52 protein-coding genes and 3 pseudogenes (2 of these 55 running past the window's edge) are annotated in these 56800 nt (G+C 69.8%); 38 read left to right on the top strand and 17 right to left on the bottom strand.

What is annotated here, in order from left to right:
- The 10 genes from FB157_RS10965 to FB157_RS11015 all read left to right on the top strand — a co-directional run.
- Positions 1-108: the end of a folylpolyglutamate synthase/dihydrofolate synthase family protein gene (locus FB157_RS10965; protein WP_145878395.1), read on the top strand. The gene continues 1407 nt to the left of window position 1, outside the view; only the last 108 of its 1515 coding nucleotides appear in the window; its start codon lies beyond the left edge, outside the window; its stop codon occupies positions 106-108.
- Positions 109-117: 9 nt separating this feature from the next.
- The gene (locus FB157_RS10970; RefSeq protein ID WP_145878396.1) at positions 118-474 is read left to right on the top strand and encodes a DUF4233 domain-containing protein; all 357 of its coding nucleotides are present in this window, start codon (positions 118-120) and stop codon (positions 472-474) included.
- A 63-nt stretch (positions 475-537) separates the two neighbouring features.
- The gene (ndk, locus tag FB157_RS10975; protein ID WP_145878398.1) at positions 538-951 is read left to right on the top strand and encodes a nucleoside-diphosphate kinase; all 414 of its coding nucleotides are present in this window, start codon (positions 538-540) and stop codon (positions 949-951) included.
- A gap of 311 nt (positions 952-1262) precedes the next feature.
- Positions 1263-2282, top strand: a complete 1020-nt coding sequence (locus tag FB157_RS10980; RefSeq protein WP_031158632.1) for a rod shape-determining protein — start codon at positions 1263-1265, stop codon at positions 2280-2282.
- Between the two features lie 165 nt (positions 2283-2447).
- The gene (mreC, locus tag FB157_RS10985; RefSeq protein ID WP_145878400.1) at positions 2448-3389 is read left to right on the top strand and encodes a rod shape-determining protein MreC; all 942 of its coding nucleotides are present in this window, start codon (positions 2448-2450) and stop codon (positions 3387-3389) included.
- Positions 3390-3402: 13 nt separating this feature from the next.
- On the top strand, positions 3403-4080 hold the full coding sequence (mreD, locus tag FB157_RS10990) for a rod shape-determining protein MreD (RefSeq protein WP_145878402.1): 678 nt from the start codon (positions 3403-3405) through the stop codon (positions 4078-4080).
- Positions 4081-4160: 80 nt separating this feature from the next.
- Positions 4161-6410 (top strand): penicillin-binding protein 2, encoded by a 2250-nt coding sequence (mrdA, locus tag FB157_RS10995; RefSeq protein WP_145878404.1) that lies wholly within the window; start codon positions 4161-4163, stop codon positions 6408-6410.
- Entirely contained in the window at positions 6407-7603 is a 1197-nt protein-coding gene (gene rodA / locus FB157_RS11000; RefSeq protein WP_145878406.1) for a rod shape-determining protein RodA, read from the top strand. Before mrdA ends, rodA begins: the two co-directional genes overlap by 4 nt.
- A 111-nt stretch (positions 7604-7714) precedes the next feature.
- Positions 7715-9214: a CYTH and CHAD domain-containing protein gene (locus FB157_RS11005; protein ID WP_145878408.1), complete on the top strand. Its 1500-nt coding sequence runs from the start codon at positions 7715-7717 to the stop codon at positions 9212-9214.
- Positions 9215-9287: 73 nt separating this feature from the next.
- The gene (locus tag FB157_RS11015; protein WP_145878412.1) at positions 9288-11249 is read left to right on the top strand and encodes a TIGR03960 family B12-binding radical SAM protein; all 1962 of its coding nucleotides are present in this window, start codon (positions 9288-9290) and stop codon (positions 11247-11249) included.
- A gap of 384 nt (positions 11250-11633) precedes the next feature.
- Here FB157_RS11015 and FB157_RS11020 read toward each other — a convergent pair whose 3' ends face one another.
- From FB157_RS11020 to FB157_RS11030, 3 genes are all read right to left on the bottom strand, one after another.
- Entirely contained in the window at positions 11634-12017 is a 384-nt protein-coding gene (locus tag FB157_RS11020) for a PPOX class F420-dependent oxidoreductase (RefSeq protein WP_145878414.1), read from the bottom strand.
- 117 nt (positions 12018-12134) lie between these two features.
- Complete coding sequence (locus FB157_RS11025) at positions 12135-12551, bottom strand: DUF4345 domain-containing protein (RefSeq protein ID WP_145878416.1); 417 nt, start codon at positions 12549-12551, stop codon at positions 12135-12137.
- A 40-nt stretch (positions 12552-12591) separates the two neighbouring features.
- Positions 12592-13353: an SDR family NAD(P)-dependent oxidoreductase gene (locus tag FB157_RS11030; RefSeq protein ID WP_145878418.1), complete on the bottom strand. Its 762-nt coding sequence runs from the start codon at positions 13351-13353 to the stop codon at positions 12592-12594.
- 127 nt (positions 13354-13480) lie between these two features.
- Between FB157_RS11030 and FB157_RS11035 the strand changes: the two genes are divergently transcribed.
- Positions 13481-14089 carry a TetR/AcrR family transcriptional regulator gene (locus FB157_RS11035; RefSeq protein ID WP_145878420.1) on the top strand — a complete coding sequence of 203 codons (609 nt, stop codon included), beginning with the start codon at positions 13481-13483 and terminating at the stop codon, positions 14087-14089.
- Between the two features lie 811 nt (positions 14090-14900).
- Here the strand turns inward: FB157_RS11035 and FB157_RS11040 are convergent.
- Positions 14901-15548, bottom strand: a complete 648-nt coding sequence (locus FB157_RS11040; RefSeq protein WP_145878422.1) for a GAF domain-containing protein — start codon at positions 15546-15548, stop codon at positions 14901-14903.
- A gap of 61 nt (positions 15549-15609) precedes the next feature.
- Here FB157_RS11040 and FB157_RS48300 point away from each other — a divergent pair, with 61 nt between their 5' ends.
- Positions 15610-15732, top strand: a complete 123-nt coding sequence (locus FB157_RS48300; protein WP_261386254.1) for a hypothetical protein — start codon at positions 15610-15612, stop codon at positions 15730-15732.
- Here FB157_RS48300 and FB157_RS11045 read toward each other — a convergent pair.
- Positions 15716-17251 (bottom strand): DUF1254 domain-containing protein, encoded by a 1536-nt coding sequence (locus FB157_RS11045; protein WP_145878424.1) that lies wholly within the window; start codon positions 17249-17251, stop codon positions 15716-15718. The genes FB157_RS48300 and FB157_RS11045 overlap by 17 nt on opposite strands.
- 654 nt (positions 17252-17905) lie before the next feature.
- Here FB157_RS11045 and FB157_RS11050 point away from each other — a divergent pair.
- Positions 17906-19441 (top strand): MFS transporter, encoded by a 1536-nt coding sequence (locus FB157_RS11050; protein ID WP_222440929.1) that lies wholly within the window; start codon positions 17906-17908, stop codon positions 19439-19441.
- 1566 nt (positions 19442-21007) lie between these two features.
- Positions 21008-21904: a hypothetical protein gene (locus FB157_RS11055; RefSeq protein ID WP_145878428.1), complete on the top strand. Its 897-nt coding sequence runs from the start codon at positions 21008-21010 to the stop codon at positions 21902-21904.
- 96 nt (positions 21905-22000) lie between these two features.
- Here the strand turns inward: FB157_RS11055 and FB157_RS48305 are convergent.
- Together FB157_RS48305 and FB157_RS11065 are read right to left on the bottom strand one after the other, a co-directional pair.
- Positions 22001-22162, bottom strand: a pseudogene (locus FB157_RS48305) (cytochrome P450); the annotation flags it as partial.
- A 14-nt stretch (positions 22163-22176) separates the two neighbouring features.
- Positions 22177-22431 (bottom strand): annotated as a pseudogene (locus FB157_RS11065) (FAD-dependent oxidoreductase); the annotation flags it as partial.
- A 404-nt stretch (positions 22432-22835) separates the two neighbouring features.
- Between FB157_RS11065 and FB157_RS11070 the strand changes: the two are divergent.
- Positions 22836-23663, top strand: a complete 828-nt coding sequence (locus tag FB157_RS11070; protein ID WP_145878430.1) for a ZIP family metal transporter — start codon at positions 22836-22838, stop codon at positions 23661-23663.
- Positions 23664-24097: 434 nt separating this feature from the next.
- Here the strand turns inward: FB157_RS11070 and FB157_RS11075 are convergent, their stop codons facing one another.
- Positions 24098-24778, bottom strand: a complete 681-nt coding sequence (locus FB157_RS11075; RefSeq protein WP_145878432.1) for a hypothetical protein — start codon at positions 24776-24778, stop codon at positions 24098-24100.
- 380 nt (positions 24779-25158) lie between these two features.
- On the opposite strand from FB157_RS11075, the gene FB157_RS11080 reads away from it, so the two are divergent.
- The 13 genes and pseudogenes from FB157_RS11080 (at position 25159) to FB157_RS11135 (ending at position 32604) form a co-directional block, all read left to right on the top strand.
- The gene (locus tag FB157_RS11080) at positions 25159-25419 is read left to right on the top strand and encodes a hypothetical protein (protein ID WP_145878434.1); all 261 of its coding nucleotides are present in this window, start codon (positions 25159-25161) and stop codon (positions 25417-25419) included.
- A gap of 75 nt (positions 25420-25494) precedes the next feature.
- Entirely contained in the window at positions 25495-25803 is a 309-nt protein-coding gene (locus tag FB157_RS11085; RefSeq protein ID WP_145878436.1) for a hypothetical protein, read from the top strand.
- A gap of 133 nt (positions 25804-25936) precedes the next feature.
- The gene (locus FB157_RS11090; RefSeq protein ID WP_261386255.1) at positions 25937-26431 is read left to right on the top strand and encodes a DUF5994 family protein; all 495 of its coding nucleotides are present in this window, start codon (positions 25937-25939) and stop codon (positions 26429-26431) included.
- Positions 26432-26502: 71 nt separating this feature from the next.
- On the top strand, positions 26503-26961 hold the full coding sequence (locus tag FB157_RS11095; protein WP_186581447.1) for an STAS domain-containing protein: 459 nt from the start codon (positions 26503-26505) through the stop codon (positions 26959-26961).
- Entirely contained in the window at positions 26958-27374 is a 417-nt protein-coding gene (locus FB157_RS11100) for a DUF5994 family protein (RefSeq protein ID WP_145878438.1), read from the top strand. Before FB157_RS11095 ends, FB157_RS11100 begins: the two co-directional genes overlap by 4 nt.
- 214 nt (positions 27375-27588) lie before the next feature.
- Positions 27589-27927, top strand: coding sequence for a MerR family transcriptional regulator (locus FB157_RS11105; protein ID WP_145878439.1), 339 nt, complete (start codon positions 27589-27591; stop codon positions 27925-27927).
- A gap of 230 nt (positions 27928-28157) precedes the next feature.
- Positions 28158-28361, top strand: a complete 204-nt coding sequence (locus tag FB157_RS11110) for a cold-shock protein (RefSeq protein WP_145878441.1) — start codon at positions 28158-28160, stop codon at positions 28359-28361.
- A gap of 189 nt (positions 28362-28550) precedes the next feature.
- Positions 28551-30059 carry a DEAD/DEAH box helicase gene (locus FB157_RS11115; RefSeq protein ID WP_145878443.1) on the top strand — a complete coding sequence of 503 codons (1509 nt, stop codon included), beginning with the start codon at positions 28551-28553 and terminating at the stop codon, positions 30057-30059.
- 80 nt (positions 30060-30139) lie between these two features.
- Entirely contained in the window at positions 30140-30547 is a 408-nt protein-coding gene (locus tag FB157_RS11120) for a CBS domain-containing protein (protein WP_186581448.1), read from the top strand.
- A 67-nt stretch (positions 30548-30614) separates the two neighbouring features.
- Positions 30615-30911, top strand: coding sequence for an SCO5918 family protein (locus FB157_RS11125; protein ID WP_145878445.1), 297 nt, complete (start codon positions 30615-30617; stop codon positions 30909-30911).
- Positions 30912-31206: 295 nt separating this feature from the next.
- Positions 31207-31722 (top strand): annotated as a pseudogene (locus tag FB157_RS48310) (AraC family transcriptional regulator); the annotation flags it as partial.
- Between the two features lie 109 nt (positions 31723-31831).
- A complete protein-coding gene (locus tag FB157_RS48315) occupies positions 31832-32179 on the top strand; it encodes a helix-turn-helix domain-containing protein (RefSeq protein ID WP_261386256.1) in 348 nt (115 codons plus the stop codon).
- A gap of 71 nt (positions 32180-32250) precedes the next feature.
- Entirely contained in the window at positions 32251-32604 is a 354-nt protein-coding gene (locus tag FB157_RS11135) for a hypothetical protein (RefSeq protein ID WP_145878447.1), read from the top strand.
- Between the two features lie 165 nt (positions 32605-32769).
- On the opposite strand, the gene FB157_RS11140 is transcribed toward FB157_RS11135, so the two are convergent.
- Positions 32770-33240, bottom strand: a complete 471-nt coding sequence (locus tag FB157_RS11140) for a VOC family protein (RefSeq protein WP_186581449.1) — start codon at positions 33238-33240, stop codon at positions 32770-32772.
- A gap of 400 nt (positions 33241-33640) precedes the next feature.
- Between FB157_RS11140 and FB157_RS11145 the strand changes: the two genes are divergently transcribed.
- The 3 genes from FB157_RS11145 (at position 33641) to FB157_RS11155 (ending at position 35891) form a co-directional block, all read left to right on the top strand.
- On the top strand, positions 33641-34255 hold the full coding sequence (locus FB157_RS11145; RefSeq protein WP_145878449.1) for a DUF1326 domain-containing protein: 615 nt from the start codon (positions 33641-33643) through the stop codon (positions 34253-34255).
- Entirely contained in the window at positions 34252-35010 is a 759-nt protein-coding gene (locus FB157_RS11150) for a DUF2182 domain-containing protein (RefSeq protein ID WP_145878451.1), read from the top strand. The genes FB157_RS11145 and FB157_RS11150 overlap by 4 nt, the downstream gene beginning before the upstream one ends.
- 251 nt (positions 35011-35261) lie before the next feature.
- Positions 35262-35891, top strand: coding sequence for an isochorismatase family cysteine hydrolase (locus FB157_RS11155; protein WP_145878453.1), 630 nt, complete (start codon positions 35262-35264; stop codon positions 35889-35891).
- A 140-nt stretch (positions 35892-36031) separates the two neighbouring features.
- On the opposite strand, the gene FB157_RS11160 is transcribed toward FB157_RS11155, so the two are convergent.
- Together FB157_RS11160 and FB157_RS11165 are read right to left on the bottom strand one after the other, a co-directional pair.
- Positions 36032-37237, bottom strand: a complete 1206-nt coding sequence (locus FB157_RS11160) for a cytochrome P450 (RefSeq protein WP_145878455.1) — start codon at positions 37235-37237, stop codon at positions 36032-36034.
- Complete coding sequence (locus tag FB157_RS11165; RefSeq protein WP_145878456.1) at positions 37237-38235, bottom strand: DUF1259 domain-containing protein; 999 nt, start codon at positions 38233-38235, stop codon at positions 37237-37239. Before FB157_RS11165 ends, FB157_RS11160 begins: the two co-directional genes overlap by 1 nt.
- Positions 38236-38496: 261 nt before the next feature.
- On the opposite strand from FB157_RS11165, the gene FB157_RS11170 reads away from it, so the two are divergent.
- Positions 38497-41520, top strand: a complete 3024-nt coding sequence (locus FB157_RS11170; RefSeq protein ID WP_261386257.1) for a SpoIIE family protein phosphatase — start codon at positions 38497-38499, stop codon at positions 41518-41520.
- A gap of 34 nt (positions 41521-41554) precedes the next feature.
- Here FB157_RS11170 and FB157_RS11175 read toward each other — a convergent pair whose 3' ends face one another.
- The 4 genes from FB157_RS11175 to FB157_RS11190 form a co-directional block, all read right to left on the bottom strand.
- Positions 41555-42721 (bottom strand): PP2C family protein-serine/threonine phosphatase, encoded by a 1167-nt coding sequence (locus FB157_RS11175; RefSeq protein WP_261386258.1) that lies wholly within the window; start codon positions 42719-42721, stop codon positions 41555-41557.
- Positions 42722-42786: 65 nt separating this feature from the next.
- A complete protein-coding gene (locus FB157_RS11180; RefSeq protein WP_145878458.1) occupies positions 42787-44007 on the bottom strand; it encodes a cytochrome P450 in 1221 nt (406 codons plus the stop codon).
- Between the two features lie 13 nt (positions 44008-44020).
- Positions 44021-45415 carry an NAD(P)/FAD-dependent oxidoreductase gene (locus FB157_RS11185; protein WP_145878460.1) on the bottom strand — a complete coding sequence of 465 codons (1395 nt, stop codon included), beginning with the start codon at positions 45413-45415 and terminating at the stop codon, positions 44021-44023.
- Positions 45412-45639, bottom strand: a complete 228-nt coding sequence (locus FB157_RS11190; protein ID WP_145878462.1) for a ferredoxin — start codon at positions 45637-45639, stop codon at positions 45412-45414. The genes FB157_RS11185 and FB157_RS11190 overlap by 4 nt, the downstream gene beginning before the upstream one ends.
- Positions 45640-46068: 429 nt before the next feature.
- Here FB157_RS11190 and FB157_RS11195 point away from each other — a divergent pair, with 429 nt between their 5' ends.
- A complete protein-coding gene (locus FB157_RS11195; RefSeq protein ID WP_145878464.1) occupies positions 46069-46746 on the top strand; it encodes a GAP family protein in 678 nt (225 codons plus the stop codon).
- Positions 46747-47013: 267 nt separating this feature from the next.
- Positions 47014-47502 (top strand): hypothetical protein, encoded by a 489-nt coding sequence (locus FB157_RS11200; protein ID WP_145878466.1) that lies wholly within the window; start codon positions 47014-47016, stop codon positions 47500-47502.
- A gap of 34 nt (positions 47503-47536) precedes the next feature.
- Here FB157_RS11200 and FB157_RS48320 read toward each other — a convergent pair whose 3' ends face one another.
- Positions 47537-48082: a hypothetical protein gene (locus FB157_RS48320; RefSeq protein ID WP_261386259.1), complete on the bottom strand. Its 546-nt coding sequence runs from the start codon at positions 48080-48082 to the stop codon at positions 47537-47539.
- Between the two features lie 176 nt (positions 48083-48258).
- A complete protein-coding gene (locus tag FB157_RS11210) occupies positions 48259-48894 on the bottom strand; it encodes a MerR family transcriptional regulator (protein ID WP_145878468.1) in 636 nt (211 codons plus the stop codon).
- Between the two features lie 206 nt (positions 48895-49100).
- On the opposite strand from FB157_RS11210, the gene FB157_RS11215 reads away from it, so the two are divergent.
- The 4 genes from FB157_RS11215 to FB157_RS11230 all read left to right on the top strand — a co-directional run.
- Positions 49101-50441 carry a DUF3533 domain-containing protein gene (locus FB157_RS11215; RefSeq protein WP_145878470.1) on the top strand — a complete coding sequence of 447 codons (1341 nt, stop codon included), beginning with the start codon at positions 49101-49103 and terminating at the stop codon, positions 50439-50441.
- A gap of 254 nt (positions 50442-50695) precedes the next feature.
- Positions 50696-53335: an amino acid permease gene (locus FB157_RS48325; protein ID WP_145878472.1), complete on the top strand. Its 2640-nt coding sequence runs from the start codon at positions 50696-50698 to the stop codon at positions 53333-53335.
- A gap of 142 nt (positions 53336-53477) precedes the next feature.
- Positions 53478-54479, top strand: a complete 1002-nt coding sequence (locus tag FB157_RS11225) for a polyphosphate kinase 2 family protein (RefSeq protein ID WP_145878474.1) — start codon at positions 53478-53480, stop codon at positions 54477-54479.
- Positions 54480-54520: 41 nt separating this feature from the next.
- On the top strand, positions 54521-56800 hold the 5' portion of the coding sequence (locus tag FB157_RS11230; protein WP_145878476.1) for an HAD-IC family P-type ATPase. The gene runs 438 nt beyond the window's last position; the window shows 2280 of its 2718 coding nt (coding positions 1-2280); its start codon is at positions 54521-54523; the stop codon falls past the right edge of the window.

Below are 56800 nucleotides of genomic sequence, written 5' to 3' on the forward strand. Positions count from 1 at the left end.
GCGATCACGCTGGCCGAGGAGGAGGGCGAGTTCGCGGGCGGCGGGGTGCTGGTCACCGGTTCGGTCATCACGGTGGGCGAGGCCCGCCTGCTCCTGGGGAAGGGCTGAGGTTCCGTCGTGCGTACGCTCTGTTCATCGACGCTGATCGGCGAGTTCTTCATCATCGGGTTCGCCGGACTCGTGGCCATGAAGGACCCGGACCTGTCCACGTCGACGGTGTGGCTGGTCAGCGGCATCGCCATGGTCCTGTGCGTGCTGCTGTGCGGGATGGTGACCCGGCCGGGCGGGGTCGCCCTCGGCTGGGCCCTGCAGCTGGCCCTGATCGCCTCCGGTGTCTTCGTCCCGACGATGTACTTCATGGGCGCGGTCTTCGCGGCGCTGTGGTGGGCGTCGGTGCACTACGGCAGAAAGGTCGACGAGGCCAAGGCCCGTTTCGCGGCGCAGGCCGAGTCCTCTACACCTGACGCTGCGTGACAGCTACACGGACACGCCCTGTAACCTCGTCCCACCGCACACGTCAGTCGTAAGGAGCCCCCCGTGAGCCAGCGCACCCTCGTCCTGCTCAAGCCCGACGCCGTCCGTCGAGGCCTGACCGGCGAGATCATCAGCCGTATCGAGCGCAAGGCCGGCTGGCAGATCACCGCGCTGGAGCTGCGCACCCTGGACCAGGACACGCTGGAGCAGCACTACGGCGAGCACAAGGGCAAGCCCTTCTACGAGCCGCTGGTCGACTTCATGTCCTCCGGCCCGGTCGTCGCGCTGATCGTCGAGGGCGAGCGGGTCATCGAGGGCGTGCGCGCGCTCGCCGGCCCGACGGACCCGATCGCCGCCGCGCCCGGCTCCATCCGGGGCGACTTCGGTGTGATCGTCCGCGAGAACCTGATCCACGCCTCCGACTCGGAGGAGTCCGCCGAGCGCGAGGTGAAGATCTTCTTCCCGGGGCACGCCTGAGCGCCATCCTGCGGATTTTCCGCTAATTTTTTGAGGGAGCGTCAGCTCCGCTCGGAGTCCTGACCAGGGGCGGCCGTACGTTTTCGGCCGTCCTTTGGCATATGCGTTGCCGATCGGGGGAACGTGTGCCCCCGATGGGCCGTCTCCACAGGCGAGGCGACGCGCCATCTGCTGACAATGGCGGAGACCCTCGCGCAGTGTTCGTGCAGGCGCGTTTACGATGGAAGCCTTCACGTCACAGCACCCGCCTCGCCGACCTGATATGCCCTCAAAAGCTTCGGAAGGCCAGATGAATCCGGATGGGGAACTCAATGTCGTTCATCGGCCGTGACATGGCTGTCGACCTCGGGACCGCCAACACGCTGGTGTACGTCAGGGGTCGCGGAATCGTGCTCAACGAGCCGTCCGTCGTCGCGATCAACACCAACACCGGTGGCATCCTCGCGGTCGGTGCAGAGGCGAAGAAGATGATCGGCCGCACGCCGGGCAACATCGTCGCCGTGCGCCCGCTCAAGGACGGCGTCATCGCCGACTTCGAGATCACCGAGCGGATGCTCCGCTACTTCATCCTGAAGATCCACAAGCGGCGGTATCTCGCCCGGCCCCGAGTCGTCGTCTGTGTGCCCTCGGGCATCACGGGCGTCGAGCGCCGCGCCGTCATCGAGGCGTCCTCCCAGGCGGGTGCCCGCCAGGTGCACATCATCGAGGAGCCCATGGCGGCCGCCATCGGCTCCGGTCTGCCGGTCCACGAGGCCACGGGCAACATGGTGGTGGACATCGGCGGCGGCACCACGGAGGTCGCGGTCATCTCGCTCGGCGGCATCGTCACCGCCCAGTCCATCCGCGTCGCGGGCGACGAGCTGGACAACGCGATCATCCAGTACATCAAGAAGGAGTACAGCCTCCTGCTGGGTGAGCGCACGGCCGAGCAGATCAAGATCACGATCGGTTCGGCGTACGACCTCGACGCCGACGAGCACACCGAAGTCCGCGGCCGGGACCTGGTGTCCGGGCTGCCGAAGACCGTCGTCATCTCGGCCGCCGAGGTCCGCAAGGCGATCGAGGAGCCGGTCAACGCGATCGTCGACGCGGTCAAGACGACCCTCGACAAGTGCCCGCCGGAGCTGTCCGGCGACATCATGGACCGAGGAATCGTTCTGACCGGCGGCGGAGCGCTGCTGCGCGGGCTGGACGAGCGGCTGCGCCGGGAGACCGGCATGCCGATCCACATCGCCGAGGACCCGCTGGACAGCGTGGCGCTCGGCTCCGGAAAGTGCGTCGAGGAGTTCGAGGCGCTCCAGCAGGTCCTGGACGCCCAGCCGCGCAGATGACGTAACTCTTCGATTCCGCCGTACGAGATGATCTCCTCTCGTACGGCGGATCGTTGGTATAGAGGCATAAGCTCCCACAAATGGGCCCCTTGGGCCGGCGCTTCGCCAGTGGCGCGCCTTCAGGGGTCCCCGAATTCCTACTGAGGAAGGGCACGGCCGCCGCACGTGAGGGACACGAAAGAGAGCCGGCTGCTCCTGGTCCTGCTGATCGCCATCGCGTTCGCGTTGATCACGGTGGACATCCGCGGAGGCCGGAACTCGCCGGTCGACGGTGCCCGACAAGCCGCGGCAGCGGTGTTCGGTCCGATCGAGAACGGGCTGTCCTCGGCGGTCGATCCCGTCGGCGACGCCGTCTCCGCGGTCCGCGACTCCGGCAGCCGCCACGACCGGCTCGCACTGCTGGAGAAGGAGAACGCGGCGCTCAAGGCGAAGCTCGGCAGCGACGACCGCAACCGCAGCCGCCTCAAGCAGCTCGACAAGATGCTGAAGATCTCCGCCGAGGGTCAGTACGGCATCAAGGGCGCCCAGGTCATCGCCATAGGGTCGGCGCAGGGCTTCTCCTGGACCATCACCGTCGACGTCGGCGCGAACGACGGCATCAAGCGCGACATGACCGTTCTCAACGGGGACGGCCTCGTCGGCCGCGTGACCACGGTGGGCCCCGACACCTCCACCGTGCTTCTCGCCAACGACCCCGACTTCACCGTCGGTACGCGCATGGAGGGCAGCGACGAACTCGGCTTCGCCTCCGGGCAGGGTGACCGCCCGCTACGGGTCGAACTCCTCAACGGCAAGGCCGAGGTGAAGAAGGGCGACCGGCTCGTCACCTTCGGCTCCCAGGCCGACAAGCCCTTCGTGCCGGGCGTGCCGGTCGGCGTGGTCTCCCGCGTCGACCCCTCCGGCGGCGGCCTCACCCGCACGCTCTACGTCACGCCGTACGTCAGCTTCACCCAGCTCGACGTCGTCGGCGTGGTCGTCGAGGCCCCGAAGAAGGACCCGCGCGACGAGGTCCTGCCGACCAAGCCCAAGCCGACACCGACACCGACGGTGACCGTCACGGTCACACCGTCCGCCGCCGCCAACGCCACCGACGAGCAGCAGCAGTAGGAGCTGAATCCCCATGCGTGTCAACCGGATCCTGCTCTCCAGCGCGCTGGTCGTCGTCGCCCTGGTGATCCAGGTGAGCGTCCTCGCCCGCCTGCACCTGCCCGGCGCCGTCCCGGACCTGCTGCTGCTCACCGTCCTCGGTCTGGCCATGGTGTACGGCCATGTGGGCGGCGCACTCGTCGGGTTCGGCGCCGGCCTGCTCGCCGACCTCGCCCCACCCGCCGACCACGCGGCCGGCCGCTACGCCCTCGTGCTGTGCGTCATCGGCTACGGCGCCGGACTCATCAAGCCGGACAACGGCCGCCTGAAGTCGGCGACCGGCCCGATGGCGGTCGTGGTCGCCGCCGCCGTCGGCTCCACCCTGCTGTACGCGGGTGTCGGCGCCCTGGTCGGCGACACCGCCGCCCGCCATGTCGGCCTGACCGGACTGCTGTTCTCGGCCGCCCTGTACGACCTGCTGCTCGCGCCCTTCGTGGTTCCCGGCATCATGTGGCTGGCCCGCCGCTCCGACAACGACCCGCTCGCGGACAGCAGCCCCGCCGCCAAGGCCGGCGACATCTCCTCCGGCTGGCTCTCCTCCGGCACCGGGCTGCGCATCGGCAGTCAGCGCGGCGGCCTCGGCTCCCTCAAGGCCAAGGCCCGCACCCGCTCGACCCGGGTCGGCCGCATCAAGGGGGTCAAGCGGTTGTGAGCACACGGGAGTTGCTCAGGGGCACGCACAGCTTCGTCGTATATGACACGTACACGTACTGAGAGGGGGAGACAGCCGCAGTGACCAACATTCCCGAGACCGGACGGACCCCACGGGTCCAGACCCGGCTGGTCGTGATCCAGATCCTCGTCCTCTCCCTGCTCGGCACGCTCGGCGGCCGTCTGTGGTATCTGCAGATCCGGGAGGGCGCCGAGTACCAGAAGGAGGCCTCCGGGAACCACGTCCAGCAGGTCGTCGCCCCCGCCGTGCGCGGCGAGATCCTGGACGCCCGGGGCGTGCCGCTCGCCGACAACGAGACGCGTCTGGTCGTCTCCGCCTCCCGCACCGACCTGCTCAAGCAGAAGGACGACGGCAAGGCCGTCCTCGCCAAGCTGGCCGACGTCCTCGGCATGAAGCCCGAGGAGGTCAGCCAGAAGGTCCGGCTGTGCGACGCGAAGACCCCGCAGCCCTGCTGGAACGGCTCGCCGTACCAGCCGATCCCGATCACCGACGAGGCGACGCCCAAGCAGGCCCTGCAGATCCGCGAGCGCGCCGAGGACTTCCCCGGCATCACCGCCGAGCCGGAGGCCGTGCGCCGCTACGCGGGCCCGGGCAAGTCCAACAGCGCCCAGGTCCTCGGCTACCTCTCGCCGGTCACCGACGACGAGATCCAGAAGGCCAAGGACACCGACTCGCCCTACCTGCGCTCCGACATGGTCGGCCGCTCCGGCCTCGAGCGCCAGTACGACAAGGTGCTGCGCGGCAAGGCCGGCGTGACGCGGTACGAGGTGGACAACCTCGGTCGGGTCATCGGCAAGGCCAAGTCGGACGCCGCCGAGTCCGGTTCCAACCTGGTCACCAGCATCGACTCCCGGGTGCAGCGGGTCGCCGAGTACGAGCTGGACAAGGCCATGAAGAAGGCCCGTCAGCAGTTCGACAAGATCACCGGCGAGAACTACAAGGCCGACTCCGGCGCCGTCGTGGTGATGGAGGCCAAGACCGGGCGGATCGTCGCCATGGCCTCCGCCCCGAACTACGACCCGAACGTCTGGGTCGGCGGCATCTCCGGCAAGGACTACAAGGCCCTCACCGGCAAGGACAGCGACTACCCGCTGCTCAACAGGGCCATACAGGGTCAGGCGGCGCCCGGTTCGACGTTCAAGGTGGTCTCCACGGCCGCCGCGGTCCAGGCGGGCTACGAGTGGGACGGCGGTTACCCGTGCACCAGTTCCTACTCGGTGGGTGGCCAGGTCTTCAAGAACTTCGAGGGGGAGAGCTTCGGCCCCATCTCCCTCGGCCGCGCCCTGGAGGTCTCCTGCGACACGGTCTTCTACGGCCTCGCCGACCGGGAGTGGAAGAAGGACGGCGGCATCAACCCCAAGAAGGGCCAGCCCAAGGACTGGTTCTTCAAGACCGCCCACCAGTTCGGCCTCGGCAAGGAGACCGGCGTCGACCTGCCCAACGAGGTCACCGGCCGCGTCCCCGACCGCCAGTGGAAGCTGAACTACTGGAAGGCCAACAAGGACGCCTGGTGCAAGTCCGGCAAGAAGGACGGCTCCTACGTCGAGAAGATCGCGTACGAGAACTGCCTCGAAGGCAACAAGATGCGCGAGGGTGACGAGATCAACTACTCCATCGGCCAGGGCGACACCCTCGTCACACCGATCCAGGAGGCCGTGATCTACGGCGCCGTCGCCAACGGCGGCACCATGTACCACCCGACCATCGGCAAGGCGGTCATCAGCGCGGACGGCAAGACCGTCACGCCGATCAAGCCGAGGAAGTCCGGGAAGCTGCCCGTCAGCCAGGCCACCCTCAAGGGCATGAACGACGCCTTCGCGGGCGTCATCACCCGCGGTACCGCCGCCTGGAAGTTCGGCGGCTGGCCGCAGGACAAGATCGCGCTGCACGCCAAGACCGGTACCGCGGAGGTCTACGGCAAGCAGACCACGGGCTGGCTGGCCACGTACACCAAGGACTACTCGGTGATCATGACGATCGCCCAGGCGGGTACGGGTTCCGGTTCCTCCGGTGAGGCCGTGCGCAACATCTACAGCGCGCTCTACGGCGTCCAGGGCGACGGCTCGATCGACAAAAAGAAGGCCCTGCTGCCCGAGCCGCAGAAGGGCCTGCCGAAGGTCCGCACGGACGGCACCATCGCCGCCCCCAAGGTCACCGGCGACCCGGCGAAGGACGTCGAGGCCTCCCAGCAGGACAACCCCACCAACGACGACACCCAGCAGCCCGCCACCAGCCCCTCGCCCAGCACGGGCAACAGCAACACCCGCAGGCGGCCGCGCCGGAGGGGGAGCCGGAGGATGCTCACATGACCGGCAACAGCTTCTCCGTCTCCGGGTACGGCCCCGAGCGGGCCGGCTGGACCAGGATCTTCGCCCGCGACTCGCTGACCCGCCGGCTCGACTGGCCGATGCTGCTGGCAGCCCTCGTGCTGTCGCTGCTGGGCTCGTTGCTGGTGTACTCCGCGACCCGTAACCGTACCGAGATCAACCAGGGCGACCAGTACTACTTCCTGGTCCGCCATCTGATGAACCTCGGCATCGGGCTCGCCCTGATGATCGGCACGATCTGGCTCGGCCACCGCGCCCTGCGCAACGCCGTGCCGGTCCTCTACGGCCTGTCGCTGCTCGGGGTGCTGCTGGTGCTCACCCCGCTCGGCGCCACCATCAACGGCAGCCGCAACTGGATCGTGTTCGGCGGCGGCTTCTCGCTCCAGCCCGCCGAGTTCGTGAAGATCTCGATCATCCTGGGCATGGCGATGATACTGGCGGCCCGGGTCGACGCCGGGGACAAGCCGTACCCCGACCACCGCACGGTCGTGCAGGCGCTGGGCCTGGCCACCGTGCCGATCCTGATCGTGCTCCTCATGCCCGACCTCGGCACGGTCCTGGCCATGGTGGCCATCATCCTGGGCGTGCTGCTCGCCTCCGGCGCCTCCAACCGCTGGATCTTCGGCCTGCTCACCGCCGGTGTGATCGGCTGTGTCGCCATCTGGCAGCTCCACATCCTGGACGAGTACCAGATCAACCGCTTCGCGGCCTTCGCCAACCCCGACCTGGACCCGGCGGGCGTCGGCTACAACACCAACCAGGCCCGCATCGCGATCGGCTCGGGCGGCCTCACCGGCGCCGGGCTCTTCCACGGCTCGCAGACCACCGGCCAGTTCGTGCCCGAGCAGCAGACCGACTTCGTCTTCACGGTCGCGGGGGAGGAGCTGGGCTTCGTCGGCGCCGGCCTGATCGTCCTCCTGCTGGGCGTGGTGCTGTGGCGTGCCTGCCGCATCGCCCGCGACTCGACCGAGCTGTACGGCACGGTCGTCGCCGCGGGCATCGTCGCCTGGTTCGCCTTCCAGGCCTTCGAGAACATCGGCATGACCCTCGGCATCATGCCGGTCACCGGTCTGCCCCTGCCGTTCGTGTCGTACGGCGGATCGTCGATGTTCGCGGTGTGGGTGGCGGTGGGACTGCTGCAGTCGATCAAGGTGCAGCGGCCGATGTCCGCGTGAGGACACTCGCCGGACGGGCAGGGCGTTCACCGGATGGACGACGGTAGTTCTCCCGCCATTCACCCTGGTTGGCCCCTGCCCTCCCGGCCGTTCTGCCACTAGATTCAATTCATGGCGGATGCGAAACGCGAGATCGAGCGCAAGTACGAATCCGACGACAGTGGCCTGCCCGACCTGACCGGCGTCGGCGGGGTGGCGGATGTCCTCGACAAGGGCCTCGTCGAGCTGGACGCCACCTACTACGACACCGCGGACGAGCGGCTGGCCGCAGCCGCCCTCACCCTGCGCCGTCGCACCGGAGGCTCGGACGCGGGCTGGCACCTGAAGCTCCCGGTCGCCCCCGGCGTCCGCGACGAGATCAGAGCGCCCCTGTCCGACACGATCCCCGACGAGATCGCCGCACTGGTCCGCTCCCGGGTCCGCTGCGCCGAACTGGTCCCCCTCGTCCGGCTCCGCTCCGCCCGCGACGTACGCCACCTCGTGGACGCCGACGGCGCGCTGCTGGCCGAGGCGAGCGTGGACACCGTGACCGCCGAGCGGCTCTCCGGAGGCGGGGGGACCGCCCAGTGGACCGAGATCGAGGTCGAGCTGGCCGACGACGGCGATCCGGCCTTCCTCGACAAGGTCGAGAAGAGGCTGCGCAAGGCGGGCGTACGGCCCTCGAAGTCGCCGTCGAAGCTGGCCCGGGCACTGGAGCAGACCGGCGGCCGGCGGCCCGGCTCCGGACGGCGTGCCAAGCCCGTGACCGCCGGCGACCACGTCCTCGCCTATGCGCGCGAACAGCGCGAGGCGATCCTCGGGCACGACCCGGGGGTCCGCCGGGACGTACCGGACTCCGTCCACCAGATGCGCGTGGCCACCCGACGCATGCGCAGCACCCTCCGCACCTTCGGCACCGTCCTCGACCGCGCCGTCACCGACCCGATCGCCGCCGAGCTGAAGTGGCTCGCGGGCGAGCTGGGCGTGGGCCGCGACCAGGAGGTGCTGGCGGAGCGCCTGATCACCCTGCTCGAGACCCTGCCGCCCGCCCTGGTCTCCGGTCCCGTGCACAAACGGCTCACCACCTGGGCGGCCGCCAAACACAACAGCGCCCTCGGCCACGTCGTCGCGATCCTGGACTCCGCCCGGTATCTGGCCCTGCTCGACGCCCTGGACACGCTGCTCGCCGACCCGCCGCTCAGGAAGAAGGCGGCGGGCAAGCCGGAGAAGGTGATCGCCGCGGCCGTGCGCAAGGACCTCGTGAAGGTCTCCCGTCTGGTCACCGAGGCCCTGGACGAGTCACCCGGTGAGGCACGCGACACCGCCATCCACGAGGCCCGCAAGAAGGCGAAGCGCACCCGGTACGCCGGGGAGGCGGCCATCCCGGCCCTGGGCGGCCCCGCCCGCTCCCTGGCCAAGTCCATGAAGTCCCTGACCAGCCTGCTCGGCGAACACCAGGACAGCGTCATGGCCCGCCACACCCTGCGCGAGCTGTCCGCGCTGGCGCACGCGGCGGGTGAGAGCGCCTTCACCTACGGGCTGCTGTACGGCAGAGAAGAGGCGGCCGCGGCGGAGGTGGAGGAGGAGCTGCCGGGCCTGTGGCGGAAGATCGAGACCGGGGTGTCCGTCTGAGCGTACGAGAGAGGCCCGCGATCAGGTTACGCTTGATGGTCACCCCTGCCAGCTCACGAAGGTAATCCCCGCGATGTCTGTCGAGTCGGTCTTCCCACAGCTCGAAGCTCTGCTCCCGCATGTGCAGAAGCCGATCCAGTACGTGGGCGGCGAGCTGAACTCCACCGTCAAGGAGTGGGACAGCTGCGACGTCCGCTGGGCGCTCATGTACCCGGACGCGTACGAGGTCGGCCTGCCCAACCAGGGCGTCATGATCCTCTACGAGGTACTCAACGAGCAGGAGGGCGTCCTCGCCGAGCGCACCTACAGCGTGTGGCCGGACCTGGAGGCCCTGATGCGGGAGCACGGCGTCCCGCAGTTCACGGTGGACAGCCACCGCCCGGTCAAGGCCTTCGACGTGTTCGGCCTGTCCTTCTCCACGGAGCTGGGCTACACCAACATGCTCACGGCCCTGGACCTGGCCGGCATCCCCCTGGAGTCCAAGGACCGCACGATCGACGACCCGATCGTGCTGGCGGGCGGCCACGCGGCCTTCAACCCGGAGCCGATCGCGGACTTCATCGACGCGGCGATCATCGGCGACGGCGAGCAGGCCGTGCTGGACATGACGAAGATCATCCGCGAGTGGAAGGCGGAGGGCCGCCCCGGCGGCCGCGAGGAGGTCCTCTTCCGCCTGGCGAAGACGGGCGCCGTGTACATCCCGGCGTTCTACGACGTCGAGTACCTCCCCGACGGCCGCATCGGCCGCGTCGTCCCCAACAAGTCGGGCGTCCCGTGGCGCGTGTCGAAGCACACCGTCATGGACCTGGACGAGTGGCCGTACCCCAAGCAGCCGCTCGTCCCGCTGGCCGAGACCGTCCACGAGCGCATGTCGGTGGAGATCTTCCGCGGCTGCACCCGGGGCTGCCGCTTCTGCCAGGCCGGCATGATCACCCGACCCGTCCGTGAGCGCTCGATCACCGGCATCGGCGAGATGGTCGACAAGGGCCTCAAGGCGACGGGCTTCGAGGAGGTCGGCCTCCTGTCCCTGTCCTCCGCAGACCACTCGGAGATCGGTGACATCGCCAAGGGCCTGGCCGACCGCTACGAGGAAGACAAGATCGGCCTGTCCCTGCCGTCGACGCGGGTGGACGCCTTCAACGTCGACCTGGCGAACGAGCTGACGCGCAACGGCCGCCGCTCCGGCCTCACCTTCGCCCCCGAGGGCGGCTCCGAGCGCATGCGCAAGGTCATCAACAAGATGGTCTCGGAAGAGGACCTGATCCGGACGGTCTCGACGGCTTACGGCAACGGCTGGCGCCAGGTGAAGCTGTACTTCATGTGCGGCCTGCCGACGGAGACGGACGAGGACGTGCTGCAGATCGCCGACATGGCGATGCACGTCATCCAGAAGGGCCGCGAGGTCTCGAAGTCCAACGACATCCGCTGCACGGTCTCGATCGGCGGTTTCGTCCCCAAGCCCCACACCCCCTTCCAGTGGGCGCCCCAGCTCTCCGCCGAGGAGACGGACGCCCGCCTGGAGAAGCTCCGCGACAAGATCCGCGGCGACAAGAAGTACGGCCGCTCGATCGGCTTCCGCTACCACGACGGCAAGCCCGGCATCGTGGAAGGCCTCCTCTCCCGCGGCGACCGCCGCATCGGCGCGGTCATCCGCGCGGTGTACGACGACGGCGGCCGCTTCGACGGCTGGCGCGAGCACTTCTCCTACGACCGCTGGATGGCCTGCGCCGACAAGGCCCTCGCCCCCTTCGGCGTCGACGTCGACTGGTACACCACCCGCGAGCGCACCTACGAGGAGGTCCTCCCCTGGGACCACCTCGACTCCGGCCTCGACAAGGACTGGCTCTGGGAGGACTGGCAGGACGCCCTCGACGAGACCGAGGTCGAGGACTGCCGCTGGACCCCTTGCTTCGACTGCGGTGTGTGCCCTCAGATGGACACGCACATCCAAATCGGCCCGACCGGCAAGAAGTTGCTGCCGCTGACGGTCAAGAACGCTGGGCCGGCGCCTGCTGCGAGCGGTCACGCGCACTGAGGTGGGCGAGGCACTCGATCGGGTGGTTGAGGCGCTGGCGGGGGTGAGCGAGGAGGAGGTGGCTGTGGTGCTGTCAGAGCTCGCTGTTCCGCGCCCTCGCCCGTCGGTGCCGTCGGCGTCTTCCCGGACGCCGCTGCCGGTTCCGAGAGGGGCCTCGCAGATCGTCTCCGAAGTGGAGTGGATCTAAGCGCGTGAGTGGCCGGCTGAGCCCCTTCCCGCTCAGGGAAGGGGCTCAGTGCTGTTTGGCGGGTAGGACTTGAGGTAGATGTCCCCTAGGGGGCCGGGTGCGGCTGTTCACCGTCAAGGACCCGGTCCGGGGCTAGCCGGTCTTCCAACTCTTCGACGAGCCCTACCAGGCGTGGAGCTGGCGGTATGTCACCCGCTTCAGGCGAGCCGCACACGGATGCCCAGCGTCCTGTCCCCTCCCCGGCGCAACTTGCTGTCGAGGATCATGAGGCGGCCGAGGATGCCGTACTTGCGGGCGATGAGTGAGCGGTAGCGGGCGCTGGTCGCCGCGTCGGCGATATCGGCGGTGGCCGGGACCTGGTCGCCCGTAGGGTTGCCGCGCAGGTCGCAGGGGCCGATGAGGATGTCGCCGCGTGCCCGGATCCGCTTGACCTTCCAGGAGTCGGCGGGGGTTCGCACGCCCAGCGTGTCACCGTCGCGTACCACCCACACAGGGGTGGCGACCGGGGTGCCGTTCTTGCGGTAGCTGGTGACCAGCAGGTACTTGCCGGAGCCGAGCCGCTCCAGCAGCGCTTCGTTCATGATGCGTTTCTGCTCCTCGTTAATGAGTTCGAGGTCGTGGCCTCTTGGGTGGCGTACTTCCATGTCAGTTCGGAGGTAGCCGTAGCCTCATGCCGGTCTGCCGCCCGGATCGGCGCCTCAGGCGGCGGCCGGCACTCGTCTGGATCTGAGAGCGGCGGAGTGCGCCCAGATGATGACGATCGGGAGGAGGAAATCCAGGAGGGCGGAGGCGAGGAAGACTCCCGCCGGGCCGGGTATGCCGTCCTGCGCGAAGGAGACCAGCCGCCCGATGCCCCCGAGGAAGATCGGGACGGCCAGGAAGTAGACGAGTACTCCCTGCCGGCGGATCATTGCCGCCGCCCAGAAGAACAGGGGAGCCCAGCCCAGGTGGACGCCCGCCAGGAAGCGGTACAGGTTGTCCGCGTCCGCCCCGCCCGCCGGAGCTCCCTGCGCCAATTCCTCCAGGCCGCCTCCGAGCGCGATGGCAGTGGCCACCAGCAGGCAGACACGGACGATGATGTCGGCCGGTGTGAGAGGGGTACGGGCGGCCACCATGCATCCCTGCTTGTCACGGAGTTGGCGTTGGGCTTGTCGCTCAGACCTGCTCGGTGGGGCGTACGAGCAGCTCGGCGACGGCCACGTGCCGGGGGCGGGTGACGATGTAGCCGACGGTGTCGGCGATGTCCTGGCTCTGCAGCCGGTCGATGTCGCCCAGAGCGGCGGTGATGTGCTGCTGGATGACGTCGGGGTTGTGGGTGCGCAGTTCGGTGTCGACGCTGCCCGGCTCGATGACGGAGACGCGGACGTGCTGGCGTGCCAGTTCCTGGCGCAGGGATTCACTGAAGGCGCCGACACCGAACTTGGTGGCGCTGTACACGGCGGACATGGCGTAGGCGTTGCGGCCGGCGAGTGAGCCGATGTTGACGATGTCGGCGACCCGGCGCGGGGCCTCGGCGGCGGCCTTGACCAGGTGGGGGACGGCCGCGTGGGCGGTGTACATCAGGCCCATGAGGTTGATGTCGATCATGCGTCGCCAGTCATTCAGGTCCGCGCTGGGGGCGGGTCCGAGCAGCATGAGGCCGGCGTTGTTGACCAGCGTGTCCAGACGGCCAAGGTTTTCGACGGTCCGCTCTACCGCTTCCGCGGCGGCCTGGGCGGTGGTGATGTCGGCGGGCACGACCAGGGCCTTGCCGCCGGCGTCGGAGATTTCCGCGGCGAGGTCGGTGAGCCGGTCCTCACGTCGGCCCACCAGGGCCACGGAGGCGCCCTCGCGGGCAAGCTCCAGCGCGGTGGCGTGGCCGATACCGCTGGATGCTCCGGTGACCAGGGCGACGGTTCCTTCAAGACGACGATTCATGGGTTCAAGCCTTTCGATGAATGACAACGCCGGTGCGAGCCGTACGGGATAGAGGGACGACCCCTATGGGTGGGGGCCGTACGGGGGTAGAGGCCGCTCAAGGCAGAGCCGAGGGCACAATGGGGAAGTGAGCAGCACTGGGCAGAAGACCACCGACAGCACGCGCCGAGAGACCAGGACTGAGAGAGAGCTACCGCCTCGCGAACGCCTGGTTCGGGCCGCGTCGCGGCTGTTCTATTACGAGGGCGTCCGCGCGATCGGCGTGGAACGGCTGATTGCCGAGGCCGGCGTGACGAAGGCGACCTTCTACCGGCACTTCGCCTCCAAGGACGACCTGGTCGTGGCCTATCTGCTGACCAAGGACGCCTACTACCGTGAGGTGGCCGAACCGCTGGCCGCCGGGCACCCGCCCGCGGAAGCGATCGACCTGATCTTCGAGGCCATCGCCGAGCACGCCCGCGAGCGCGGCTTCCGCGGATCGCCGTTCATGAACGCGGCCGCCGAGTACCCGGACGCCGACCATCCTGTCCGTGACCTGGTGACGTCCCATCGGGACTGGATCCGCACCCTCTTCCAGGATCTGCTCACCCGGCTCGGCCACGCCGATGCGGAGTCGGCCGCCGGTGCGCTGCTGATGCTGTACGACGGTGCGATGGCTGCCGGCTACCTGGACGACTCGACGGCCGCCCACAAGACCTTGCTGAACGCGGTCCGGCTCATCCGATCGGACGGCTGATCCCAGCAGGGCCGCGCGGAGCAGTGGCCCTCTGCGGGGCCCCGGCCAGGCCGGGGCGCGGGGTGCTTTCATAGAACTTTTTTGATCTCTCTTCGACGTGCGCCGGGGCCCACCAGCAGTTCTCTGCATGGAGGCAGTCCCAGCCGGAAGGCCGAGAGGCCATTCCCATGAGAGGTAGGAAGACCGGTCGTTCTCCCTTTCGACAGTAGCCCCCTCGGCGTTCGCGCGCCACTGGTCGGCCTCATTTGTGGCTTCCCTCACCGGTCCGCAGCCGGCTCACGCTGCTGGCGCAGAGGGCCCTCCATGACGCCGCGGCGCTCGCCGTACGGCAGCGGAGTACAGCAACCACCACACCGAAGGTGGCTATCAACGGCCGTCGATGACCTCATGACGGGCGCCATGGACCGCGATGGCCGTCCGGCCGAGAGTTCGGGACGAAGCGGTAGTGGTGTGCGGGCCAACGCAGGCCTGAGGCGGAGGACTTCGAGGGCACGAACAGCGCCTCGCGATGATGCCCTCAGCAGCCGGGACGGCCGCCTTGCGTTGCTACCTGCCCTCAGATGGACACGCACATCCAAATCGGCCCGACCGGGAAGAAGCTGCTGCCGCTGACGGTCAAGAACGCTGGGCCGGCGCCTGCTGCGAGCGGTCACGCGCACTGAGGTGGGCGAGGCACTCGATCGGGTGGTTGAGGCGCTGGCGGGGGTGAGCGAGGAGGAGGTGGCGGCTGCGCTGGCTGCGGTCGGCGCTTCGCGTCCTCGCCCGCTGGCGCTGTCGGCGCCCTGTCGGACGCCGTTGCTGGGCCCTGTATCTACCCCGTACGTCGTTTCCGGGGTGGAGTGGGTCTGAGAAAAGCTCGTCGTTGGGCCTGACACCAACCGTGGCGTAGGGTGCCGGACGCGAGCGGTGCCCAGTGGTATGCGGTCAACGAGGCCCACGGCGACGGGACGTCGAGCGCGGCCCTCTGGATCAAGCAAATCGTCTCGTCGAGTGTGTCGAGGCACAGCTCCACGCGCCGTGCTGCGAGGTCATCCGTGATGAGCTGCAACGCGCCGGCGGCACTCAGTCCTGCGGAGAAGATCCGATTGATCAAGTCCGACGTGACTGAGTTGATCCACGCTTCGTCCAGCCCGGACGTGGTGGGGATCGGGCCGTCGTGTCGGGGGCTGGCCGGATAGTCGTCGACAGATGGCTTGCCCGGGCGGCGTGCGATGGCTTCCCCTGCGAGCCGGCCGTACAGTTCCATGATCCGCAGGTCTCGCTCGCAGGGTCGGCCGGGCTGTGGCATGTGCGTCGAGATGATGCCGATCATCTGCCCTGTGTGGTCGACCAGCGGTGTGGACTGAACCGCGCGGACACCTGCATTTCTGAAGACCTTCTGGTGGGGTGTGAGAGTCGGGTTGTCGCGAACATCGGCCACGACCGCCTGAACGCCTCGCCAGGCAGCCCGTCCGCACACAGATCACTGCTCAGGCAGGCGCCCGCGGTGGCGACCGGCTCTGCAAGCTCACTCACCGCGCATGGCGTCTGACGACGGTTGCCAGCACCGCCTCGACAGCCCCCGCCACCTCGGCAGCGCCCCGCTCTGGACCCACCCCGCGGAGAAACTCGACGACGTCGGCGATATCAACCGACTCGGGTGATCGGAGGGCAGTGCCACCGTGCGTCGGTGACCTCGGGCCTTGGGAGGTACATGCGCAGCGCCACGTACCAGATGCCCTGCTGCGGTGTGGGCAACCAGTTCGACTCCCGACCGGGTCCTGGTGAGTCGGGCCGCAGGTAGAGGGTCAAGCCGCCGTCGGCGTCTCTGACCAGCCCCTGGGTGCGGTCTCCGATGGAGTACCGGCCGATGGGATTCGGGATGAGGTTCCGGCCTTCGTCGTAGGCGGTCAGCGACCAGAAGGCGTCGACCGGCGGCAGTGTCCCCGCCTGGTAGTGCAGTTCGTAGCTGCCGACGGCCAGCGTTTCACCGACGCCGTCGGTGAAGGCCGCCAGGTAGACGGCTTCCTCGGGATCGTTGATGGCGATGCCCACCAGGGACTGCTCCGCGGCCCGCCTGAGAAAGTCATCCCCGAGGTGCCCGATCTGCGGGGGAGGGTACCGCCAGCCGTTGATCAACTCGCCCCACTGGCCGCTGAGCAGCTGCTGTTCGAGCATGGGTACGGCGGTGGTGGCGGCCCTGATCAGGCCTTCCTTCACCGGCTCCGGTTGTGCCTCGACGTCCAGCCCCGGGCCGATGCCGATCTCCGCGAACTGCCGTAGCAGGACATCGTGGTGTGGCGGCGGAGGGTTCTCGGCCAGCACCGCGTTGAGCGTCTTCCACGGCCCGAGCGGATCCTTGGCGGGGTCGACCGGTACCAGTACGTCGCGGCGTTCCGGGAGCGTGGCGCCCTCCCTGCCGAACAGGTGAAGCGGCGTCAACCGGTACTGCTGCTGAAGCGCGTGGACGGCCGCGAGGTCGTGTTCGCCCTCGACGAGGGTCCGCCCGACCACCAGGACCCACGGGGTGGGGGCGGTCGCCGTGCGGCGCACCCCCTGCGGGAGGTCCCCAGTCCACTCCGGGCCGATGAGGGCGAAGTCACCGGCCTTCGATCCGGTCGTCCGCATGCCCACGTAGTCGTAGTTGTCGGAGGTGAAGGCGACCAGTTCGAAGGTGAAGTAGCGGTTGCCCATGTCCGGGTGCGAGAGAATGAGGGGCTCCTCGCGCAGGTCCACCCACGCCCAGGAGTACAGCGTGTCGTTGTTGGGGGAAACACCCTCCCGGTCCGAGGCGTCCCAGAGCCTGCTCGCATGCCAGAAGTGGTTGACGGGCGCGTAGGGCGTCGTTCCCGTCTCGGGCTTCTGGGTCACCCAGCGGTGGCGGAGCACGGCGTTGTGGATGTAAGGGAAGCCGTAGACGAACGCCTGTTCCCCCAGTGTGTACGCGTACTCGCGGCGCCAGTCGTCCAGCCGGCCGGTCAGCGTCGGCTTCACCGAGTGCCATGCCACAGGTACGGCCCGCGTCATCTTCCTGGCGCGGTCGATGGTCTCCCCCGGATGACGTACGGCAGCCGCGGTGGCCTTTCCGGTGGCGGCCGCCGCCTGACCGATGCCGGTCGCCGCCTCGCCGAGACCGTGCCGCAAGCGTTGTATGGGACGGTAGCCGGTTGCTGAGGATGCCATCACCGCACTCCTCTCGTATGGCTGGACAGCACGGCTTGTGGCCACCACGCGAACTGAGGAAGACCTTCGACGACATGTTCCGGCTCTCCCGGTGCACGCCAAAGGGCGGCGTTCTGCGCCATGCTCTATGTGTTACCGGGCCGAGTGTTCCAACGCACCTGCTTCCTCGAGTAGATCACCGCGTCCGCACCCCGGCAACCGGGTCCGGCAGGTCATGGCGCACGATCCCCTGGTCCCCGTTCGAGGGCGGCGAGGAGCGGGATCGTTTCGTCGTCAACTGCACCGTTCGCCGCGGATGCTCCCCCTCCCCGGCACGACCAGCGTCCAGCACCTTCTCAAGCGCCACCGGGCTGTGGCCCCCAGATGCGACTGTGAGGATGTTGGGGTGCCGCCTTGGGTGGTGGTCTGGCCCGCGATACGACTGGAGGGGAGCGTCCGGGTGCTCTTCGAGTCGGCCGGACACCGCTTCCGCCTGTGTCTGGACGAGGGATGACCGACTGGATCGCGCATCATTCGATCCACAACTCTTGACAATGACCCGATCGGGAGGGGCTCGCTGCTGTCTTTCCGTGCATGTCGGCCCAGGGAACCCGACGGTGCGCAATGGCCGGGTTAGTGTCAACCGATATGCGCCGAAGCACGGGAGTCTCTACGGTGTCATCCGCTGAGTCAGCTACCAACTCGACGCCCCTGCGGATCATCCTCGCTCTCGCTCTCGCTTTCACCGTCACCGTCGTCGATCCGCTGGTTCTCGGCCTGAATCTGCCGGAGGTGAACCGGGCCCTCCATGTGCCACCGCAAGCCGTGGGGTTGCTCGGCGGGGCAGCGACGCTGGTGATGGCCACCTCCGTTCTCGCCGCGGGCAGGCTCGGGGACTCCATCGGTCTCAAGCGGCTGCTGATGCTGGGACTGGTCATCGTCACGATCGCCGACCTGCTCTCCGTCTTCTCGCCCGGCTATGGCTTCCTGCTTGCGATGCGCTTTCTGGCCGGGCTGGGGATGACCGCGCTGCTGGCAGTGCCGCTGGCCCTGCTGAAGGTGTCCGTGACGCCAGAGAAGCGGCCGATCGCCATCGGTGGCCTGATGGCCGTTGACGTGATCCTGTGCGGTGTGATCCCCGCGTTCACGGGCTGGGCGGTGGCGGTCGTCGGCTGGCGCTTCCTGTTCCTGATCGCCCCGCTGCTGTGCTTGGTGTCGTTGTGGTTGACGTCCCGGTACGTCCCGGAGTCACCCGTCCAGCCGGGCCATCGCCTCGACGTGGTGGGTGTCACCCTGATCGGGGCGACTCTTCTGGCCCTCGTCGTCGGCCTCGCCGCGGCGCAGAACGGCATTCTCCGGGCCGAGACATGGGTGCCGTTGGTGATCAGCCCGGTCCTTGCCGCGCTCTTCGTGCTTCATGCACGCCGCACTCCGGAACCCGCCGTGGACCTGACACTGTTCCGTAGCGCACCGTTCAAGGTGGCCTTGGCGGCGACCCTCACGCTGAATTTCCTGATCGCGGGGCTCGGCATCGTCCTTGGGCAGTTCGGCAGCGTTGTGCTATCGCTCTCGCCCGAGTCCGTCGGTCTGCTGTACCTGCCCGGTACATTGCTGATTGCCGGTACCGTGATCCTGGCCGGAAGCCTGATCGGGAAGTGCACTCCGCGACCGGTGATGATCACCGGTCTGGTGGTGATGGCGGCAAGTGGACTGCTGCTGGCGGGTACAGCGGGCCCCGCGATGGCGCTGTGGCTGCTCGTGCCGACCACATGGCTGTGCAACCTGGGGGCGGTGGTCACTTCCGCATCGGTGTCCGAGACGGTCCTTTCCCAGGCGCCGCCCGGGCACTCCGGCGCGGTGGCCTCCGTCCAAATGGCCTTCGCGATGACCGGCGCCGCTTTCGGGCCCACCGTCTACGTTCTGCTTCTCAATCTCTTCTTCCGGCGGCAGTGGCTAATGGACGCGAAGTCACGCGGGCTGTCGGTGGCCCGGGCCGGACGGGCCGTGGATGCTGTGCGCAGCGGATTGGCGCAGACTCCGGGCAGCAGCGTGTACGACTCCAACCTGCTCCGTCAGGCCTCAGGACTGGACCTCGGGCTGGACTTCGCCGACGGTCTACGGCTCACCATGCTGACCGTCAGCATCCTGCCGCTCGTGGTGGCGGTGCTGGCCTTCCTGCTGATGCCTCGCCGAAAGGAGCCCACGGTTTAGGGCGTGCCCAGCGCAGGTGCCGAGCCCGTCGCCGACCGCGCCGTAACGGCTCGGCGCTGCCGTATGGTCACGCGCTCTGACGTGAGTGAGGTACTCCACCAGTTGGCCGAGGTGCGGGTGGGGATGGGTGAGGGTAAGGCGGCGGCTGCGCTGACTGCGATCCAGGCGCCGCCGCCCGGACCTGCGGCGCTGATCGAAGCCCCGAAGTTCACGGTCGGCTCGGCAGATGGACCGGAGCGGTGTCGTGCGCTGTCCTTGCAGTTTTGGGCTGGACTCAACTGGGGGATTCGTCCGCAGCGACGTCGGCGATATCAACCGACGCGGGTGATCGGAGGGGAGTGCCACTGTGCGTCGATGACCTCGGGCTTTGGGAGGTACATGCGCGAGACGTTGACGGCGTCGGTGGTGTCGACACCGAAGCCCACGGTGCGTTGGCCACACTCTCGTAGAACGTTGAAGATCTGAGCAGCGCGTCCGACTCCCGTGGCTGGAGCGACACGGTGTGGAGCGGGGCGGCGTCCTTCCCGGACGCGCACACGTCGGCGCTGCGGCCGGGGGCTGCAGGACCTCTACTGGCTCCACTCGGTCGATCAGCTGTGGACCCTCACCGAGCACGCGGGCGAGGGCAACCGGGTTCTCTACGGGGTGATCAGGCCGACCTGCCCCAAGTGAGCCCTCTGCCGCGAAGAGGCCGAGGCGGGAGGTGACGCGCCTCCCGACCGTCGGTCGCACAGTGAGCGAGGCCCAGGTCTTCGCCCTGGGCCTCGCTCTGCACCGAGTCGCTTCCGGTGATCAGGCTCCCCGCCGGGCCGCATGCATGCGTCCTCCGGCGAGATGCGCTGGGCTTTGATCAGCACCTGGCGCGTAGAGCCACACTCCGTGACACCCCAGTCCCGACAGGGATCAGCGTTGGTGGAATCCAACACGGTTCCCGCCTTCGGCTGGAGAATCAAGGGCTGTCCGCGCAATCGTGCCAGGCCGAGGCCGCAGCCACCCCTGATCACAAAGGCCGCCGAAGAATCTGCGGTCGACGCCCTGGAACGCAATGGCCGTCCAAACGGTAGTTCTGGACAAAGAGGTCTGAGCAGGCCGGCCCCGACTCAAGAACGCTGGGCCGGCGCCTGCTGCGAGCGGTCACGCGCACTGAGGGGGGCCAGGCGCTCGATCGGGTGGTTGAGATCGTTTCCGAGGTGGAGTGGGTCTGAGGGCCCGTTCCAGGATTAAGCGCGACCGAATAGGCCTCGAGTCCCTTTCCTGACTGGGAGGGGGCTCGTTGGTGTGCGGTGGCGTGTGAGTCCAGGGGTACGTCGTGGCCGACCCGGTCGCTCAGCGCGGTTGTCTCTGGGCCATGCCGGTCATTGTCTCCGGCCGTTCGGGGGCGTGCGGGCTCTCCTCCGGTGCTCGGTCCGCCCCGAGGGGGAGGTCTCTGCGAGCGTGGGCGCTTGGGCCGCCCGGCAGGAGAACGACAGCGAGGCGGGGCCGCCGGGCGTGTCCCGGCACATGGACGGGAGATGACAGATGCTCGTGCGAGCAACTCGGGCGGTGTGGCACCGGGGGGTGCCGGCGGTGGTTGTGGCGACGATGGCGGGGGCGGCCGGCCTGACCGGGGCGACCCCGGCCACGGCTGCCCAGAACACCACGGTGAACTGCAACGCCGACCCCGGCGCCCTGCAGCCCGCGATCAACGCCGCTTCGCCGGGGAGCACACTGCAGGTGAGGGGGACCTGCGTCGGCAACTTCACCATCGACAAGAACCTGACCCTGACGGGAGTCCAGGGCGCGGTCCTCGACGGCAACCACACGGGTTCCGTGGTGACGGTCACCAATGGCGCCCAGGCGCGACTGGCGGCCTTCACCATCACCGACGGCCACAACTTCAATGGCGGCGGCGTCCTCAACATCAACGGCGGCACGACGACGCTGGACCGCACCACGGTGACCGGCAACAGCTCCGTCTTCACCGGCGGCGGCATCTTCAACGACGGCACCAGCAAGCTGACGCTGACCAACTCCACGGTGCAGCACAACACCGCGGGGAGCACAGGCGGCATCGACAACCGCGGCACTGCGAGGCTGACCCGCAGCACGGTGCGTGACAACACCTCCAGCTCGGACAGCGGCGGCATCTACAACGGCGGCTCGCTGACGCTGAACCTCTCCACGGTGAGCGGCAACACCGCCACCTCCCCCGGCGGCGGGGGCATCTTCAACGACGGCACGCTGACGATGACCCGCTCCACGGTGCGGGGCAACACCGCAGACTTCGGTGGCGGCATCTACAACCGCAATGCGGCGACACTGACCCTCTCCTCGGTGGTGGGCAACACCGCGAACGGTGGCCCCGGCAGCGGCGGCGGCATCTTCAACAGCGGTGGCACAGTGACGCTGGACCGCACCCTGGTGCGTAACAACACCCCGGACAACTGTTCTCCCGAGAACACCATCCCCGGCTGCACCAACTGACGAGCGGTCGCTTGACGATGTGGCTGGCCTGTGCCCCCTTCCCGGACAAGGAAGGGGGCACAGTGCTGCTCGGCGGGTGCGCCCTCGGCTGCCGCGTCAACCGTCACCCTGCTCGATGTCCAGATGGATCGGACCCCGAAGAACGGGACTAGGCCGGTACGGCGGCGGGTCTGCGAGCAGTCCGGGCCGGTCGAGGCGGCGTACCAGTTCGGTCAGCGCGATCTGGGTTTCCCGTCGGGCCGGCGGGCCGCCGAAGCACAGCTCCAGTTTTTCAGCAGCCACTCCGCGTTGATGTCACGGCGTCGCGGCAGCGTGGTGGCATCGGCCGGCACCCACCCGGTCAGGACCTGCTTGGACAGGGGAGGCCGGTCGTAGGGCTCGCCCAGCTCGTCACCGATCATGGTGAGCGAGCCGGTGAAACCCTCGTCCCGCAGCGCCTCGGCGGCCCGCAGTCCGGCCAGTGAGGCCCCGACGATCACGATGCGGCCGTCGCGCTTGAACTCTCGCAGGTTGTCGGCGCTGGTCATGACTTCGACGCCTCCGCCGGTGCGTTATGTAGTTGCGCAGCCGCAGCAGGGTGTGTGCGATCTCGGCTCGAAGTCGGACTCTTCCAGCCCGTGGGCCGCCGTGGTCGGCCTGCGCTTCGCGCCGAGACCATCGGCCGCCTTGTCGGCGAGGCGCTCTCGTCTCGTGGGGTGAGAGCATCGCCCATGGACGTGTGCGAAACCCGTCAAATTGCTGTTTTGGGCGAGGTATCGCCTCCATGGAGGGATGCGAAGACGACGCGCGAGGGGATTGCGCCCGCGCCACGGACAGGAGCACGTAATGACTTTCCCAAGCTTCGCTGAAGCCGAGCTTTCGCCACTTGTTAGGTAAGCCTTGCCTGCCTTATGTTCTGGGCGCTTCCTGTGCACGTCAGACCGGAGTCCCCATGTCCAGCAGCAGCATCGTCCTGCTCGGAGCCATCGCAGGCTTCACCATCTACCTCGGCCTCCCCCTCGGCCGCCTCCGCACGCCCACGCCCCGGCTCAGGGCCGGCCTTAACGCCGTCGCCATCGGCATCCTGATCTTCCTCGTCTGGGACGTACTGACTCACGCCTGGGAGCCCATCGACGAGGCGCTCGGCAAGCACACCTGGGGAACGGTGGCGTCCGGGGGCTTCACCCTGGTCGTCGGCCTCACTGTGGGGCTCGCCGGACTCGTCCACTACGACGGCTGGATCGCCCGCCGTCGTGAAGCCGCCGCTCGGGCCACGGGCCCCGGCGCCGCCGCCGGCGCCGAACTGGCGCAGAAGCCCCGCAGTCAGGCGCTCTCGCTCGCGCTGATGATCGCCACCGGGATCGGTCTCCACAACTTCGCCGAGGGCCTGGCCATCGGCAATTCCGCCGCCCGGGGAGAACTCTCCCTGGCCCTCCTGCTGATCATCGGCTTCGGCCTGCACAATGCCACCGAGGGCTTTGGCATCGTCGCTCCGCTGGCCGCCGAGGGCGAACGCCCGTCCTGGCTCACCCTGCTCTGGCTCGGCCTGATCGGCGGCGGCCCCACCTTTCTCGGCACCCTTGTCGGCCAGCACGTGGTCAACGACACTCTGTCGATCGCCTTCCTCGGCCTCGCCGCCGGCTCGATCCTCTACGTCGTCATCGAGCTGCTGGCCGTCGCCCGCAGGGCCGGCCTCAAGACCCTCACCACCTGGTGCATCCTCCTCGGTCTCCTGCTCGGCTTCGCCACCGACGCCATCGTCACGGCCGCAGGCGCCTGAGCGCTGGTCGTACAACCGGGCCCGAAGCAGCTGCGAAGCATCGGTCTCATGTCAGACGGGCCCCGCCGGGGGTTGCTGTAGCAGCGGCATCGGCTGGTGCGGTGCCTCGCCAGGGCGGTGTCGGTTCGACGACTTGTCCACGGTCAAGGGCCTGTTTAACCGGACATACAAGAAGGACCAGTGGGACTGGTCTCCGCGGAGCACCCCTTGAACGACAGTTCGAGTTCATCAAGGCCGGGCCTCACGCTGTGGCAGAGATGCTGGTTTGCGCTCATTGACCGGTGAGTGGAAGCTCGGACGCTCTCTGATTTGTCCGAGGGTGCTGACGGCGATCCAAGCGTGCGTGAACCGCCTTCCCGCTCTGGAAGAGGGCTCTGTGCTGCTTGGTATGTGGAACTTGAGGCAGGTGTTCTCCAGCCCTCAGCTCCCGCCGCTCATGCTCCCGGAGCCAGCACCAGCATGCGGAACGGACCTGGCGGCACGGGCTTGAGGGTGTCGTCTCCGGCGTACCGCCATCCCCAGGACCGCATCGTCTCAACGGTCCTGTGGTCCCGGACGTCCACCAGTGCGACGCCGAGCGCGGCGCCGTGGTCGGCGAGCAAGCGCCGCTGCAGTCGCCGGGCGAGGTTCCAGACAGGGTCCCGGTACTCCCGGCGCACACGAGGCGGGACGACGATCCCGGAGACGACGAAGAGCCGCCCGGAGGCGGCGCTCTGGTGCAGACTTCCCCGAACGTGTTCGCCGAGGCCCGCCCACCATGGACCCGTGCCGCTTGTGGGGAAGCCGTAGGCGTATCCGGTCAGGGCGGTGGTCTCCGCGATCAGCAGCGAGAACCCCGGTCGTCGTGCGTCGGCCGCGAGATGGCGCAGGAAGACGACACGCGCCTCGTTCCACGCCCATGGGTCGCCCCCGGAGGTCTCCGCGTACAGGTCGCCCAGCTCCTGCAGACGGTCCGCGACCTGACCACGCGTCAGCGGGCGGACGCGTTCTGCGACCTGGGGCGAGCACATGCACCCCCGCTGCGTCGGGCCCGGCATGCCGGTACGCGGCCTGCCCCGTACGGGCCGGAGCGCGGGGAGGGCCAAGGTCGTCGGGAGGAACGCCTGCGCGGTCATGACCAACCCTGCCCCGGACACGGACGAAAGCCGCCCCGGCGTCGTCGATCTCCGAGAACGGCACCGGTGCCTGAGGCGGTGCGCGGCGTGCCCTCGGTCTCTCCACCGTACTCCCGGCCGGGCCCACCTCGGCGAGCGCGACCCGGCGGTCGCTGTTCTGCCGGCTCAGGGCGGCCCGCGGGGGCACCGAGCTCGGCCGGGCGACCCGTATGACCTGCCGGTCTGCTGATCGGCAGGTCATGGGACGCACAGCCGCCCTGACCCGGCATACCCTTCAGACAGGGGCCGCCGCGGAAACGCGACGCCACCCCCACCATTGCCCGGCGTGTCGGGCAGCGACCGGAATCATGGTTCGTACCCGTCGCCTGCCAGGAGGTCGTATGCAGCACGAGCCCCTGCCCTCCGAGGGCCACGCCGAGGTCCGCATCGTCGCCGCGACGCCGGAGGTCGCCCGTCGTGTCGCCGAAGTGCTCCGGCGCTGCTTCGACTCGACCGAGCAGCGCAGCTACCCCGCCGGCGATGAAGGAGGGACCCGGCTCCATCTCACCCTCGACACCGCGCACGCCGCGGAACCCGCACGGACCTGGCTCGCGACCAGCGAATCGACAGAGCAGGCGCACGCTCACGCCGACGAGGTATGAACCGGGTCCGCGAGGCCACGTGGATCCACCGTCGCGTTCGTCCCCGCGCGGCCGTCACCCCGGAGAACGACAGCCATGACGAAACTCCGCGAACGCAAGCACAACCGCGAGGCGGTTCTGCGGTCCCTGTACAGGGCCGTCGGACTCAATCGCCCCGAGGTCAGCGGATCGGTGCTCCGCGCCGAGCTGGGCATGCCCGACGAGGACCTCTCCGCTGCCTGCGCCTATCTGGCTGACGAGGGCCTGATCAGCGTGGAATGGACGTCGCACCGGACTCCAGCGGCCGTCTCGCTGACACATGAGGGAGTCTGCCTGATGGAGGATCTGGAGGAAGAACAAGAGGAGGAAGAGGAGATGGCACAGAGGGCGGAGCCGGAGGACTGAGCCGCCCGCTTCTCCTGGGCCAGGAGTAGCCTGAACCCACCGAGAGCTTTTCGCGCAGCGCTTCCGGCGGTGCCGTTCCCGGTGAGGGACGAAACGGGCAGTCGTCCTACGGCTCCCGGGACGGGACCGCACGATGGAACCCACCAGAACGCCGGCCGAAGGCGCGTCCGGTGCCGACGCGCACACGTACCGCATGCCCCTGCCCCGCCTGACCCTCACCCCGGACGTCAGTCATGGCCCGCTGGACGGGGCCTGGTGGCCGCGCTGCGACGCGCTGGAACTCGAACTTCCCTCGCTCGTCGGCTCGTTGGAGCCAGACCTGGGAGCTGCGATACGCGTCACCGTGGACCCCGCCGAATGGCCCGACCACCCGCACACGGTCATGGCGCCCGGCAGGGTGATCGCCGTGGATCCGGCCGGACCCGGAAGCGATGCGCACGTCATCACCCTGGACTGCGGCACCGTGGGACGCTGGGTGCTCCTGGTCGTCCCGCCCGAGGAACCCGCCGGAACAGCCGCCCGGCTGCTGGCCGCCGCAGCCGACCCCGAGAACCCGCTGACCGCCGCGCGCATGCTGACGCTCGCCGAAACGGGTCGCCCGGTCGGCGCGAACGGGGAGGCGGAATGAGGCACGGGGCCCCTTGGGAGCCCGTGGCAGGGACGATCGACCGGCCTCAACCACCATCTTCCCGCGAGCCGTTGCCCACTCGGGGCGAAGCGCCTGCGCTCTTCGAGGAGTGCCGCATCGTCCGCGCACACGGCGAACTGGACACGCGGACCGTGGCCCCACTGGTCCGCGCCCTGGTCGAGGCCCGCGCGACCCGGCCTGGACGGCTCCTCCTGATCGTGGACCTGAGCGACGCGACCTTCACCGACCGCAGCATCCTGACGCCACTGTGCGAGGCATGGTCCGACTGCCGCGCCCGGGGCGGCTGGCTACGCATCGTGTACGACAACCACGCGACCGACCCCACCCCTTTCCGCCAGACCGGCCTGATCGACCGCTTCCCCGCCTACGCGAACGCACAGGACGCCTGGGAGGGGCGAACGGCCGACGCCGCACTCCGCCTCACCGCGAGCGCATTCCCGGCCGCCGAGGCGAATCGTCGGGCCGAGGACGACCTGCCGCACCGAACCACTCGACAGGACACCTCATGAGCGACCGACTACGGCGCCCGCCGCCGGCCCCGCCCGTCCCCCGTCTGTACCTTGCGCCCGAGAGCAGTGTGCCGCGCCGTATCGACGGGGCCTGGTGGCCGCGTACCTTCGATCTTCTGACGGAACTGCCGCCACTGCTCTCCGGTCTGCCCCGTGCCTGGGGTCGGATCGCCAGTGTCCTGGTGAACGGCACGGGGTGGGCCGGGGCACCGGGCCGCATGCTCATCTGCAACGAAGTCGTCCGGCTGCGCAGCACCACCACGGAGCGCACGCCGAGCACCATCGTTCTGATGGCTCCCGCCCATGGGCGCCGGGATCTGCTGGTCGTATCGCCGGAGGCCACCGAGCGGGCCGCCGCATCGGTCATGTCCGCAGCGGGACTGACACCGGAGCAGGGACACTTCGCGAGGTGAGCGGGCGGGTTCCGGCCCGTCCGGCGGTACGGCTGGGGGGAAACTTGCGACGGCTCGTCGGACTGTGTGTGGAAGGACATCTGTCACGGCGAGCCCACATCTCCATGCCTGCCGGAGTTAGGGTTGTCGCACGACGCGGATGGCCCTGAATCCTTCGGAGACCGGTGCCAGGCACGCCGGGGGCCCCTGCCGCGTGCCTGAAAACGAAGGTGCTATGCCCGCTGAGAACGTCTCTGCCGCAGGCAGCCTCGACGATGACGACTATCCCGCCTACACCATGGGGCGGGCCGCAGACGTTCTCGGCACCACCCCCGCTTTCCTCCGGGCCGTCGGCGAGACCGGGGTGATCACTCCTCTGCGTTCGGAAGGGGGGCACCGCCGGTACTCCCGCCGTCAGTTGCGCATCGCCGCCCGCGCCCGGGAGCTGGTCGGCCAGGGCACTCCCGTGGAGGCCGCGTGCCGCATCGTCTCCCTCGAGGACCAGCTCGACGACGCCCTCCGCCTGAACCGGGAAATGCGCCGGAAGCTGGCTGAGCACGCCGCGGATACCTAGTCCCGCCAATACAGAAATATGTAGCCCAGCGGGATGAGAAATGTCGAGTGTTCCTAAAAACGCATGACCGCCTGTGCCTGCCTCTGTGCTAGCGTGATAACAGTTGCAGTTTTGGTTGCCAGAGAGTTTTTCTTCGCTGAGCTTTCCGGATCTTTCCGGAGGGGTGATCATTGCGGCGACTCGGCTCCGCAAAGTGCGGAGCCCGGCACTGCCCCCAAGGGAGATTCGATATGGCATCTGGCACCGTGAAGTGGTTCAACGCGGAAAAGGGCTTCGGCTTCATCGAGCAGGAGGGTGGCGGACAGGACGTGTTCGCCCATTACTCGAACATCGCCACCCAGGGCTTCCGCGAGCTTCAGGAAGGCCAGAAGGTTACCTTCGACGTCACGCAGGGCCAGAAGGGCCCGCAGGCCGAGAACATCGTTCCCGCCTGACGCTGACGCGAACTGTCGCGAGCCACTGGTTCGCGCATCATGTGGCTGGGGCCCGCGCTCTTGGGGTGCGGGCCCCAGCTCATTGTTTTACGACTTTTCGCATTTCCCTTCGGCTCATTCTTGTGATTCCTCGTGCGGCTTCCCCGTCGGCCGGAATTCCTCGATATGCCGCATCGAGGAGGTTCCTGCATGAACCACACCAGTCAGACCGGCGGCAGTTCCGGTCGCTTCCGCACGGACAGAAGTCCCACCCGCTCGACGGGCTCCGCTCGCGGCAGCAGCTTCCGTACGCAGGAGACGGGCCGGCCAGGTCCTCGTCCGGGTGCCGGGCGCAAGAGCGTCAGGGGAGCACGCTCCACCGCGCGCCGACAGGAGTTCGCCCTGCCGGTCACCCTCACAGAGCCGCTGCCGGCGGTCGAGACGTTCGCCGGCCTGGACATACCCGAACGGCTGCTGGCCGCGCTCCGTGCCGAGGGCGTGACCGTTCCCTTCCCGATCCAGGCGGCCACCCTGCCGAACGCACTGGCGGGCCGGGACGTCCTGGGACGGGGGCGCACGGGCTCGGGCAAGACGCTCGCCTTCGGTCTGCCGGTGCTGGCCCGTCTGGACGGGCAGCGGGCCCAGCCCCGGCAGCCGCTCGCCCTCGTCCTCGTACCCACCAGGGAACTGGCCCAGCAGGTCACTGACGCGCTCACCCCGTACGCCCGCTCCCTGCGGCTGCGCCTCGCCACAGTGGTGGGCGGCATGTCGATCGGCCGTCAGGCGAGCGCCCTGCGCGGCGGAGCCGAAGTCGTCGTGGCCACGCCGGGCCGGCTCACGGACCTCATCGAGCGGGGAGCCTGCCGGCTGGACCAGGTCGCCGTCACCGTCCTGGACGAGGCCGACCAGATGGCCGACATGGGCTTCATGCCTCAGGTGACCGCGCTGCTCGCCCAAGTCCCCGCCGGCGGTCAGCGGTTGCTGTTCTCGGCGACCCTGGACCGCAACATCGACCTCCTGGTGCGCCGCTACCTCCACGACCCCGTGGTGCACTCGGTCGACCCGTCCGCGGGTGCCGTCACCACCATGGAGCACCATCTGTTGCACATGCGCGATGCCGACAAGGACACCGTCGCGACCGAGATCGCCGCCCGCGACGGACGTGTGCTCATGTTCCTGGACACCAAGCACGCGGTGGACCAGCTGACCGAGCGCCTGCTCTCCGTCGGCGTGCGTGCCTCGGTCCTGCACGGCGGTAAGTCCCAGCAGCAGCGCAACCGGACACTCGCGCAGTTCAAGGACGGCCACGTCACGGTCCTGGTGGCCACCAACGTCGCCGCTCGCGGAATCCATGTCGCGGGCCTCGACCTCGTCGTGAACGTCGACCCTCCTGCCGACCACAAGGACTACCTGCACCGCGGCGGCCGCACCGCACGCGCCGGCGAGTCCGGCACCGTCGTCACCCTCGTCCTGCCGTATCAGCGCCGCGCGGTGGACCGCCTGATGGCCGACGCCGGTATCACTGCGCGCACCGCGCAGATCCGTCCGGGCGAGGTCGAACTGCAGCGCATCACCGGCGCCCGGACCCCCTCCGGTGTACCCGTCACCCTCACCACGCCGGTCGACGGACGACGTGAGCGCACGGGATCCGCCGCCCGGAGCCGGGGCGGCCGGGCCACCGGCCGGGCCCGTCGCTCCGTCCCGAGGACCAGCACATAGGCCGGACACGGGGAATGCGCTCCCGGCAGTCAGGCCGAGACGTCGCCCGTCCTGTACGCCCCAACGACAAGGAGCACCCTTTGACGCCGATTCCGTCCCGAACACAGCAGACCGACGACGCCTACGGCACCGGGCTGACCGCCCGCGACGCCATGCACGCTCCCGGGCCGCAGGTCGACGACCACATGACGGTCGACGTGGCCCTGTCCGTGCTCATCGGAGCCCGCGTCTCCCACCTGCTCCTCCAGGACGAGGACGGGCGGTGCGCCGGACTGGTCACCCAGGCCCAGCTCACCGCGCACCGCGGCGGCTCGTGGTACTGCGACCGGACCCGGCTGCGGGACATCCCGCTCGACCGCGGACCGTTCACCTCCTCCAGGGCCGTACTCAGCGAGGCGGAAGCGGCCATGAGGGTCCGGGCCCTGCACGTGTCCCCCGTGATCGACCAGCACGGCTACGCCCTGGGCGTCCTCGCTCTCACGCCCTGACCGCCGTCCGACCACTGCCGGGCAGTCGGCTTCTCCGGTGTTCTTCCCCATCCCTGAGGAGGCATCCATGCGCTGTGTCATCGCCCGTTTCCCCTTCGACCTGATCAAGAGTGAGGTCGAGCAGTCGATGAGCCGCATCACGCCCGAGCCCGTCACCGGCGTGTCCGTGACCATCGGCAGCCGCACCTACCCCGTGATGCAGGTCGGGGAAGTGGTCACCAGGCTGAACCGCCGGGACTTCACGACGGGCGAGATGCGCCGGGCACTGACCCGCCTCGGCTTCATCTGCCACGAGGCCGGCCCGGTCATGCCGGCCCGCAACACGCGAGCCGGCGAAGATGCGCTCGGCTGGTGGCGCGAGTGACTGCCTGCCCGTAGACGGACACGCACGTCCCCATCGGCCCGACCGGCAAGAAGTTGCTGCCTCTGACGGTCAAGAACGCGGGTCCGACGCCGGCGGCGTTTCAGTCCCTCGCCCGTCTGAGTGGGTCCGGCGAACCCCCTCTCCTGACCGGGACGGGGGTTCGCTGGCGTTGAGACCCCGCTGACGGGGCGCCGCCACGCCGGGCCGCAGCCATGCGACGGCGGGCGCACGAGCGTTGCATCATGCCCCGTGGTGATCATTTGCCTGAGAGTCGGGGGACGCTGTGTGGTCAATGATGTCGTCGGAGGAGCTGCCGCCGAGGGAGCGGTTCGACTGGTTCTCGGACCTCGTCTCGCGGGAGGTGATCCCCAGCGCGCTCAGCACCGAGTGCTCCGCCGACTTCGAGGCGAAGGCGGCCGTGCTGGAGCTGGGGGACGTCCGGGTGGCGAAGCTCGGGTTCTCGCCGCTGCGGTCGAGGCGCACACCGGCCCTGATCCGGCGCGGCGATCCCGAGCAGTACCAGCTGGGGCTGATGCACGCGGGCGCGGCGTCCTTCTCCCAGCACCGCAACGACTGCGGCGTGGGGGCCGGGGACTTCGTGCTCTGGGACACCTCACGGCCTTCCGACGCGGAGATACCCGTCTACGGGGGCTCGGCCGGGCTGCTGATGTTACAACTGCCCCGGAACGCCCTCCCGTTGCACGATCGGCACGTCGCCCGCCTGCTCGCCAGCCGCATCCCCGGTGATCGCGGCACGGCCGCGGTCCTGGCCGCCTTCCTGCGGTCCCTCGAAGCGCACGCCGCCCAGTGCACGCGGCCGGAGCTGGAGCGTCTCGGCTCGGTCGCCGTCGACCTGCTCGCCGCCAGCCTGGCTCAAGGGCTGGACGTCGAGGAACGCCGAGGTCCGCACGCAGGCGGTGGTGCGGCGGATCCACGCCTTCATCGAGGACCACCTCGGCGATCCGGACCTGACTCCCGCCACGATCGCGGCCGTGCACCACATCTCGGTACGGACACTCCACCAGTTCTTCCGGGGAACGGGGGAGACCGTCCAGGCCCGTATCCGGCGGCGCCGTCTGGAGCGGTGCCGGGCCGAGCTCGGCAAGACCGGCCTTCTCGTCCATCCGGTCGCGGTGATCGCCGCCCGATGGGGGTTCAGCGGCCCGGCGGTGTTCAGCCGTTCCTTCCGGGAGGCGTACGGGGTGAGCCCGACCGAGTTCCGCGCGCTGAGCGTCAAGGAAACCCGCGCTCACCGCACACTCCGGTGATCACCCGCTTCCTAGTCTTGGCGTCGTTCGATCGGCCTGATCGACATCGCCAGAAAACGGGAGGAAGAGTCATGAAGAAGAGAGTCGCGCAGGTGGCCACGGCGGCAGCCGCGGTGCTCACGTTCGGTCTGTTCAACGCCGCTCCGGCGAGCGCGGCCTCGGCGACCTGCGAGAGCTGGGGCGGCGTGTGCACCAGCGGCTCCGTACCGGCGAACTCCGACCACACGGTCTGTTTCTCCGGCAAGCGCAAGGCCCTCGCCTACTGGGGGCGAGCCGAGCTGTGGGACGCCGACACCGGCGTGATGGTCGGCTCCTTCCCCACCAACGCCTACGAGAACAAGAGCAACTGCGTGGGCGGTCTCTACGGCCAGCACTACTACGAGCGCGGCACGGGCGGCTACTTCTACGGCACGGTCTGGAACTGACCCACAGCTTCTTCCGCGCCCTCGGCGGATCCCCGGTCGAGAGGAGGGCCGGGGCGCCCTGCCCTCCTCTCGGAGCCCCGTCCCCGACCGGGACGGGGCTCGTCGATGTCCGGTGTGCTGCCTGACACGCCGCCAGGCTGCCCTGCACGTGCGGAACGCGGTGGGTCAGGCCGGGGTGTCGGTGTCCTGCGTGGAGGCCGCGAACGCCTCGGGGCCCTGCTCCACCGCCGCCGGGTCCATCCACATGACCTGCCAGCCGTGGCCGTCGAGGTCGAAGAAGCTGCGTGAGTACATGAAGCCGTAGTCCTCGGCGTCGTCCGCCTTGGAGCCGCCCGCCGCGAGCGCGGCGGCGCTGACCGCATCGACCTCGTCGCGGGACGACACGCTGAAGCAGTACAGCGCCAGCGTGTGCGTGGCCGGATCGGCCATCGGCAGCTTCGCGAACTCCGCGAACTTCTCGCGGCTGAGCAGCATGACGAAGGCGTGCTCGCCGACCAGCATGCAGGCGGCGGTCTCGTCGGTGAACTTCGGGTTGAAGCTGAACCCGAGCTTGGCGAAGAAGGCCTTGCTCTTCTCGAGGTCCGCTACGGGGATGTTCACGAACAGCATGCGGCCGGGGTGTACGGGATCGGTCATGGTGGGTCTCCAGTCGGTGGCTCGATGGCGTACGTCCCGTCAGACCGGCCCGGCCGGCGGAACTCATCGGTGGATCTCGGCCCAGCCTGGCGTAGTACAGCAGCGGGTCGGGGGCCCGGCCGCCCGAGGCGGCGAGCACGTCTGCGATGACGGTGCGGTCCGTCGCCGTGATCGGCGCGTCAGGGTCCGGGGGCCCGACGGGCGCCGGGCGTGGCTTCCTGGAGCGCAGGTCGTCCGTCAGCGCCGGCGCGCCCGCCCCGCCCCGGCTGTGGATCTGCGTGACGTGGGCGGTCGGGAATAGCCTGGAAGCAGCTGCTTCGGGGTGGGGCGGACCCTCCTGAGGTATTCAGAATCCTGAGGTATCCAGACCGTCGAGGGGGGACGCGAACAGGGAGGAAGCATGCCCTGGAATCTGAGCGGCACCTACCTGGAGAGCTGCAACTGCGACGCGGTGTGTCCCTGCACCACCTCGGGCCTCACTGCGCCGGCCGACCAAGACCGCTGCCAGGTGACCTTCGCGTTCCACGTGGACAGCGGGAACGTGGAAGGCGTGGACGTCTCCGACCGCAGCGTCGCCGTCTTCATCGACGCACCGCAGGTGATGGCCGAAGGCGGCTGGCAGGTCGCGCTCTACGTCGACGGTTCGGCCGACGAGAGTCAGGCGGAGGCGCTGGGCAAGGTCTTCTCCGGCCAGGCCGGTGGGCCGATGGCGGCGCTGACTCCGCTCATCGGTGAGGTCCTGGGCGTGGAGCGCGTCCCCATCGACTACCACGACGACGGCCGCCGTCACGCCGCGCGCGTGGGCGACGTCATCGACATCGAGATCGAGGACCAGGTCGCCCCGCAGTTCGGCGAGGACGGTCCGGTGATGGGCCTGACCGGCATGTTCCACCCTGCGAACAGCACGCTGACGATCGCCCGGTCCACCCGGGCGACGGGCGTCGGCGTGTACGGCCGGTCCTGGGACTTCACCGGCGGCAACGGGCACTCGGCGCCCTTCACGTGGTCCGCATGACCGCTGGGCCGGTCGCCGGCCGCCGCGCGGCGCGCCCTGCCGGGCTGCTGCTGGTCGCCGCGGCCGCCGCCTGGATCTGGATGGTGACGCGCTGGGGAGGCATGCAGGTGACGGCCGGCACCATGGGCCTGGGACTGCCCGCTTTCCTGGTCGTGTGGACGCTGATGATGGCCGCGATGATGCTGCCCTCCACGGCGCCCGTCGCCGGGCTGTACGCACGCACCATCACCGTGCACCGGTCGAGACGCATGGCCGCTTTCACCGTCGCCTACCTGCTCGTCTGGGCCGCGGCCGGGCTGCCGGCGTACGCGCTGGCCGTGGGCCTGGGCCGGGCGGCGACCCTCCCCGCGGAGGCCGGGACCGCGGTGGCCGCGGCCGTGTTCGCGGTCGGTGGCGTCTACCAGCTCACGCCCCTCAAGGACCGCTGCCTTGCCAAGTGCCGCTCGCCGATCGGACACATGCTTCGCTACGCCTCGTACCCGGGGCCCTCTCGCGATCTGCGTGCCGGAGCCCACCACGGTGCCTTCTGCCTGGGCTGCTGCTGGTCGCTCATGCTGCTGCTGGCCGCGTTCGGACTGATGAACCTGTGGGCCATGGTGGCACTGGCCGCCGTGATCGCCGCCGAGAAGCTCGCTCCGGCCGGCCGTCTGGTGGCCCGTGCCGTGGGCGTCGCCTCGATAGCTCTGGCCGTCGCCGTCTTCTGGGTCCCGGCGCTGGCTCCGGGGCTCACCGGCGGTGGTATGGCCGGTATGTGAAGCAACTTCCCGCTGGTCGGGGCGAACGTCGTCCGCGGCACGGGCGGGGTCGGAGACGGGCTGCCGCTGCCCGGTGGATCGCGGCGCGATGCGGCGGTGTGTCTCCGGCGCCACACCGGGCCGGTGTGGCTTGATCGGCGGGCGGCCGCGTGCCGGGAGGACCCGGACCGGCCCGACTGGTACGCCCGGTACATGGCCGACGAGCAGACCGGCGCCGAACCGCCCCGGTAGGGCAGGTGCAGGGAGGAAGCATGGCCGAGACCTACGATCCCCGCCGCACGGCCGTTCTGCTGATCGACCCCTACAACGACTTCCTCTCGGAGGGCGGCAAGGTCTGGCCGCGGCTGGAGCCCGTGGCCGGCGAGGTCGGTCTGCTGGACCATCTGCGCTCTGTGATCGCCTCGGCCCGTGCGACCGGTGTGCGCGTGGTGTTCGTGCCGCACCGCCGCTGGGAGCCGGGTGACTACGACACGTGGGACCATCCGACCCCCTCGCAGCGGAAGATCCAGCAGTTCCACCACTTCGCGAGGGGTTCCTGGGGCGGGGAGTTCCACCCCGACTTCCAGCCGCAGCAGGGCGAGTTCGTCGCCCAGGAGCACTGGGGGTCGAGCGGGTTCGCCAACACGGACCTGGACATGCAGCTCAAGCAGCACGGCATCACCCACGTGGTTCTCGTCGGCGTCCTGGCCAACACCTGCGTCGAGGCCACCGCTCGTTTCGCCATGGAGCTGGGCTACCACGTCACACTGGTCCGCGACGCCACCGCGGCCCTCGCTCCCGAGATGATGCACGCCGCCCACGAACTCAACGGCCCCACCTTCGCCCAGGCCATCGTCACCACGGACCAGCTCGTCGCCGCGTTCGACGGATCCCGGCCATGACGGTCGGGCTCGTCCGTGCCGAGGCCGGAACTGTGCGCGACTGCACGGCCGAGGGAGCCCCCCTTCCTGAGCGGGAAGGGGGGCTCCCTGGTGTCCGGTGGCGTGTGTGAGCCCGTGAGCCCGACGCCGTGCGGGCCCTCCTACCAGGCCACCGGCAGCTCCAGCGGAAACCGCCTGATCGTTTCCGTGTCCCAGCGCACCTCCTCCGGTGGCACTGCGAGCCGCAGACCGGGGAACCTCTCCACCAGGCGGCCGATGGCCACTTCGAGTTCGGCCATGGCCAACGGCATCGCGATGCACCGGTGTCCGCCCCAGCCGAAGGTCATGTGCGGAGCGGTGGGGCGGTCGAGGTCGATGACGTGGGGGGCCGCGTAGCGCTCCGGGTCACGGTTGGCCGTCAGGTACGACACGTGCACGAAGTCGCCCGCCTTGATCCGCACGCCGTCCAGCTCCACGTCCTCCAGGGCCACGCGTGGGATTCCGACCCCCTTGCGGAAGGGGATGCAGCGGAGCATCTCGTGCACGACGTCGGTCACGGTCTCGGGCCGGCGCCTGAGGTGCTCCATCAGCTCGGGACGTGTCAGGAACAGGTAGGTGATGTCGCTGATCTGGCAGGTCGCCGTGTCCTGGCCGCTGAGCGCCAGCGTCAGTGCCATGACCGCCAGTTCCCTGTCGTCGAGCTGCTCCTCGCCCTCCCGCGCCGCGGCCATCGCGCTGATGAGGTCGGGGCCGGGCGAGTTCCGGCGCTGTTCGACGAGCTTGGCGAAGTAGGCCGTCAGATCGGCCTTGGCCGTCGCGGCGGCCTCCTTGGTGCCCGCGCCGACGACGAGCAGTTGGTGCACGGACTCCTCGATCCGGGGCCATTCCTCCCGTTCGATACCGAGGAGGTCCAGGATGGCGTGCTGGGGGAGCGGGTTGGAGAGGTGCTGGACCAGGTCCGCCGGTGGTCCCTGCTTCTCCATGTCGTCCAGCAGGCGGTCCGTGAGCCGGATGATCCGCCGCCGCATGCGGTCGACCTGCTGCTGGGTGAAGGCCTGCGAGGCCAGGTGGCGGACGCGGCTGCTCAGCGGCGGGTCCATCACGTTGATCGATTCCGGCGAGACGATGGGCTCCGGCGTCATCCGCGGGTAGTCGTGACCGATGATGCCCGCCCGGCTGAACCGTGGGTCGGTGGTCACCTGCTTGACGGAGTCGAAGCCGGTGATCAGCCAGGCGTCCGCATCGCCGTAGGGAAGCCGGATGCGCGCGGGGGAGCGGCGCTGCATCAGGTCCGCGAGCGCGGGGTCGAAGTCGAGTGCTTCGCTGAAGTCGAACGGGCAGGTGATTGTCTCGTGGTCCGCGGCCATCAGCCGGCTCCTCCTGGCATGGGTACGACGTTGGTGACGTCCACGGCCCGGCGAACGGCCCGGGCGAGTCCGACGGCATCGCCGACAGCCCAGTAGTGGACGAAGAACAGGCGTGGTTCGTCGGTGAGGTTGTGGTGGTGCACCTCGACGAGTTCGATCCCGCCGCGTCGCAGGGCCGTGAGGGCGGGCTGGACCTCGGCGGCGATCATGACCAGGTCGCCGCTGAGGGCGGCTCTTCCGCCGCCGAGCGGCTGGAAGTTGACGGAGGTGGTGGAGCCCAGTCCCGGCGGCAGGGCCACATGGCCGTCGGTGACGGTCTCGCGGCGGACATAGGTGGACTTCCAGATCACGCCGTCGGCGGAGCCCCTGACGCCCATCGCGGCGTCGATGGCGGCGGTGTCCAGGTCGATGCGCGGCGAGGAGGTGGCGGGCGTGGCGGGCGGGGTGCCGGTGCAGTCGAACGCGGCGCGCAGACCACGAGCGACGGCGACGGGGTCGTGGCCGTGGGCGTGCAGATGGACCCACCAGACGTCCGGCTCGTGGGCGAGCAGGTGCTTGTGGATGGCGGTCTGCATGATTCCGTGGTCCTGCAGGACGTCGCAGAAGTGCTGCAGCTCGCGCTCGGTGACCACGGCGTCACCCATCAGGAGCGTGCTCCGGTCGGCGTACCGGACGAAGGAGACGTGCGTACCGAGGGCGAGCGCGGGGTCGATCCGAATGCCGCGCGAGTAGACCTTGAGGTCCTTGCGCGGCAACGGCGTGTGGTACATGAATCGCCGCATGTCACCGGGCCGGCCGAGAGACTTGCCCACGTCCGCCCAGTCCGTCAGCTTGGTCATCACCGGTTGGACCGGGGTGCGGCCCGCCGGTCCGGCGGACAGGGCGTCGGCCCGGGCCGGCACGCCGGCACCTATGGGCGCCAGGGCGGCCGCCGCCAGCAGACGACGCCGGGACGCGGAGAGTCGGGAGCGGGTGTCTTGCTGTCTCTCGTCAGTCATGTCATCGGCCTCCACGCAGGATGCAAGCACGGGAAACCGCGTTGATTGCTGATCGGCACAGTTGCACCCGGCCAGGTGGGCTAATGAGGGGGGTTCCCAGAGCGGATGAAGGTGTCTAAGTTGTTCCGATTAGGATGGATTCGACGGGTGTAGATCGCGACAGGTCCACATCCGATCTCTTGCAGCCCAGCGGGTGAGCGGAGGCGACAGTCGACAGTGGTGAACACCAGCGGTGGCGAAGCGCACAGCACCGACCCGTCCATGCCCCACGTCCCCCGTTCGCTGCACCAGCCGCAGGGCCTGCGGACCATAGCGACCGCATGGCCCTCGGACACACACCGCATACGGATGCGGCTGCTCGACGCCGTGGACGAGGACCGGCGCGATGTCGAGGTCCTGCTGACCGCGCTCCAGCAGGCGGTGGCCGAGGTGCACGGCCTGGGCGGCATGGTGCATCTACCGGGCGGCGGCATGAGCGGCATCCTCTACCTGGTCGCCGACAGCGGCCTGCCGGAGTCGATGACCCGGCCCTGGCTGATCATCCCGGTACGAGGCGCGGCCCCGCCCAGCAGGGCCGCCCGCAACGACACCGTCACCTGGCGTTCCGACCTGGCCCCGCCCGACCCGGTGCCCGGCCGGGACCCCTCCGCCCTCTGGCCCTCCCGGCTCCCCGCCGGCATCGGTCACCTGGCCGTCCCGATTCCGGGCGGTGGCCGTCGGCGCGGCGCGCTCTCCGTCCTCTTCGCCCCCGGCGACGAGCCCGGTGCGGCGGAATGCGCGTTTCTGGACGAGGTGGCGGGCTGGATGTCCGGGAGGCTCGCGTCGTCCGGGATCCTCAGTGCGTCGCCCACCCTGCTGCGCGCCCTGGAGAACGAGCCGGGACCGCGGGAGGCCACCCCCGCGTGGGACGTGGAAGGGGCGCCCTGCGTCACGTACACCTGGGACCTGCGCACCGGCGAGCTGACCTCCGACCGGCCGGTCGAGGAGGTGCTGGCCGGGATCGATCCGAAGGTGATGAGCGGTGGCATCGAGGCGTGGGCGGCGCTGATCCACCCGGACGACCTGCCCGGGGCGGTGGCCGGCTTCGACACGGGCATCCAGCTGCGCGGCGGCTTCCAGAACGAGTACCGGGTCCGGCGCGAGGACGGCACGTACCTCTGGATCGAGGCCGGTGCCCGGACGATCACGGACCTGGACGGGACGCCGGTGAAGGTGATCGGCACCCTCCGGGACAGCAGCGAGACGCATGCCGCCGCCGAGTCGGTCGGGCGGGCGCTGCAGCACATGAGCGACGGCTTCGTCTCCCTGGACGCGGACTGGCGCATCGGCTTTCTCAATCAGGCCGCCGAGCGGTTCCTCGGCGCCGCCGGGGACGTGGCCGGAGACCTGCTCTGGAACATCCCCGCGGTGGGTGCGGTGCCGGGGCTGGAGCAGCGCTGCCGGGCGACGGCGGCCGAGGGCCGGCCGGCCGGATTCGACATACCGGGGCCGGACGGGATGTCCTGGTACCACCTGCGGCTGGTGCCGGTGCCGGAAGGCCTCACGCTCTACATCACCGACACCACCGAGCGCCATCTGCGCGAGGCCGAGCGGGCCGCGGCGGAGCGGGCGTCGGCCGAGCGGGCGGCCCTGGTGCAGCGGGTCACGCGGGAGCTGGCCGAGGCCGTCACGGCCCAGGACGTGATGGCGGCGACGGCCGACGGCGTGATGACAGCCCTCGGGGCCACGGGACTCGTCATGCTCGGCGTGGTCGGCGACCGGCTGAACGTGGTCGGCTCCCGCGGATACGCGGAGCGCTTCACCCGGCTGCTGGACGGGCGCTGGACCGTGCGGGACACCATGAACCCGGTGGGAGACGCCCTGCACACCCGCACCCCGCTCTGCATCTCCTCCCCGGAGGAGTTCCTGACGCGTTATCCGGGGACCGAGTCCCTGATCCAGGAGAGCGGCAAGCAGGCCTGGGCCTTTCTCCCGCTGGCGGTGTCGGGGCGCGAGATCGGCGCGGCGGTGATCTCCTTCGGCCGGCCGCGGGTACTGGACGACGACGAACGAACACTGCTGACCGCGCTCAGCGGACTGATCGCGCAGGCCCTGGAGCGAGCCGGGCTCTACGACGAGGCGACGACCCGGGCCCGCACCCTCCAGCGCAGCCTGCTGCCACAGGCACTGCCCGAGCTGCCCGAGGTGACGACGGCGGCGCGCTACCAGCCGGCCAAGCAGGGATCCGACGTCGGCGGCGACTGGTACGACGTGATCCCCCTCTCCGCGGCCCGGGTGGCGCTCGTGATCGGCGACGTCATGGGCCACGGCATGGCCGAGGCCGCCACCATGGGCAGGCTCCGGACAGCCGTCCGCACCCTCTCGGAGCTGGAGCTGCCGCCCGACGAGATCCTCGGCCACCTCAACGACATCGTCGGCGAACTGGGCAACGACGCCTTCGCGACCTGCCTCTACGGCATCTACGACCCGGTGAGCCGGTGTCTGTCGTACGCCAGCGCCGGTCAGCCGCCCCCGGCGGTGGCCCACCCCGACGGCACGGTCACCTTCCTGCCCATGACCCCGGACCCGCCGCTCGGGGTGGCCGCTCCGCCCTTCGAGGCACTCGAGACCCCACTGCCCGCCGGCAGCCTGCTCGCCCTCTACAGCGACGGCCTGGTCGAGAGCAAGGACAGGGACGTCACCACCGGCATGAACCACCTGGCCGAGCTCCTCTTCGAGTCCGTGAACGCCATGCCGGACGCACCCTCGGACGCATCCGACCTGGACGCCCTCTGCGCCACCCTCACCTCCGCTCTGCTCCCCGCCCACGGCGCGCTGACGGACGACGCCGCCCTGCTGCTGGCCCGCACGCACCCGCTGGACGCCGAGAACGTCGCCGAGTGGCCGTTGCCGGAGGACCCGGTGGCGGCGGGCCGGGCACGTGAGCTGGTCCGGGCTCAGCTCACCGACTGGGACCTGGCCGACGAGGACCTGCTCATGACCACCGAACTCGTGGTCAGCGAGCTGGTCGGGAACGTCGTCCGGCACGCCTGCGGCCCCATCCGGCTGCGCATGCTCCGCAGTCGCGCACTGATCTGCGAGGTCTCCGACGCCAGCCTGACCACGCCGCACATCCGCCACACCTCCGCCACCGACGAGGGCGGCCGCGGCCTGCAGCTCATCTCCGCGCTCTGCCAGCGCTGGGGCACCCGCCACACCCGCACCGGCAAGGCCATCTGGACCGAACAGCCCCTGCCTTCCGCCCCGGTCCGACCGGCACGGGACGGCACCGGCTCGGGACCGTGACACCCGATGGCCCGAGGTGATGCATGGAGGGCGGCTACGTCCGGCCGTCGGGGGTGGGGTGCCATTCGACCAGGACGATGGTGGCGTCGTCGCGGAGCCGGCCCCGGTGGTGGTCGAGGATGGTGTGGATCAGGCGCCTCAGCGCCTCGGGGGCGGGCTCCCCGGACGACAGTGAGCGGGCGACGAAGTCGGCCAGGCGTTGCTCACCGAACAGTTCCCCGGTCTGGGACCGGGCCTCGGTGACGCCGTCGGTGTGGATCAGGACGCGGTCACCGGGTTCCAGCTGGGCCTGGTGAGCGGTGAGCGTGTCGCGGTTGCCGGGACCGAGGCCCAGCGGCAGCTGGCTGGGAGCCTCCAGGGCGTGGGGGACGATGTGGCGGCCGCGTATGAGCAGCGGCGGCGGGTGGCCGCAGTTGACCCAGCTCAGGCTCCCGCTGTCGAGGTCCAGGTCGGCGAAGACTCCGGTGAGTATGCGGTCGGGCAGCCAGTGTTCGAGTTCGGCGTCGACCCGCTCGGCGATGCCGGTGAGTGTGCCGTCGGCCAGGCGGGCGGCGCGGCAGGTGGCCAGCGCGACCGCGGAACACAGCCCTGAGGCGAGGTCGTGTCCCATGGCGTCGACGACGGCCAGGTGCAGCCGGGAGTCGTGCAGGCTGTGGTCGAACGCGTCGCCGCCGATCTCGTACGCGGGCTCCAGGACCGCGGTGGAGGTGACCTGGTGGGTGCCCAGAGTGCGCGGGGGCAGGAACGCCCAGACCATCTCGGCGGCGATCGTCATCGGCCGCCGCCGTGTGGTCAGGGCGTACAGGTCACTGAACCCGCTCTTGCCGACCACGATGACCGCGGCGACCGAGGCCAGGATCTCCGCATGGTCGAGCAGCCGGGCGGTCAACCGGTCCGCGGTCACCCGAAGCACGCCGATCCGCTCCACGCCGTCGATCAGCGGCAGCCAGAGGGTCAGCGCACCGTGCCGTGACAGCTGCACCGATTCCGTTCTGTACGCCCATCCGGCCACGGTGCCCTCGATCGGGATCGGCTCCGCCGCCCCGCCGCCCGACATACCGGGACTGGGGGGCAGCGGCACCAGCAGCCTTTGCTGGACGTCGGCCAGAAACAGGAGCGCCGCGTCCATGCCCAGGGCTTCGGCCGCGGCATCCACGAGCCCGGCCACCTCCAGCGGCGTCGCCTGGTGCGACCGCGTCACCAGGTCTGCGAGCACCTCACCGAGCACGTCAGGTGCGCTTGGCTCTCCAACGGGAGGCTGTCGAGTCACCCCACGCTCTGCTCGACCGGCAGATGGATCGGACCGCGAAGAACCGGGCTGCGCCGGTACGGCGGCGGGTCTGCGAGCAGTCTGGGCCGGTCGAGGCGGCGTACCAGTTCGGTCAGCGCGATCTGGGTTTCCCGTCGGGCCAGCGGGCCGCCGAAGCACAGGTGGATGCCGCTGCCGAAGCCGAGGTGCTGGTTGTCCCGGCGATCGGGGTCGAAGCGGTCGGGATCGTGGAAGCGGTTCGGATCGCGGCTGCCCGAGGCCAGCATGAGGATGATCCGCGAGCCCTTGGGGATGACGGTGTCGGCGACCGTGATGTCGCTGTAGGCCGCCCGCCAGGGAACGATGTGCACGGGCGGTTCGTAGCGCAGCAGTTCCTCGACCAGCGGCACGATGAGGCCGGGTTCGTCGCGTAGTCGTTGCAGCACCTGTGGGTGGCGCAGCAGTGTCAGCATGCCGTTGGTGATGAGGTTGACGGTGGTCTCGTGGCCGGCGATCAGCAGCAGGTTGGCGGTGGCGACGATCTCGTCGTCGGTCATGCGCCCGTCCGGCCCGTCGTCGTTGGCCAGCCGGGACAGGAGGTCGTCGGTCGGCCGGCCGTGGCGTTGCTCCACCAGCCCGCCGAGGTACTCGCGCAGGGCCGCGCCGGCCCGCCGGCCGTTCTCCAGCTTCTCCTTCGGGTCGGTCTTGGGGTTGTAGTCGATCGACTCGATGATGTCGTTCACCCACAGGTGGAACCTGGGCTCGTCCTCGCGCGGCACACCGAGCAGGTGGCAGATCACGGTGACGGGGAACGGGTAGGCGAAGTCGTCGACGATGTCGATCTGCTCCTTGCCCGCGAAGGCGTCGATCAGACCGCCGACGATGGCGGTCAGGTCGGGATCCATACCGGCCACCAGCCCCGGGGTGTGCGGGGGACCGAAGTGACGCATCGCCATACGCCGCAGGCGGTCGTGCTCGGGAGGGTCGAGGTTGATGAACGCCGGCGCGCCGGGCCTCTCGAACGCCTCCATCGGATGCGACAGATTGCGGACGTCGGAGCTCAGGTGCGGGTTGTGCAGGATGTCCGCGAGCTCGCGATAGGTACTGATGACGTAGCTGCCGTCCTCCTGCAGGGCCACCGGCGTCTCGCGCAGCTCGGCGTACAGCGGGTACGGGTCGGCGCGGGACGAGTAGTCGAGGATCCGGAGCAGCGTGGCGGGCTTCTCGGTCGTGGTCATCTTGCCTTCCCCCTTACCGGTGGTGCTGCTGCATGGACGTGACGCGCCGCTCACCCGGGTCATTGCCGGTGACGACCACAGTGGCTCCCCGGGCGATCAGCTCGGGGCCGGGGAAGTCGACAGGCACCGGTTTGTTGTCGACGGGCTGGTCGGGCGTGGGGCAGGGCGGCGGGAAGGGCGCGGCCGACTCGATCAGCTGCCGGTAGTGGTCCAGCCACTTCGCGTTGTTGAAGCTCACCGCGGCGGTGACCCGGCCCCGGTAGCCGTAGGCGGCGACGAAGCGGCGGTCGGACACCGACCCCTGCGTGACGACGACCTCGTCGGCGAAGGTCGGTACGCCGACGGACTTGATGTTGACGCCGAACTGGATCGACCAGAACAGCGGGATGGTCAGGTGGGGCCAGCGGTCCGCCTGGCCGCTGACCATGTTGTGGGCGGCGACCTCGGCCTGCTCCACGGCGTTGGCCCAGTGCTCCAGCGAGATGAGCCGGTACTCGTAGATCGGGTTCGGGCAGCGTGCCACGTCTCCGGCGACGAAGACGTCGTCGGTGATCAGGCCGTTGATGTCGAGGGCGCGGCAGCCCGTGTCGCAGGCGATGCCCCACACGCCCGCCGCGAGTCCGGAGTCCCGCAGCCAGTCGGTGTTGCGGATGCCCCCGAGTGCCACCACCGCCACGTCGGCGTCGATCGTGCTGCCGTCGTCGAAGTGGGCGCGGCGGAAGTGTCCCTGCGCGTCGCCCTCCAGCCGGGTGACCTTGACGCCGCAGCGCAGGTCGACGCCGTGAGCGCGCTGCATGTCCGAGGCGACCTCACCGATCATGGCACCCAGCGCCCCGACCAGCGGGGCCGGTGCGAGTTCGGCGACGGTCACGGGGATGTCCCGCTCCCGGCAGATGGAGGCGATCTCGGAGCCGGTGAATCCCGCACCGATGACCAGGACCCGGGAGGGCCCGGCGGCGAGGGCCCGCTGCAGGCCTTCGGCGTGCTCGCGCGTGCGTACGACGAAGACCCCGTCCAGGGCCGCCTCGCTCTCGACGAACCAGGGCCGGGCGCGTACTCCGGTGGAGATCAGCACCCGGTCGAAGGGAATCTCGCGTCCGTCGGCGAGACGCACCTGGTTGGCCGCGAGGTCCAGCCCGCTGGCGGGCACGCCCAGCAGCCACTCCGCGTTGATGTCACGGCGTCGCGGCAGCGTGGTGGCATCGGCCGGCACCCACCCGGTCAGGACCTGCTTGGACAGGGGAGGCCGGTCGTAGGGCTCGCCCAGCTCGTCACCGATCATGGTGAGCGAGCCGGTGAAACCCTCGTCCCGCAGCGCCTCGGCGGCCCGCAGTCCGGCCAGTGAGGCCCCGACGATCACGATGCGGCCGTCGCGCTTGAACTCTCGCAGGTTGTCGGCGCTGGTCATGACTTCGACGCCTCCGCCGGTACGTCCCGTCCCTCCAGCTGGTCGACCAGAATCGCCTGGACCGGGCAGGCGGCCGCGGCCCGCAGCACCTGCTCGCGCCGGGCGTCGTCCGGGCTCGGGTCGTACATCAGTGCTTCCTCGCCGTGCATCCGGAACGCGTCCGGAGCGAGGAACGCGCACTGCGCATACCCCTCGCATCGGGAAAGGTCCACGACAATTCTCATCCCGACCTCCACAGGGACTGCAGGCTGCGGACCCGGAAGCCTGCGCCACTGCGGCGCACACGGCGCGGGACAGGCATCGCGAGAAGGGATTCGGCCGTCGCCCACCCTTGCGAAGTGCGAAGGGGCGGGCCACGCTCGCCGGGCCACCGCAGAAGGAACTGATCGTCGGATCGTCGCAAGTAAGGCGACCGGGGGCCGCAAAATCACCCAAATGGCGTGACCTTGCAGTCAAAAGCGTATCCCTGGCGCACATCACCTGCACCCGGGAAAGGGCTGCCCTGCCTGTCTGGAGCCTGTCCCGAGGCTGCCCGGAGCGGAGGCGCCACCGTCATTCACTCGCACGCCACGTGGCCATGCGGCGAAGGCCGTGCGCCGTCGTCGATTCTGTAGCTGCGATCAGAGCAGTTCCTCGATGCGCCGGAGGCACGCATGGGCAAGGCGTTGGGTGATGTGCTCGGCCTTGCGGCCGGTGTCGCGGTCAGCCCTCTTCCGATCGTCGCTCTCATCATCGTGCTGGCCACGCCTCGGGGCCGTCTGAACGGACTGGTGTTCGTCACCGGCTGGGTGGTGGGTCTGTCGGCCCTGGGTGCGGTGGTGCTGGCCGTCGGCGGCCAGGAGAAGGCCGACACCCACGGGCATCCGGCCGACTGGGTAGGGGTTCTCAAGCTCGTTCTGGGCGTGGCACTGGCTCTCTTCGGGCTGAGGCTGTGGCGTCATCGCCCTGCCGATGTCACGCAGGCGCAGTTGCCGAAGTGGATGGCGGCCATCGACAGCTTCACAGCGGTGAAGATCTTCCTTCTCGCCCTGCTGCTGTCGGCCGGGAACCTGAAGAACGCCCCGCTGACCATTGCCGCGGCAGCGTCCATCAGCTCGTCGGGGCTGCCGGTCGGTGAGCAGATCGCCACGCTGGCGATCTTCGTCGTCATCGCTTCCGCCGGGATGCTGGTCCCGCTCGGGGTCTTTCTGGTCATGGGGGAGCGGGCGAAGAACACCCTGGGCAACTGGAAGGAATGGGCGGCGCGGCACAACATGGCCATCATGGCGGTGCTGTTCTTCGTGTTCGGGCTGAAGCTGCTGGGGGACGGCATCGACGTTCTGGTCTCCTGACGAGCCGGCACCGCCTCCGGGTGGGCTGCCGTCCCGGCTACTCGTCTCTCTGCAGGATGTACGTGCTGCGCGAGTCCGGGTCGCCGAAGAAGAAGCAGGGCTCGAGTGCCTTCCTGTCGTTGCGCCGCAACTCGAATGTCCAGGTGTAGGTACTGGGGGGCCGCGGGCGGTCCGTCGGCCGGGATCAGTCCCGAGAACCCGCTCACCTCGGAAGGCGCCCAGGCCCTGCTCGCCATGCTCCCTGCCCGAGTCGAGCTCGAGCCGGGCATGAGTGAGCGGGAACTCGATCGCGTCGAGGAGCGCTGGGGATTCCGTTTCGTTCCGGAGCACCGGACCCTCCTGGGTGCGGGACTGCCGACCGGGGGCCGCAACTGGCCCGACTGGCGCAACGGCGACCCGGAGGACCTGGCGGAACGGCTCGCCCGGCCGGTGGACGGAGTGCTGTTCGACGTGGAGCACAAGGGTTTCTGGCATCCGGAGTGGAGTACGAGGCCGGCGGACCCGCAGGACGCCCTGGAGGTGGCCCGCACATACCTGGCCGAGGTCCCGGTGATGGTGCCGGTCCACTCGCACCGCTATCTGCCGGCAGATCCGGAGCGCACGGGCGCGCCGGTGCTGTCGATGCACCAGACCGACATCATTTGCTACGGCACCGATCTGGTCGACTACTTCCATCACGAGTTCGGCCGGCCCGTGCCCACGCCCGAAGGCCATCAGTACGCCACGATCCCGTTCTGGTCCTACTTCCTGGACTGAACGGCGACGGCCACGACTGCTGCGCGGGCGGCGCTCAGCGGGACTCGGTCGTCACGGTGGGGATCTCCTCCTGTACGGGTGCGCCGCGGCCGATGGTCATCGACCAGCGCACGGAGGAGGGGGCCTCCACGGAGGCGACACCGCTGTGGGCCGCTCCGCCGAGGTCCAGCTGGTTGTAGGTGGTGCTGGCCTTGCCGGCGAGGCACTCCAGCCGGAAGGAGGCGTGCACGGGCCGCACTGCGACCTTGATCCTGCCCGCGCCTTGGCAGCGGACGGCGACGATCAGCGCGTCCCCCTTCCTGCCCTTGGCGAAGGCGATACTCGCGTTCCCGGTGGTCGCCTTCTGGCGGCCGGCCAGCGTCTCGTCGGCGTCCAGCTCCGGGGGCTGTGGGGCCGAGGGCTGTGCGCTGCTGCCCGGAGTCGCCGTCGCCGTCGTCGTCGCCGTCGTCGACGCCGAACCCGGATCGGACGAACGCGCGGGCCGCGCGGGCTTCTTGGCCTCGGGGTGGTCCGAGGTGCAGCCGGTGAGCGGAGCGAGCAGCGCGGCACACGCGATGCTCAGTCCTGCGAGGGTCCGCAAACGCCTCCTGGGCGTGGGCATGACATTTCTCCCTCGGTCCGGGGTGGTGACACGCCGGGATCGACCGGTCGCTCGCGGCTGATCATGTCAGCGGCGAAGGGCGGACCGGCGTCTTCCGCCGGTCTTCTGAGCAAGACGTGAGCTTCGCTTCGCGACGCCGGCCTGCGGTCGGCGGGTCAGGCCGGGTGCGCCTGTGTGCGCTGGTGGCGCAGTTCGCCCTCCTGGGCGAGTCGGCGCAGCAGCGCCAGGACCGGTTCGAGGAGCAGGATCACGATGGCCGCTCGTTCGGCCAGCTGTTCCGGTGCTTCGATGCCGTCGAGCTGTTCGAGGTCGAGGCGGGCGACGGAGGCGGCGAGCCTCGCGTAGGGGAGCAGGTCGTCGTTGTCGAAGGGGACGCCGAGGCGGCTGAGTTCCTGGAGGCCCGCCGCCAGCGCGTGCGGGTGGGGCGAGTCGTCCGAGATGTCCCACTCCAAGGCGTCGAGCAGCTGCTCCACCTGCTGGAGTTGCTCCGAGCCGACCTCCGCGTAGCCGGGCTCCGCCGGGATCGGCAGCGCGTGGTGCAGGACGCCGAGGGTGGGACGGGACTCCTCCGGGTGGTCGACCGCCGCCAGTACGTCCCGGGCGGCCGCGATGGACAGGCCCCCGCGGGCGGTCAGTGCCCGGATCAGCCGCAGTCGCTGGACGTGCTCCTCGCCGTACTCGGCGATCGTGGCGCCCGTCGAGCGGCCGGGCGGCAGCAGGCCCTCGCGCAGGTAGTACTTGATTCTCCCCACCGGAGTGCCGGATCGGCGGCTCAGCTCCGAGATCTTCATGCGCTCCCTCGACTTTCGGCTGGTGCCCAGTGTCCCAGGTGCCGGCGGCTGGACCCCCATCTTGGAAAGTGCTACTTTCCAGTCTTGGAAAGTACAGGTTTCCAGTGCGTCGCCCGTCCCGGCGGCCGACGTGAGCACCGCGCACACAGGTGGCGCGAGCACCGCGCACCCGAGACGCGAGCGCCGCGCGCACAGAGGAGAAGCGCATGGCCAGTTCACCCGCCCACGCCCGCACCAGCGCACGGCACCTGCTGAGAGGGCGCCGCCTGTGGGTCGCCTCCACAGTGGTGATCGGCCTGCTGTCCTTCCTGCTCTCGCTGCTCTACCTCGGCGCGAACAGCAACCCCGCCGGGGCGATGCACGACCTGCCGATCGCCGTCGTCAACGCCGACCGAGGGGCCGTGCACGGAGGCAGGCAGCTGAACCTCGGCGCGCAGATCACCGAGCAGGTCGCCGCCGCCCCGCAGCTCAGGGGCAAGGTCACCTGGAAGCGGGCGGACCGTGCCGAGGCGAAGCGGCTCATGGGCGAGAACAAGGCGTTCGGGGCGCTGGTCGTCCCGGAGGACTTCTCCGCCTCCGTGCTGGGACTCGCGGCCAAGGGCGACACCTCCCCGTCCCGGCCGACGCTGGAGATCCTCACCAACCCCGCGGCCGGCAGCTTCGGCTCGAACATGGCCGAACAGGTCGACCGCGCGGCCGCACACAACGCCTCGGTCACCCTGGGAAAGAAGCTGGGGCAGCAGCTGGCCCAGCAGGCCGCCCGAGCCCATGCGGCCGGGAAGCACGTCGCCGCACCGAGCGCCCCCGAGCGGCTGCTGCTCGCGGACCCGGTCGAGGTCGTCGTGGCGCAGGGCCATCACCTGGGCAGCCACAGCGGATACGGCCTGACCGCGTTCTTCTACACCCTGGTGCTGGTGCTCGGCGGCATGCTCGGCGCCAACGTCATCCACATGCAGGTCGACACCGCCCTCGGCTACGCGGCCAAGGACCTCGGCCCCTTCCGCACCGCCGAGCCCGTCCGGCACCTGAGCCGGACCCGGCACTTCCTCGTCGGCTGTGCGCTGATGGCCGGGGTCTCCCTGGTCACCTCGGCGCTGGCCATGGCCGCTGCGGTCGGGATCATCGGCATCGACGCCTCGCACCTGGTGCTGCTCTGGATCTTCGGGGCCGGCGCGACGATGGCGATGGGCTGCACGGCACTCGCCCTGCTGGCGGTCCTCGGCACCCCCGGCCCGCTCGTCTCGATGCTCGTGCTGATCGGCCTCGCCATCCCGTCGGCGGGTGCCACCATCCCGCTGCAGGCGCTGCCGTCCTTCTACCGCTTCCTCGCCGAGTTCGAGCCGTTCCGCCAGGTCCTCGACGGGGTCCGGTCGATCCTCTACTTCGGCGCCCGGCTCGACGCGGGACTCGCCCGAGCCTGGACCATGACCGGCGTGGGACTCGCGCTCTCGCTGCTCCTCGGACTGGGACTGACCCGTCTCTACGACCGCAGGGGCCTGCACCGCACCGCACAACTCGCCCCGGCCGCACTCCCCACGGCCGCCTGACCGGCCCCGTAGCAGGCGGCTCACCGCAGCGGGCCGGCAGCTCCTCGACCAGGTCGTCGACCGCTGTGCCGAGGAGGAGCAGCACCTCCTGGCCCCGATGTCCGACGACGAACGCCGGCTGCTGGCGCTCCTCCTCGGCCGCATGGAGGAATCGCTCCGCACCTGAGCCGCACACGAGGCTCAGGTGCGGAGCGGACCCGGCGGCGACGCCCCGCGCTGTTGCGGAGGGCAGTGGCCCGGCGTTGGAATCAAGTGTGAGGCACTTTGGCGGCATCGAGTCCGTCGGCCGCCCTGCGCCCGCGACGGGTGTCGGCCGCAAAGGGCTCAGGAGCAACGCCCTCGGCATGTTCTCCTCGGTGGCCATGGGCCTGGCTTCCGCCGGCCCGGCGTACAGCATCGCCGCCACGCTGGGCATCATCGTGGCCGGGGTGGGACTGCAGGCCCCGGTCGTCACCATGCTGGCCTTCATCCCGATGCTGCTGGTCGCGTACGCCTTCCGGGAGCTCAACGCGAGCAACGCCGACTGCGGGACCACTTTCACCTGGGCCACCCGCGCGTTCGGACCGCGCACCGGCTGGATGGGCGGCTGGGGCCTCATCGTCGCCAACATCGTCGTCATGGTGAACCTGGCCGAGGTCGCCGCTGTCTACGGCTTCCGGCTGCTGGGCCTGGACTCACTGGGGGAGAGCCGGCTGTGGACCACGGTGGCCGGCATCGTCTGGATCGTCCTGCTGACCGCGATCTGCTACGTCGGCATCGAGGTCTCGGCGGCCGTCCAGCGCTGGCTGCTGTGCCTGGAAGTGCTGATGCTGATCCTGTTCGCCGTCGCCGCGCTGGTCAGGGTCTACACCGATCCTCCCGCGACGGCGATCCATGTCTCCGCCTCCTGGTTCAACCCCTTCGAGGTGTCCTCGACACAGGCCCTGACCTCGGGCGTCCTCGCCGGCGTCTTCATCTACTGGGGCTGGGACACCGCCTTCTCGGTCAACGAGGAGACCGTCGACAGCGCACACGTCCCCGGGCGCGCCGCGGTCCTGTCCACCGTGCTGCTCCTGGGCATCTACGGCCTGGTGTCCACGTCGTCGCAGGCGTTCGCGGGAGTCGGCACCACCGGCATCGGGCTGGGCAACCCGAACGACTCGGCCGACGTGTTCTCCGGACTGGGCGATGCCGTCTTCGGGAGCCACGAAACGGGGATCATCCTGTCGCGACTGCTGATCCTGATGGTGCTGACCTCGGCGCTGGCCTCCGCCCAGACCACCATCCTGCCCCTGGCCAGGACCGTCTTCTCCATGGCGGTCCACAAGGCCGTCCCCGCCCGGTTCGCCCGCATCCACCGCAGGTTTCTCACCCCGACCTGGGGGACCATCGGCATGGGAGCGGTCTCGATCGCCCTGCTGATCCTGCTGACGTCGTTCAGTCAGAACGTCGTGGCCGACTCGATCGACTCGGTCGGTCTCGCGATCGCGTTCCAGTACGGACTGACCGGCTTCGCCTGCCTCTGGTACTACCGCAAGATCCTCACCCGCAGTGTCCGGGACATGATCTTCAAGGGCGTGTTCCCGGCGCTCGGCGGGCTGATCATGCTGCTGCTGTTCCTGTACGCCGCCTTCGGCGTCTACGCCGACCCGCGGTACGGCACGACCAGCGTCGATCTGCCGCTGATCGGACCGACCGGCGGGGTCACGGTCCTGGGCCTGGGTGCCCTTCTGATCGGTTTCCTGCTGATGCCGTTGGTCACCCGTGGCCACACGGTGGCCCTGAAACTCCAGCGGAACCTGCTCCCGCGCCATCTGCCGGCGCACACCGCCGTGGACTCGGCGGCCCGCTACCAGCCCGCCGACAGCGGGTCCGGGGTGGGCGGCGACTGGTACGACGTCATCCCGCTGTCGGGCTGCCGGGTCGGCCTGGTCGTCGGGGACGTGCTGGGTCACGGCCTGCGCGCCGCGGCGACCATGGGGCAGCTGCGCACGGGGGTACGCGTCCTGGCCCGCCTGGACCTGAGCCCGGACGAACTGCTGTCCCGCCTGGGCGACCTCGCCGAGCAGACCGCGCGTGAGCGCAGGACCGGACACGGTCCCGGCCACCTGAGGCCGCGGGACACCACGATCCGGGGCGTGGCCTGCCTGTACGCGGTGTACGACCCCGCTTCGGGCAAGTGCCGGCTGGCGCGGGCCGGGGACTCGGTGCTCGCGGTCGTCGTACCCCACCCGGGTGTCGTCGAGCGTCCGGAGCTGCCGTCCGGGCCGCCGCTGGGAGTGGGCGGCCCGCCCTACCAGAGCACGGAACTGGAGTTCCCGCCGGGCAGTGTCGTCACCCTTTTCACGGGTGGCCTCCTCCAGGCGGCCGACGACCGTGCGGCCGGCCTGGCGCAGCTGTCCCGGGTGCTCGCCGGCGACTGCGGGTCCCTGCAAGGGCTGTGCGACCTGGTGGTGGACACCCTGCTGCCCGGCGCGGTGGACGTCGACGCGACCGTGCTCACGGTCCGCACCCGCATGCTCGACCAAAACCAGTTCGCCCAGTGGGCACTGGTCTCGGACCCGGCGGCGGTGGCCACCATCCGTTCCGCCGTCGCGAAGCAGCTCGGCGACTGGGGGCTGGACGACCTGGCGTTCACCACCGAGCTGATCGTCAGTGAACTGGTCACCAACGCCATCCGCTACGCGGGCGGCGGCCCGATCCAGGTACGCCTGATCCGCGACCGGAGCCTGATCTGCGAGGTCTCCGACACCGGCCACACGACGCCCAATCTGAAGCACGCGGAGACCGACGACGAGGGCGGCCGGGGCCTGTTCATCATCGCCCAGATGACCCACCACTGGGGCACGCGCTACACCCCCACCGGCAAGACGATCTGGACCGAGCAGGACCTGCAGCCGGCGGACGGCCAGTAGTGCCCCGCTCGCCGGCTGTTCCTCGGAGCAACCACCCGCGGAGGGTGAGGCCGTACCCACCGATCGGTTCGATCCTGTCGGGAAGGCGACCCGGCGCGGCGCCGGGCCGGCAGGTCGGGCCAGGGCGGAAGGCGGGCGGACGATGGCCGACGACAGGGCCGAACGCATAGCGGAGTTCATCAGGCCTCTGCGGGTCGAGCCCGGCAGGAAGGTGCAGCTGGCGGACGACTTCGACCCCGGCTACAAGGCGGGCATCCGGAAGAAGAAGGAGGGCGTCGAGCTGCTCCGCGTCGGCGTCGAGCTGCTCGCCGACTACCAGCGGCGGCTGGCGGCCCAGGACACCTATGGAGTGCTGGTGTGCCTGCAGGCGCTGGACGCAGGCGGCAAGGACGGGACGATCCGCCATGTGATGAGCGGCGTCAATCCGCAGGGGGTGCGGGTGTCCAGCTTCAAGGTGCCCTCGGCCGAGGAGCTCGATCACAACTATCTGTGGCGCTACACCTGCCGGCTGCCGGGGCGCGGCGAGATCGGCATCTTCAACCGGTCCCACTACGAGGAGGTCCTGGTCGTACGGGTGCACCCGGAGAACCTCGACCGGCAGCGGCTGCCGGACTCGGTGCGCGGCCCGGACGTGTGGGACCGGCGGTACCGGGAGATCAACGACTGGGAGCGCCATCTGACCGACAACGGGTTCAAGATCGTGAAGCTGTTCCTGAACATGTCGAAGGAGGAGCAGCGGATCCGCTTCCTCAAGCGCATCGACGTTCCCGAGCGCAACTGGAAGTTCTCGCCCGCCGACGTGCGGGAGCGGGCCCGGTGGGACGACTACCAGCGCGCCTTCTCGCAGATGCTGTCCGCCACCAGCACGGAATGGGCGCCCTGGTACGTCGTACCTGCCGATCGCAAGTGGTTCGCGCGTGTCTGCGCGGCCGCGGTGGTGGCGCACACACTGATCGAGATCGATCCCCAGTACCCGCAGGTCAGTGACGAGACCCGGCGCGGGCTGGCCGAGGTGAGGCGGGAGCTGGAACGTGAGGCGCCCAAGGGCGCGGCCCCCGACCCGTACGCCGCATCGGTTTCCGAAGGCGAATCCGGCAACGGGAAGCGCGGCAGGAAGGGCAAGCACTCCGGCGGGAGCGGCTGACGGGTACGGCCGACGGGAACGGCTGAGAGGAGGCGCGCGCCATGACCGCGCAGACGGACGCCCCGCACGAGGGGACGACGGACGACCGGGCCTGGTACGCGCGCTCCGCGGAGGAGGTCGCCGCCGGGTTCGAGGTGGATCCGGCCGTGGGACTCTCCTCGGCGAGGGCCGCGGAGCTGCTGCGCACGAACGGCCCCAACGCGCTGCCGGAGGAGAAGGCCCTGCCGGGCTGGCGCCGCTACCTGGCCCAGTACCGCAGCTACATGCAGCTGGTCCTGGTCGCCGCCGCCGTGGTGTCGTTCCTGATCGCGCAGTGGAGCACGGGCATCCTGCTGGTCGTGCTGACGGTCCTCAACGCGGTCGTCGGCATGCGGCAGGAGGGCAAGGCGGAGAGCGCCATGAACGCGCTCAAGTCGATGCTGAAGGCGACCGCTCGCGTGCGCCGGGACGGGACCGAGTCCGAGATCCCGGCCGAGGAAGTGGTCGTCGGCGACGTCGTCCTCCTCACCGCCGGGAACGAGGTCCCCGCCGACGGCCGGATCATCGCGACCAGCGCCCTGCAGATCGACGAGTCGGCGCTGACGGGCGAGAGCGTGCCCGCCGCCAAGGACGCGGCGACCCTGGCCGACGGCGACCTGGGCCCCGGGGACCGGACCAACATGGCGTTCATGAACACGCCGGTCACGCACGGCAGCGCGACGCTGATCGTCACGGCCACGGGCGCCGGCACCGAACTCGGCCGCATCTCCGGGATGCTGTCGGCGACGCCCCGCGAGGCCTCCCCACTGGACCTGGAGCTCAACCGGCTCACCCTGTGGATCACGGGGGCGGCCGGACTGACGATGATCGTGATGTTCGTCCTGGGACGCAGCCGCGGCCAGGCGTGGGACGCGCTGTTCGTGAGCGCCGTCTCGCTGGCCATCGCCGCCATCCCGGAGGCCCTGCCCACGGTGACCCAGACGATCCTGTCGATCGGCGGGGTGGACCTGGCCCGGCGCCAGGCGATCGTGAAGGACCTGCCGTCGGTGCAGTCGCTGGGGTTCACCTCGGCGATCAACTCCGACAAGACCGGCACGCTCACCATGAACCAGATGACCGTCGTGGAGGTCATCGATCCCGGCGACCGCTACACCGTCTCCGGCACCGGTTACGGCCTGGAGGGCAAGGTCCATCACGCCGTCGGCAGCACGCCCGGCATCGAGGACGCGATCCTGCCCTACGTGGTCGCCAGCGACGCGGGGCTCGTGGACGGCAAGGTCGTCGGCGACCCCACCGAGGGCGCCCTGCTGGTGCTCGGCCACAAAGCCGGGCTGGACATCGACGCCACCCGGGAGCGGCTGCCCCGGCTGGCCACGCTGCCGTTCGACCCGTCGTACAAGCTGATGGCCACCTTCCACCCGGCCACGGACGCGGCCGGCCGGCCGGTCGTGCGGTGCTTCGTGAAGGGGGCGGCGCCCGCGGTCATGGCCCGGGCCGCCACCGCGCTGCGCGACGGTACGACCGTCCCCTGGGACGCGGAGCTGCGCGAGCGGGCCCAGACACACGTCCGGCGCATGGGCGGCGAGGGCCTGCGGGTGATGGCCGCCGCGCGCCGCGACCTCGACCCGGCCGCCTTCGATCCGGACGGGGACCTGCTCGCCCACGTCACCGACCTGCAGATGACGAGCCTGGTCGGCATGGTCGACCCGCCCCGCCCGGAGTCGCGGGCCGCCGTTGCCGACGCGCAGGCCGCGCACATCCGGGTGCGGATGGTGACCGGCGACGACGTCGTCACGGGCGCCGCCATCGCCCGGCAGCTGGGCATCGAGGGCGAGGCGCTCCTCGGCGCCGAGTTCGCCGCGCTGCCGGAGAGCGAACGGCTCGCCCGGATCGACGACATCGGGGTGGTCGGCCGCGTCGCCCCCGAACACAAGGTGCTGCTCGCCGACACGCTCAAGAAGAAGGGCGACGTGGTGGCCATGACCGGGGACGGCGTCAACGACGCCCCGGCCATCAAGGCGGCCGACATCGGCATCGCCATGGGCTCCGGCACCGAGGTCGCCAAGAACGCCGGGCGGATGGTGCTGTCCGACGACAACTTCGCGACGATCGTCTTCGCCGTCGAGCAGGGCCGCAAGATCTACGACAACCTCACGAAGTACATCCGCTTCGTCCTCGTGCTCCTCGTGGTGTTCGTCCTGACCTTCCTCGGCGCGACCCTGTTCGACATCGCGGCGGGCGAACCCTTCACCCCGGCCCAGGTGCTGTGGATCCACTTCTTCGTCAACGCGGCCTTCGGCTTCGCGCTCGGCTTCGACCGGCAGAGCCCGGGACTGATGGAG

Origin of the sequence: Streptomyces sp. BK340, assembly GCF_007827595.1 — a bacterium.
Lineage (GTDB): Bacteria > Actinomycetota > Actinomycetes > Streptomycetales > Streptomycetaceae > Streptomyces.

Bases quoted from the DNA above. Each gene is read 5' to 3' on its own strand.
- FB157_RS10980 (WP_031158632.1), top strand. From the start codon at position 1,263: ATGTCGTTCATCGGCCGTGACATGGCTGTCGACCTCGGGACCGCCAAC.
- mreD (WP_145878402.1), top strand. From the start codon at position 3,403: ATGCGTGTCAACCGGATCCTGCTCTCCAGCGCGCTGGTCGTCGTCGCC.
- rodA (WP_145878406.1), top strand. From the start codon at position 6,407: ATGACCGGCAACAGCTTCTCCGTCTCCGGGTACGGCCCCGAGCGGGCC.
- FB157_RS11005 (WP_145878408.1), top strand. From the start codon at position 7,715: ATGGCGGATGCGAAACGCGAGATCGAGCGCAAGTACGAATCCGACGAC.
- FB157_RS11015 (WP_145878412.1), top strand. From the start codon at position 9,288: ATGTCTGTCGAGTCGGTCTTCCCACAGCTCGAAGCTCTGCTCCCGCAT.
- FB157_RS11020 (WP_145878414.1), bottom strand. From the start codon at position 12,017: ATGAACGAAGCGCTGCTGGAGCGGCTCGGCTCCGGCAAGTACCTGCTG.
- FB157_RS11025 (WP_145878416.1), bottom strand. From the start codon at position 12,551: ATGGTGGCCGCCCGTACCCCTCTCACACCGGCCGACATCATCGTCCGT.
- FB157_RS11030 (WP_145878418.1), bottom strand. From the start codon at position 13,353: ATGAATCGTCGTCTTGAAGGAACCGTCGCCCTGGTCACCGGAGCATCC.
- FB157_RS48300 (WP_261386254.1), top strand. From the start codon at position 15,610: ATGGCGTCTGACGACGGTTGCCAGCACCGCCTCGACAGCCCCCGCCAC.
- FB157_RS11045 (WP_145878424.1), bottom strand. From the start codon at position 17,251: ATGGCATCCTCAGCAACCGGCTACCGTCCCATACAACGCTTGCGGCAC.
- FB157_RS11070 (WP_145878430.1), top strand. From the start codon at position 22,836: ATGTCCAGCAGCAGCATCGTCCTGCTCGGAGCCATCGCAGGCTTCACC.
- FB157_RS11075 (WP_145878432.1), bottom strand. From the start codon at position 24,778: ATGACCGCGCAGGCGTTCCTCCCGACGACCTTGGCCCTCCCCGCGCTC.
- FB157_RS11080 (WP_145878434.1), top strand. From the start codon at position 25,159: ATGCAGCACGAGCCCCTGCCCTCCGAGGGCCACGCCGAGGTCCGCATC.
- FB157_RS11085 (WP_145878436.1), top strand. From the start codon at position 25,495: ATGACGAAACTCCGCGAACGCAAGCACAACCGCGAGGCGGTTCTGCGG.
- FB157_RS11090 (WP_261386255.1), top strand. From the start codon at position 25,937: ATGGAACCCACCAGAACGCCGGCCGAAGGCGCGTCCGGTGCCGACGCG.
- FB157_RS11100 (WP_145878438.1), top strand. From the start codon at position 26,958: ATGAGCGACCGACTACGGCGCCCGCCGCCGGCCCCGCCCGTCCCCCGT.
- FB157_RS11105 (WP_145878439.1), top strand. From the start codon at position 27,589: ATGCCCGCTGAGAACGTCTCTGCCGCAGGCAGCCTCGACGATGACGAC.
- FB157_RS11110 (WP_145878441.1), top strand. From the start codon at position 28,158: ATGGCATCTGGCACCGTGAAGTGGTTCAACGCGGAAAAGGGCTTCGGC.
- FB157_RS11115 (WP_145878443.1), top strand. From the start codon at position 28,551: ATGAACCACACCAGTCAGACCGGCGGCAGTTCCGGTCGCTTCCGCACG.
- FB157_RS11125 (WP_145878445.1), top strand. From the start codon at position 30,615: ATGCGCTGTGTCATCGCCCGTTTCCCCTTCGACCTGATCAAGAGTGAG.
- FB157_RS11135 (WP_145878447.1), top strand. From the start codon at position 32,251: ATGAAGAAGAGAGTCGCGCAGGTGGCCACGGCGGCAGCCGCGGTGCTC.
- FB157_RS11140 (WP_186581449.1), bottom strand. From the start codon at position 33,240: ATGACCGATCCCGTACACCCCGGCCGCATGCTGTTCGTGAACATCCCC.
- FB157_RS11145 (WP_145878449.1), top strand. From the start codon at position 33,641: ATGCCCTGGAATCTGAGCGGCACCTACCTGGAGAGCTGCAACTGCGAC.
- FB157_RS11150 (WP_145878451.1), top strand. From the start codon at position 34,252: ATGACCGCTGGGCCGGTCGCCGGCCGCCGCGCGGCGCGCCCTGCCGGG.
- FB157_RS11155 (WP_145878453.1), top strand. From the start codon at position 35,262: ATGGCCGAGACCTACGATCCCCGCCGCACGGCCGTTCTGCTGATCGAC.
- FB157_RS11160 (WP_145878455.1), bottom strand. From the start codon at position 37,237: ATGGCCGCGGACCACGAGACAATCACCTGCCCGTTCGACTTCAGCGAA.
- FB157_RS11165 (WP_145878456.1), bottom strand. From the start codon at position 38,235: ATGACTGACGAGAGACAGCAAGACACCCGCTCCCGACTCTCCGCGTCC.
- FB157_RS11170 (WP_261386257.1), top strand. From the start codon at position 38,497: ATGCCCCACGTCCCCCGTTCGCTGCACCAGCCGCAGGGCCTGCGGACC.
- FB157_RS11180 (WP_145878458.1), bottom strand. From the start codon at position 44,007: ATGACCACGACCGAGAAGCCCGCCACGCTGCTCCGGATCCTCGACTAC.
- FB157_RS11185 (WP_145878460.1), bottom strand. From the start codon at position 45,415: ATGACCAGCGCCGACAACCTGCGAGAGTTCAAGCGCGACGGCCGCATC.
- FB157_RS11190 (WP_145878462.1), bottom strand. From the start codon at position 45,639: ATGAGAATTGTCGTGGACCTTTCCCGATGCGAGGGGTATGCGCAGTGC.
- FB157_RS11195 (WP_145878464.1), top strand. From the start codon at position 46,069: ATGGGCAAGGCGTTGGGTGATGTGCTCGGCCTTGCGGCCGGTGTCGCG.
- FB157_RS11200 (WP_145878466.1), top strand. From the start codon at position 47,014: ATGAGTGAGCGGGAACTCGATCGCGTCGAGGAGCGCTGGGGATTCCGT.
- FB157_RS11210 (WP_145878468.1), bottom strand. From the start codon at position 48,894: ATGAAGATCTCGGAGCTGAGCCGCCGATCCGGCACTCCGGTGGGGAGA.
- FB157_RS11215 (WP_145878470.1), top strand. From the start codon at position 49,101: ATGGCCAGTTCACCCGCCCACGCCCGCACCAGCGCACGGCACCTGCTG.
- FB157_RS11225 (WP_145878474.1), top strand. From the start codon at position 53,478: ATGGCCGACGACAGGGCCGAACGCATAGCGGAGTTCATCAGGCCTCTG.